Below are 57,671 nucleotides of genomic sequence, written 5' to 3' on the forward strand. Positions count from 1 at the left end.
CATACTGAAGGAGGCCTCGTCGGGTCGGTTGTGTGTGGTAACTCAATCCAACCCGACGGGGCTCTTCACGTTCGAGGGAAGGTCAACTCCCGCGAGTTACGGACACAACTTCTGGCAACCCGCTTAGCCCCAGGGGCCGCCTCCGCGCACCGTCGCGGGGGCGGCCCTTGCCCAGCCGAACCTCCTCCTCGACCTCCGCCGCGCTCGGGTGGTTGTGACGCTCCCGGGCGGGTGCCACGGGCGGGGACACCGCCACGGGAACGTCACACAGGGCCTCCGGTGACTCCCGGAGGAGTTCGCCACACCGGACACCCGGTCATCGCCGCGGGCACCCGCGGGGTCAGGCCGGCAGGGCCTGGTCGATGTCGGTCCACAGGTCTTCCGCGTGTTCGATCCCCACCGACAACCGCACCATCCCCGCGCCGATCCCGGCCGCCGCCAATTCCTGCTCGTTCAACTGCCGGTGCGAGGTGCTCGCCGGGTGCAGCACCGTGGTCTCCACCCCGCCCAGCGACGCGGCCAGCTGCACCACCCGCACCCCCTTGCTGAACGCGTGCCCGGCCTCCCGGCCGCCTGCCAGCTCGAAGGCGATCATGCCGCCGAAGTCCGAGAGCAGCTCCTTGGCGATCTGGTGGTCTGGGTGGGAGGCCAATCCGGGCCAGTGCACCGCGGTCACCGCCGGGTGTTCGGTCAGGCGGTGCGCGAGCAGGGTGGCGTTGGCGCAGTGCTGGCGCATGCGGACGGGGAGGGTCTGGATGCCGCGGATGGTCAGCCAGGCGGCGAAGGGGTCCGGCATGGCGCCCAGTTCCATCGAGTAGTGCCAGACCTTGTGGTGCAGTTCTTCGGTGGCGAAGGCCAGGACTCCGCCGGTGATGTCGCTGTGGCCGCCCAGGTATTTGGTGGCGGAGTGCAGGACGATGTCGGCGCCGTGGGTGAGGGGCTGGCACAACAGGGGAGTGGCGAAGGTGTTGTCGACCAGGGTGGTCAGGTTGGCGGCTGTGCCCGCGGCGAGGAAGGCGGGGAGGTTGATCACCCGGGTCACCGGGTTGGCGATGGTTTCCAGGTAGAGCAGGCGGGTGTTGGGGCGCAGGGCTTTCTCGACCTCCGCGGGGTCTTCGCCGGGGATGTAGGTGACCTCGATGCCGAAGCGGGCGGCCAGGTCGTTGAGGCTGGCGAAGGCGCCGCCGTAGATACATCGCTGGGCGATCACGTGGTCGCCGGAGCTGAGCAGGGCGAGCAGCGCCGAGTTGATCGCGCCCATGCCGGAGGCGGTGGCGACCGCGCCCACGCCGTTCTCCAGGGCCGCCACCGTGTCTTCCAGGGCCCGGGTGGTGGGGTTGGCGTAGCGGCTGTAGACGAAGCCGCTGTCGGGGGAGTTCAGGGCGGCGGCCAGGGCGTCGGGGTCGTCGAAGGCGAAGTTGGATGCCTGGTACAGCGGGACGCTGATGGGGCGGGAGTTCGGCAGGGCGGGGGCGGTGATGTGCACGGCGCGGGTTTCCGGGCGGGTGGAGGTCATGGGTTCAGCCTGGTGCGGGCCGTGGGGTGGGGACAGCGCCAATCCCGGGTAGATTGGTTTGGCAATGGAGCCAATACCGTGGGCGGTGGACCGACTCGTCGCGCAGCTGGGCCGCTGGTCGGCTGGGCGGGGACCGCTGTACCTGTTGCTGGCCGAGCGGTTACGGCTGCTCATCGACTCGGGACAGCTGCCGCCGAGGGCCGCGCTGCCGCCGGACCGGACCCTGGCCGAGCGGCTGGCGGTGGGGCGGACGACCGTGGTCGCCGCCTATGACCGGCTCCGGCAGGAGCGGAAGCTGGAGCGGCACCAGGGACGGGGGACCTGGGTGGCGCCCGCGGTGCTCACCGGGTGGCGGGGCGCCCAGGTCGCGCCGGCCAATCCGTTGTTCCTGAACTACCTGGAACCCCTCGATGACATCCTGCCGCTGGCCTGTGCGGCGCCGTACGGGCCGCCGCCGGAACTCGCCGCCGCCTACCAGCGGGCCCTGCCGCGGCTGCCGGAGCTGGACAGCGGCGACATCGGCTATCACCCGATGGGCCATCCCGAGTTGCGGGCCGCGCTCGCCGAGCGGCACACCAGCCGCGGGCTGCCCACCGAACCCGGGCAGATCCTGGTCACCACCGGCGGCCAGCAGGCCCTCGCGCTGCTGACCCGGCTCTTCCTCGAACCCGGCGACCAGGTGCTGGTGCAGGCGCCGACCTACCCTGGCGCCCTGGAACTGTTCCGGGAGGCCGCCGCGCTGGTGCGGAGCGCGCCGACCGGGCCGGACGGCCTGGACGTGGCGGCCTGGAGTCGCGCGGTCGCCGCGGACCGGCCCGACCTGGCCTACCTCAACCTCACCCACCACAACCCGACCGGCAGCACCGTGCCCGCGCTGGCCCGCCGCCGCATCGCCGAGGTCGCCGCCGAGCACGCGGTGCCGGTGATCGAGGACGACGTGCTGGCCGGGCTTTCCCTTGACGGCACTGAGGATCCGCCGAATCTGGCCGCGTTCGCCCCGCCCGGGGTGGTGATCACCGTCGGCTCGCTGAGCAAGGTGGTGTGGGGCGGCATGCGGCTGGGCTGGATCCGGGCCTCGGCAGGCCAGATCGCGCAGCTCGCGCGGATCAAGTCCATTCACGACCTGGGCAGCGCGGTGCTCGAACAACTCGCCGCGGCCGAACTGCTGCCCGCGCTGCCGGAGATCGCCCGCCGCCGCGGCGACCAGTTGCGGCAGCGGCACGACCACCTGTGCGGGCAACTCGCCGAACGGCTGCCGGGCTGGCGGTTCCGGCGCGCCGGCGGCGGGCAGTGCCTGTGGGTGCGGCTGCCCGGTGGGGACGCCTCCGCCTACGCCCAGGTCGCGCTGCGGCACGGCGTCGCGGTGCTGCCGGGAGACTCGCTGTCCATGGACGGCAGCGGCGCCGACCACCTGCGCATCCCGTTCACCGCCCCGCCCGAGCAGCTCACCGAGAGCGTGGTCCGGCTCGCCGCCGCCTGGCGGGCCTACCGGCGCACCGGGCACGCCCCGGCCGCGGTGCACGCCATGGTGGTGTGATCCGCCCCTGTTCACCTGGCGTTCCGGCCGTGTTCGGACTTCGGGTTGCCGCCGTTGAGGTTGGTGTTCCTAACATCCGGCCATGAGTGACGGACCCTCGGCGAACCGGCGCGCCTTCCTGCGCACCAGCGGCCTGTTCGGTGTGAGCGCGACCATGCTGGGCGGCGCGAGCCTGCCCGCGCACGCCACGCCGGAGCAGGCCGGTGCGGCGACCCACCGGGGCGCGGACCCCGACAGCCCGCGTTTCACCCTCGCCGTGGTGCCGGACACCCAGTACCTCTTCGACCTCGACCGCGGCGACCGGGAACCCCTGGAAGCCACCTTCGAGTACGTGCTCGACCAGGCCAGGGAACAGAACATCGTGTTCCTGGCCCACCTCGGCGACGTCACCGAGAACGGGCGGCCCGAGGAGATCGCCGAGGCCGACCGCGCGTTCCGGGTGCTCGACCGGCGGCGCTTCCCCTACAGCGTGCTGGCAGGCAACCACGACATCGACTCACGCACCGACGACCAGCGCGGCCGCAGCCCCTACCTGGATGCCTTTGGGCCGCACCGGTTCCGGCACTCCCCGACCTTCCGCGGCGCCGCGCCGGGCGGTTACAACAGCTACCACGTCTTCCGCGCCGCCGGCCGGGACTGGCTGCTGCTGGCCCTGGACTGGCGGGTCTCGGCCAGTGGCCACGCCTGGGTGCGGCAGGTGCTGGCCAAGCACCCGAAGCTGCCGGTCATCCTCACCACGCACGAACTCGTGCACGCCGACGGCGGTACCGGCGTGGCCGAGCTTTCCGTTGCGGGACAACAGCTGTGGGACCAGCTCATCGCCGATGAGGACCGGATCTTCCTGACCCTCAACGGGCATTTCTGGCCGCCCGGCCGCACCACGTTGCGCAACAAGGCGGGCACCGAGACGCACCTGCACATCGCCAACTACCAGGACCGCTACTACGGCGGCAGCGCCATGCTCCGGCTCTACCACTTCGACCTGGCCCGCAACGTGATCGACGTGGAAACCGTCTCGCCGTGGCTGCTCGGGCGCAAGCCGGAACGGCTGAACGTGCTGGAGCGGCAGGAGATCCAGCGCACCGGGCCCGCCGACCGGTTCACCGTGGAGATCGACTTCACCGAGCGGTTCCGCCGGTTCGCGCCGCCACCCGTCCGCCCGGCCCGGCCCGCCCGCGAGGTGCTGATCCCCGGCACGGTGGCCTACTGGCGCTTCGACCAGGCCGGGAAATACACCGACCTGTCCGGCCACGGCAACCACCTCACCAGGGACGCGCTGCCCGGCGCGCCCGCCGACACGCTCACCCACACCGCCGGGCACCACCCGGACCAGCCCGGCCACGGCAGCCTGCACCTGCGCGGCGGCGGCTACCTGCGCACCGCGGCCGACGCGCCGCTGACCCGGCTCACCTTCCCGCGCGGCTACACCATCGAGGCCTTCGTCAAGCTGCCCAAGGACTTCGACGGCCGCAACGCCTGGTGCGGCCTGTTCACCACGGTCGCCACCGGCGCGGACGCGGGCAAGACCGGCGACGACCCCCAGGAACCCCTGGCCACGCTGAACCTCTCCGACGGGGCCGCGTTCCAGTGGGCGGTGTTCCCGCGCAACCAGGAGGGCCTGTCCACCAACTGGGGCCACGAACTGCCGCGCGAGCGCTGGTGGCACGTGGCCGTGGTCAACGACGGCCGCCGCAGCGTGCTGCACGTGGACGGCGCGCCACTGCTGCGCAACCCCGGCACCCCTGCCATCGGCATCCCGGCCGCGGCCGGCGGCTGGCTGATCGGGGCCTACGCCTACGGGCGGAAGGTGGAGAAGAGCTTCTACGGCTGGCTCGGCGACCTGCGGATCGTGGACCGCGCGCTCCAGCCAGGGGAGTTCCTGATCGGGCGCTGACCAGCGCGGGTTCAGCGCATTCAGTGAATGGACCAGCCTTGTCCGGGCCGCCGCGGGCTGTGAGGGTTCCACCCAGACTTGTGTTCGACCCAGCTAAGGAGACAGCGGTGGCCCGACAGGGTTTCAGGTGGCTGCGCAGAACAGGGGCGGTGACCGCGGTGGCGGTGGTCGCGGCCACCGCGCTGGCAGGCACCGGCGCGGCGGCGTCCGATGAGGAGAACCTCCAGCAGTTCGGCCTGGAGTCGGTGCAGTGGGCGCCGTGCCCCGACGCGGTGTTCGTCAACGACCCCCAAGCTGACCGCACCCGGTTCGGCTGCGCCACCTACAAGGTGCCGATCGACTACCGCAAGCCGGGCACCGGCTCGGTGGAGATCGCGCTGCTGCGGCGGCTGGCCGACGACCCGGCCCGCCGGATCGGCTCGATGTTCATCAACCCCGGCGGGCCCGGCGGCTCCGGCTACCTCGGCCCGATTCGGGCCGACCGGCGCTACGGCGCCGAGGTGCTCAAGCGGTTCGACATCGTCGGCTTCGACCCGCGCGGGGTGGCCCGCAGCAGCCCGCTGCGCTGCTTCAGCACCGCCGAGGACGCGGAGAAGGTCTTCTCCCGGCAGCCCTCGGTGCCCTTCACCACGCAGGAGGTCCGGGACGCCGTCCAGGCCGGCAAGGACTACAGCGCGGCGTGCGCGAAGAACGCCGGACCGCTGCTCCGGCACATGTCCACCAAGGACGTGGTCCGGGACCTGGACGTGCTGCGGCAGGCCGTCGGCGATGAGAAGTTGACCTTCGTCGGGTTCTCCTACGGCACCCTGATCGGGTCGACCTACGCCAACATGTTCCCCAAGCGGACCCGGGCGATCGTCATCGACGGCAACGTCGACCCCGAGCTGCGCACCGGCGACGGCCTGGAGTCCGACCGGCAGCGCGCCGAGGGCTTCGAGCTGGCCCTGGACGGCTTCCTCAAGCGGTGCACCGCGGCCGGTCCCAAGTGCGCCTTCAGCGAGGGCGACACCCGGAAGAAGTTCGACGCGCTGCGCACCCGGCTGCAGCGCGAGCCGATCACCCTGCCCACCGGGGCGAAACTGACGCTGAGCGCCTTCACCAGCAACGTCAGCAGCGCCATGTACGGCGCGGCCAACTTCGCGCCGCTGGCCGTGGCGTTGCAGCAGGCCTACACCGCGATGACCCCGGCCGACGCGGGCATCATGATCGAATCGGCCCCCGCAGGCCCCTCGGACTTCCTGACCAGGAACAACCCGCAGGGCAAGCGGGACGCCCTCGCCGACACGCCCTACACCGCCGACGACTCCTTCTACGGCGTCAACTGCATCGACAAGCCCTACCTGCGGCTGTCCGCGGCCTACCCGGTGATCGCCAAGATCTGGGAGAAGCAGTTCCCCACCTTCGGCCGCTTCCAGGCCTTCGACGCGGTGCCCTGCGCCAGCTGGCCCGGCGGCTCGGACCGGTACGCCGGACCGTGGCACAAGAAAACGGCGAACCCGATCGTGGTGATCGGGAACTATTACGACCCGGCCACCCCGTACGCGTTCTCGCAGCGGATGGCCAAGCAGCTCGGTTCGGCCCGCCTGGTCAGCGTGGACTCCTTCGGCCACGCCATCCTGGGCCGCTCCAAGTGCGCCGACGACATCACCACCGCCTACCTCTCGGAGCTGAAGGCCCCGGCCGACGGGATCATCTGCCAGCCCAACGCCCAGCCCTTCGCGTGAGCCGCTGAACCCGGCCCACCGCACGTCCACACGACCCCGTCCCGGCCTCCGGGGCGGGGTCGCGCGCGTGCCGGGGCCGCTGTCGATCTGTGTTATCGATTAACCAACAAGAGCACCTGATCTGCCAGGGACTTTCGGCCGTTCTCGGAGAACGGACAGTCGAGTGGAGGCAGCGCAACGTGCCCGCATCGGATCGGTCACGAGGGGTGAAATCCTTTGCCCGCGCATGACCAGACTGCACGCCTTGAGTGAATGGGCGGGAGGGCACAAGGAGATGCGCAAGTCAGGCACGCTCGGCTTCCGTGCCGCGGCGGCCGTGCTGGTGGCGATGGTCCTCATCGCCGGCTGCGGCGCCGCGCCGGAGGAGGAGGCCAGGGACGTTTCGGTGGTCAACCGGGCCGCCAAGACCAAGAAGCTCACCATCGGCATCGCCTATGACCAGCCTGGCCTGTCCGAACGGGTGGCGGAAGGCAAGCTCGAAGGTTTCGATGTGGACGTGGCCGAGTACGTGGCCAGGGAACTCGGCGTGGAGGCCGGCAACATCACCTGGCGGGAGACCAGGGCGGGGGACCGGGAGAAGTCGCTCCAGGACGGCTCGGTGGACCTGGTGGTGACCTCGTTCTCCATCACCGAGGACCGCAAGACCCGGATCGCCTTCGCCGGGCCGTACTTCATCGCCGGGCAGGGTCTGCTGGTGCGGTTGAACACCAACGACATCACCGGGCCGGAGTCGTTGAACGGCAAGAAGCTGTGCACGGTGCCGAACACCACCTCCGCGCAGACCATCAAGGACCGCTTCGCCAAGACCACGCAGCTGGTGGAGTACTTCCGGTACTCCGAGTGCATCAGCGCCCTGCTGCTGGGCAATGTGGACGCGGTGACCACCGATGACGTGATCCTGGCCGGGTACGCGGCGCAGAACCCGGAACTGCTCAAGGTGGTGGGCAAGCCGTTCAACCCGGAGCGGTACGGGATCGGCATCGCCAGGGAGGACCTGCCCGGCAAGGGCAAGGTGAACGCCGCGATCGAGAAGATGATCAGCAGCGGGGAGTGGAAGAAGTCCCTGGACAAGAACATCGGCCCGTCCGGCTATCCGGTTCCGGTGCCGCCCGCGGTGACCGAGCGCTGAGGTCTGTCCACAAAGGACGGGGCGGGAAGACCATCGGCCTTCCCGCCCCGTCCTGGCTCTGCTCAGGTGGTCAGCTGCGGACCATCTTGCGCAGCACGTACTGCATGATGCCGCCGTTGCGGTAGTAGTCCGCCTCGCCGGGGGTGTCGATGCGCACGACCGCGTCGAACTCGACCTGCTCGCCGTCGGTCTTGGTCGCGGTGACCTTGACCGTGCGCGGAGTGCTGCCGTTGTTCAGCTCGGTCACGCCGGCGAAGTCGTAGGTCTCGGTGCCGTTGAGGCCCAGGGTGGCCGCGGTCTGGCCGTCCGGGAACTGCAGCGGCAGCACACCCATGCCGATCAGGTTCGAGCGGTGGATGCGCTCGAAGGACTCGGCGATGACCACCCGGACGCCCAGCAGGCTGGTGCCCTTGGCCGCCCAGTCCCGGGAAGAACCCGAGCCGTATTCCTTACCGGCCAGGACCACCAGCGGGATACCGGCTTCCGCGTAGGCCGCGCTGGCCTCGTAGATGGTGGTCTGCTCGCCCTCGGCCAGGAAGTTGCGGGTGAAGCCGCCCTGGACATCGTTGAGCAGCAGGTTGCGCAGCCGGATGTTGGCGAAGGTGCCGCGGATCATGACCTCGTGGTTGCCGCGGCGGGAGCCGTAGCTGTTGAAGTCCTTGCGGGCCACGCCGTGCTCGCTGAGGTACTTGCCGGCGGGGGAGTCCGGCTTGATGGAACCGGCCGGGCTGATGTGGTCGGTGGTGACCGAATCGCCGAGCAGGGCCAGCACCCGGGCGCCGCTGACGTCGGTGACCGGCTTGGTGGCCATCTCCATGCCCTCGAAGTACGGGGGCTTGCGCACGTAGGTGGAGTCATCGGCCCACTCGAAGGTCTTGCCCGTGGGGGTGGGCAGGGACTTCCAGCGCTCGTCACCGGCGAAGACGTCGGCGTAGTCCTTGACGAACATCTCCGAGTTGATCGAGGTCGCGATGACGTCCTGGATCTCCTGCGGGGTCGGCCAGATGTCGGCCAGGAACACCGGCTTGCCGTCCGGGTCGGTGCCCAGCGGTTCGGTGTTGAGGTCCAGGTCCATGGTGCCCGCGAGGGCGTAGGCCACCACCAGGGGCGGGGAGGCCAGGTAGTTCATCTTGATGTCGGGGCTGATCCGGCCCTCGAAGTTCCGGTTGCCGGAGAGCACCGAGACCACCGACAGGTCGTTGTCGTTGATGGCCTTGGAGATCTCCTCCGGCAGCGGGCCGGAGTTGCCGATGCAGGTGACGCAGCCGTAACCGACCAGGTGGAAGCCGAGCTTCTCCAGGTACGGCAGCAGTTCGGCCTTCTCGTAGTAGTCCATGACGACCTTGGAACCCGGCGCCAGGGAGGTCTTCACCCACGGCTTGCGGCTCAGGCCGCGCTCCACCGCGTTCTTGGCCAGCAGGGCCGCGCCCAGCATCACCGAGGGGTTGGAGGTGTTGGTGCAGGAGGTGATCGAGGCGATCGCCACGTGCCCGTGGTCCAGGGTGGTCTCGGTGCCGTCGGCCAGGGTCACCGGGACGGTGCGGTGCGGGCGGGCGCCGTTGGCGCGCGCGTTGTGCGCGGGCGCGTCGGAGGCCGGGAAGGACTCCTCGCTCGCCTCGTCCACGCCGTCCTCATCGGCGACGTAGTTGCGGATGTCGGCGTGGAACTTCTCCTTGGCCTCCGACAGTGAGATCCGGTCCTGCGGCCGCTTCGGGCCCGCGATGGAGGGGACCACCGTGGACAGGTCCAGTTCCAGGTGCTCGGAGAAGTCCGGCTCGGCGGCCGGGTCGTGCCAGAGGCCCTGCTCCTTGGCGTAGGCCTCGACCAGCGCGAGCTGCTCGGCGCTGCGGCCGGTCAGGCGCAGGTAGTCCACGGTCTCCTGGTCGATCGGGAAGATCGCGGCGGTGGAGCCGAACTCGGGGCTCATGTTGCCGATGGTGGCGCGGTTGGCCAGCGGCACCGCGGTCACGCCCGAGCCGTAGAACTCGACGAACTTGCCGACCACACCGTGCTTGCGCAGCATCTCGGTGATGGTCAGCACCAGGTCGGTGGCGGTGGCGCCGGGGGGCAGCTCGCCGTGCAGCTTGAAGCCGACCACGCGCGGGATCAGCATGGACACCGGCTGGCCGAGCATGGCGGCCTCGGCCTCGATGCCGCCAACGCCCCAGCCGAGCACGCCGATGCCGTTGACCATGGTGGTGTGGCTGTCGGTGCCCACCACGGTGTCCGGGTAGGCCTGGCCGTTGCGGATCATCACCACGCGCGCCAGGTGTTCGATGTTGACCTGGTGCACGATGCCGGTGCCCGGCGGGACCACCTTGAACTCGTCGAAGGCGGTCTGGCCCCAGCGCAGGAACTGGTAGCGCTCGCGGTTGCGCTCGTACTCCAGGTCCACGTTGCGCTCGAAGGCGTCCGGGCGGCCGAAGATGTCGGCGATCACCGAGTGGTCGATCACCAGTTCGGCGGGCGCCAGCGGGTTGACCTTCGAGGGGTCGCCACCGAGCTGGGTGACGGCCTCGCGCATGGTGGCCAGGTCAACGACACAGGGCACGCCGGTGAAGTCCTGCATGATCACCCGGGCCGGGGTGAACTGGATTTCGGTGGCGGGGTCGGCCTTCGGGTCCCAGCTGCCCAGGGCGCGGACGTGGTCGGCGGTGATGTTCGCGCCGTCCTCGGTGCGCAGCAGGTTTTCCAGCAGGATCTTCAGGCTGTACGGCAGGCGCTGGGCGCCCTCCACGGCGCTGAGCCGGAACACCTCATAGGAGGCGTCGCCGACGGTCAGCGTGCCGCGTGCGCCGAAGCTGTCCTTGCTCACGGGTGCGGTCACGTGCAACTCCATCTCGCGGCGGTGCGTGCAAGTTCGGGGAACGAGGGCGAGTCTTGCGCACCCGGGCCGAGTGCGCCGCCGTGCCCTCCTAGCCCTAACAGTACGCTTGTCCTATATTCACGTTCAACCGGGGTCGGCGCGTGTCGAGTTGGATGGGACGTGGCACCGGACACACCGGGGGAGCGAGAGGACTGGGGATGCTGCGGCTGGAGGGGGTCGGCAAGCGCTACGGGCGTGGCCGGCTGGTGCTGAGCGAGGTCGAGCTGACCTTGCCCGGCGGGCAGACCACGGTGGTGCGCGGCCGCAACGGCTCGGGCAAGTCCACCCTGCTCCGGGTGGTCGCGGGCGTGTGCCAACCCAGCCTGGGGCGGGTGCGCGGCAGGCCGGCGCAGGTGGGCTACGTGCCCGAACGGTTCCCGGCACACCTGCGGCTTTCCCCGCGTGACTACCTCCGACACCTCGGCGCCCTGCGTGGTCAGGCCCGCGCGGTCACCGAGTCCCGGATCGAGGAGCTGCTCACCCGGCTGGCCTTCGCCGGGGAGCCGGAGGAGCCGATGAACCGGCTCTCCAAGGGCAACACGCAGAAGATCGCCCTGGTCCAGGCGCTGCTCGCGCCGACCGGTCTGCTGGTGCTGGACGAGCCGTGGACCGGCCTGGACAGCACCGCCGCCGGGGTGCTGGGGGAACTGCTCGCCGAGGCCGCGGCGGCGGGGACGACCGTGCTGCTCATCGACCACGAGGAGCACCACGAGCTGATCCGCCGGGACCGCCTGGTGGAGATCGCCGACGGCCGGATCCGGGTGCACGAGACCAGCCGCGACGACCTGGTCGAACTGACCCTGCGGGTGCCCGCGCACCGGGCCGACGCGCTGCGCGCCACCGCCCGCGAACTCGGCGGCGGCGAGGTGACCCGGTGACCGTGCTGACCCGCCACCTGGCCCTGCTCCGCTACCTGGCCGCCGACCTGTTGCGCGCCCAGGTCTTCTTCCTGCCCGCGCTGGTGTTCCTGGCCGTGCTGGGCATGCTCAACAGCGGCGACCCCGGCCCGCCACTGTCGGCCTACCAGGGCACCGCACTGGTCCTCTACCCGGTGGCCGCCGCGCTGACCATGGTCATCTGCAACGCCGAGGACCCCATCCAGCGGCAGGTCACCCTGGTCACCGCACGCGGCTGGGGCCGGGTGCTGGCCGCGCTGGTCACCCTGGCGGTGCTGGCCCTGCTGACCCTCATCGCCCTCGCGCTGCTCGTGCCCCTGGTGGTCAACCCGCGTCCGCAGCCACCCAGCCTGCTGCTCGCCGGGGCCCTGGCGCACCTGGGCAGCGGGTTGCTCGGCGTGGCCCTCGGACTGCTCTGCGCCCGCCCGCTGCTGCACCGCCCGGTGCACGCGGTCAGCACCATCCTGCTCGGCGTGGTCCTGGTCATCTTCCTCGGCCGGATCCCACCCATCGGCAACCTGATGACCCTCCTGGAGGGCGCCGACGGGACGCACGCCCTCGGCCGGCTCACCCTCAACGTCACCCTGTCCGCTGGGTTGCTCGCCGCCACGGTCGCCCTGGTGCACGCACTCGGCCGCACACGACTGTGAGACAAGGAGAACCACCATGATCCACCACGTCCAACTGGCAGGCCCGCCCGGCTGCGAGGACACCATGCGCGCCTACTACACCGGCGTGCTCGGCTGGACCGAGATCCCCAAACCCCCGCTGCTGGCCGCCCGCGGCGGCTGCTGGTTCGCCGTGCCCGGCGGCGGCGAACTGCACATCGGCGCCGAAGACGGCTTCCGGCCCTCGGCCAAGGCCCACCCCGCCTTCATCACCGACGTGCACACCCTGGCCGGAGTCCTCACCGCCGCCGGCCACCAGGTGAACTGGGCCGACCCAGCCGAGATCCCCGGCCGCGACCGCTTCCACACCACCGACCCAGTCGGCAACCGCCTCGAATTCCTCGCCGCCTGACCCGCCCCACCCCCGCAGTGTTGGCCGTTCTCGTACGCCGAGTTGGCCGTTCCGGACGCCGAGTTGGCCCAAGTGGTACGCCGGTTTGGCCCAAGTGGTACGCCGAGTTGGCCCAACTGGGCGGCGGCAGCGGGCCCTCGGTCCGCAGTGGGCACAACCGCGTCCCACAACGGCCAACGTGGTGTACGACAACGGCCAACGTGGTGTACCAGAACGGCCAACACTCGGTGTGGGGGTTCTTGGGGGACCGTTTGGCGACTGGTGGGGCTCGTCTGCCGCTGGGTCACCCGGCGGGGGGAAGGGGTGAGCTGACAGCGGGTACCCGGGCTCACTACCGTCTGTGGCCATTCGGACGAACCGGAGGAGCCTGAACGATGCGGGTACCGTTGACCGTCGCCGACTTCCTTGATCGGGCGGAGACCGTCTTTCCCAGCAGCACCGCGGTGATCGACGAACCCAGCCAGCCGGCCGCGGTGGTGCCGGCCACGACCTATGGCGAGATGGCCCGGCGGGCGCGGGCCTGGCAGGCCGGGCTGGACCGGCTCGGCGTCGGCGAGGGCGAGCGGGTCGCCGTGGTCAGCCACAACTCGGCCCGGCTGCTCGAACTGTTGCACGCGGTCCCGGCCAGCGGGCGGATCTGCGTGCCGGTGAACTTCCGGCTGCGGCCGGAGGAGATCGACTACATCATCGGCCACAGCGGCGCCTCGGTGCTGCTGGTCGACCCCGAACTCGCGCCCGCGCTGACCGGGACCACCGCCCGGCACAAGTTCGTCCTCGGCGAGCAGACCGAGTCCGAGGTGATGCGCTTCGACACCGAGCCGCGAGCCTGGGCCGCGCCCGATGAGGACGCGACCGCCACCATCAACTACACCTCGGGCACCACCGCCCGCCCCAAGGGCGTGCAGATGACCCATCGCAACATCTGGATCAACGCGATGACCTTCGGCCTGCACGCCAGGGTCTGGGAACGCGACGTCTACCTGCACACCCTGCCGATGTTCCACTGCAACGGCTGGGGCATGCCCTTCGCCGCCACCGGGCTGGGCGTGCCGCAGGTGGTGCTGCGCAAGGTCGACGGCGCCGAGATCCTGCGCCGGGTCCAGCAGCACGGCGTCACGCTGGCCTGTGGCGCGCCCGCGGTGTGGAACATGGTCCTGGACGCCGCGCAGGACTGGGACGGCGAGATCCCCGGCCGGGACAAGGTGCGCATCGTGTGCGCGGGCGCGCCGCCGCCCACCCGCACCATCGCCCGCATCGAGGAGGAACTCGGCTGGCAGTTCCAGCAGCTCTACGGCCTCACCGAGACCTCGCCCTTCCTCACCTTCAACCGCACCCGCCCCGCCGACCTCGACCTCTCCACCGAGGAGCGGGCCCGCAAGCTCTCCCGCGCGGGCGCGCCCGGCATCGGCGTGCGGCTCAAGATCTCCGGCACCGGCGAGGTGCTGGCCCGCGCCAACACCGTGCTCGGCGGCTACTGGGAGAACCCGGCGGCCACCGAAGCGGCCCTGGAGGGCGGCTGGTTCCACACCGGCGACGGCGGCACCCTCGACGAGGAGGGCCACCTGACGATCTCCGACCGCAAGAAGGACGTGATCATCACCGGTGGGGAGAACGTCTCCTCCATCGAGGTCGAGGACTGCGTGTTCAGTCACCCGTCCGTGGCTGAAGTAGCCGTCATCGGAGTACCGGATGACAAATGGGGCGAAACGATCAAGGCGCTGGTCGTGGTGAGCGAGGGCGCGCAGGTCAGCGAGGCCGACATCATCGCGCACTGCAAGCGAAAGCTGGCCGGCTACAAGGCGCCGACGACAGTCGAGTTCCGCGAGTCCATTCCCCGCACGGCCACCGGGAAAATCCAGAAGTTCAAGCTTCGCGAGCCCTACTGGGCCGGTTTGGACCGCAAGGTGAACTAGACCCTTTACCGGATCGTTTCCGCAGCTCGGGGCACCTCGTGTGCCCCGAGCTTTTTTGTGCACAGCGTGTGTTCTGAATGCCTCAATCGGGCGACATTGTCCCCAGTAAATGTGACACGTGTGAGGGATGAGGCGCGTGTTCATGTTGAGATCACTGGCGACTGGTGGGGCTGAATGTCACAGTTGCTCAGCGTGTGCGACCGCAGCCGTTCGGTACCCGGCGAGTAGGCCGAGCGGGGGTTGGCGGCTGGGCACGACCGGCGGAGGGAAGGTTCGGAGGTGGGCGACATGCCGACACGACGGAACCTCGTCTTGGGCTTGGCGATGACCGCGCTGGCGGCCGCGCTGCTGGCGGGCACGCCCGGCGTGGCGGTCGCCGTGCCGCCGCCACCGCCCAACCCCAGCGACGCCGACATCCGCGACGGGCGCGCCCAGGTCGACTCCAAGGCGGGCGAGGTCGGCAGGCTGGCCAACGAACTCAGCCGGGCCGAGGCCCGCCTGGACGAGCTGATGGCCGACGTCGAACTCCGCCGCGAGGAGGCGATGAAGGCCCTGGTCGACCTGGAGGCCGCCCAGGAGGTCGCGGACCGGGCCAAGGCCGAGGCCCGCGGCGCCCGCGCCGAGGCCGACGCCGCCGCCAAGGCCATCGACGACCTGCGCGCCAAGGCCGACGTCTTCGTCGCCGCGACCTACCAGAACGGCAACCTGCTCGACACCACCGGCGCGCTGTTCACCGCCAAGAACCCCCAGGAGATCCTGGACCGCACCGAGATGCTGGAGCTGATCAGCGGCTCCCAGGCCAACGTCCTGGAGGTCATGCGCCGGGCGCGCACGGACAAGACGAACAAGGACTCCCTGGCGCGCAAGGCCCTGGAACTGGCCGAGGCCAAGCAGAACGAGGCCGAGGCGGCCAAGCGGGTCGCGGACAAGGCCCAGGCCGTGGCCGTGCAGGCGGGCAGCACCCAGGAAGCGCGGGCCAACGAGATCGAGGCCACCAGGACCGCGGTGGAGAAGCAGCTCTTCGAGGCGCGCAACCACGTCAGCGGCCTGCAGGGCCAGCGGCAGCGCTACGAGGACTGGCTGGCCGCGAAACGGCGCGAGGAGGAGGAACGGCAGCGCCGCGAGGCCGAGGAGGCCCGCAGGGCCGCCGCGGCCGCCGCCGCGCAGAGTCGCCCGGCCTCCCGCCCGCAGACCGCCGCCCGCCCCACCGTCGCCCCGGCCCCCGGCCGCGGCGTGCAGATCGCGATCAACCGCGCGCTCTCCCAGCTCGGCGTGGTCTACGCCTGGGGCGGCGGCAACGGCTCCGGCCCCACCCGCGGCATCCGGGACGGCGGCGTGGCCGACTCCTACGGCGACTACCGCAAGGTCGGCTTCGACTGCTCCGGCCTGATGATCTACGCCTACGCCGGGATCGGCATCAACCTGCCGCACTACAGCGGCTACCAGTACAACTACGGCCGCCGGGTGCCGCTGTCCCAGATGGCAGCGGGCGACATGCTGTTCTGGGCCACCGGCGGGCGCATCCACCACGTGGCGATGTACCTGGGCGGCGGCCGGATGGTCGAGGCCCCGCACTCCGGCTCCCGGGTGCGGATCTCACCGGTGCGCTACGGCGGGCTGATGCCCTACGCGGTGCGCCTGGTCTGACCCGGGTGCTCGCTGACCGGTCAGCGACCCAGCCGGGCCGCGAGACCGTCGAGCAGGCAGTCCAGGCCGAACGCGAAGCCGGCGTCGGGGTCGAGTTCCTCGGCTTCGTGCACGCGGCGGGCCAGCATCGGGTGCTCGCCCGCCGCGAGGACCTCGCTGATGTAGGGGCCGACGCTGCGCTGCCACTGCTCCTCGGTCAGGCCGGTGCGCTGCTCGGCGCGCCGAGTGGCCTGCTGGGTGGCCACCGAGCCCAGCACGTAGGCGTGCAGGGCGCCGAGTGCCTGCGCGGCCAGGGTGATGTCGGGGGTGAGCGCGACGGCGGCGCGCAGCGCGGATTCGGACCGCCGCAACGAGTTGGGGCCGAGCGCGGGCCTGCCCGCCAGTTCGCCAGCCAGCCACGGGTGCCGCAGCAGGGTCGCGCGCAGCGAGTGCGCGACCGCGGCCAGGCCGGCGCGCCAGTCCCGCGCGGACTCGGGCAGCGGGTCCTCATCCTGCGCCGCGTCGACCATCAGATCCACCAGTTCGTCGCGGTTGGTGATGTAGCGGTAGAGGGTGGCCGTACCGGAACCGAGGTCGCCCGCGACCCGGCGCATCGACACCGCGGCCAGGCCCTCCGCGTCGGCCACGGCCAGCGCGGCGGCCACGTACTGCTCCACCCCCGGCGCGCGCCTGCGCGGTTCGGGGCGGGGCCTGGTCCACACCGACCAAGGAGTGGGTTCGGTCACGGGTGCTTCCTTTCTCCGTTGACCGGCATCCTATCTTCCGGCTACAGTGTAGCCATGACAGATACAACGTATCCAGAAGTGCCGGTGCTGGTGGTCGGCGGCGGCAGCGTCGGGCTGCTCACCGCGGCGCTGCTCACCCACCACGGTGTCCCCACGGTGCTCGTCGAACGCCGGTCCGGACCCTCGGTCCATCCGCGCGCCACCGGCATCGGGCCGCGCACCGTCGAGATCCTCCGCGAACTCGGCCTGGACGCCGCCGTCGACGCCGTCGCGGTCGACCTCCGCGGCGCCACGGCCAAGGCGGTGGCCCGGACCGTCGTCGAGATGGGCGCGGGCGACGTGGTGACCGTGCCCATGCCCGCCCCGTCCGCCGCCGAACTGGCCACCACGCCGTTCCGGCTGCGCGGGGTCTGCGCGCAGGACCGCCTCGACGCCGTGGTGGCGGCCGACCTCGCGCGCCGCGGCGCGGATCTACGCTGGTCGACCCGCCTGGTCGGCATCACCCAGGACGCCGCCGGGGTGGACGTCGAACTGGACGGACCCGACGGCCGCTACTCGGTGCGCTGCGCGTACGTGGTGGCCGCCGACGGCACGCACAGCGCCGTGCGGACCGCGCTGGGCGTGGGCACCTCCGGCGCGGGCGACCTGGGCAAGTCCATGATCAACATCCTGTTCCGCGCCGACCTCCGGCCCTACCTGCGCGGGATGTCCTTCGGCACCTGCACGATCACCACACCGGCGGCGCCCGGGCTGCTGGCGACCGTGGACGGCGAGACGAACTGGGTCTTCCACGTCACCTGCGACATCGACGGGGGCGAGCGCCCCGAGGACTTCACACCTGAGCGCTGCACCGCGGTCGTCCGGGCGGCGGTCGGCGATCCCGGCCTCGCCGTGGAGGTGCGCAGCGTGCTCCCGTGGCGGCCCCGCAGTGTCCTGGCCGACCGCTTCACGCTCGGCCGGGTGTTCCTCGTCGGCGACGCCGCGCACACCGTGTCGCCGCTGGGCGCCTTCGGCCTCAACACCGGGGTCGCCGACGCGCACAACCTGGCGTGGAAGCTGGCCGCCGTGCACCAGGGCGCGGCGGGCGCCGGGCTGCTCGACACCTACGCCCGGGAGCGCGAGCCGGTCGCCGTGGCGACGATGGACCAGGCGACGCGCAGGCTCGCCGACCCGGCGCTGCACTGGGGGCTTGGACCGGAGGCCGACGCCGCCAGGGCGGCCGCGGGGGTGTGGGCGGCGCCGATCGTGCACCTGGGCCAGCGGTACGACTCGGCCGCCGTCGTCGACCCGCGGCCGGAACTACCATCCACAGTGGACCTGGCGGTGGCGCTGGACGGGTCGCCGGGTTCCCGGGTGCCGCACGCGTGGGTCGACGGGGTCTCCACGCTCGACCTGGTCGCGTCCCGGTGGACCCTGCTGGTGGGCGCCGCGGGGGACCGGTGGCTTGATGCCGCGGCGGCGGCCGGACTGCCGGCGCACCGGGTCCACGCACCGTGGCTGTCCGAGGACGGGGCCCTGCTCGTGCGACCCGACGCGATCGTCGCGATGCGGGTCACGGCACCGGTCCCGGACCCGGCGCGATTCCTCGCCGACGTCCTGGACCAGGTGCTGGCCCGGCCGGTCCCGGTGCCGCGCGGGAAGTAGCCGGCAAAGTGATCATTTCGCGGCGGAAAGGGCATTCGCCCGGCGCAGGCGCTCGGCCGCCTGCGCCCGGACGGCCTCGCCGCACACCGGCCGATCGCCGTGCAGTGCCTCCCAGCGCGCGTTGTGCACGGCTGGCCACAGGCTGGCCGCCCACGCGATCTCCTGCTCCGCCAAGGTGAACCGGCGTCCCCGCAGTTCCTGATAGGCCGCCAGGAACGCGGCGGAACTCTCGATCGGGGCCAGCGTTGGCGGCGAGGCACTGGCGAACGTCCCGCACGCCGCACCCACCAGGGCCGCCTCCGGCTGCCAGGCCAGGCTGTCCCAGTCGTGCACGGCCCACACGTTTCCGTTGCGCCAGCGCAGGTTCTGCGCCTCGAAGTCGGCGTGGCCCAGCACGCACGGCAGGTCGGCGGCCAGCAACCGCGCGCGGGCCCGCTCGGCCGTGTCGACGACGTGACCGGGCACGGCGCGCTGGTCCCGTTCGTCGAGGAAGCCGATCGCGGGCCACAGTCCGGAATCCCGGTGATCCCACCGTGCCCAGCGCGGATTCGGCAGTGGCGGCGGCACGGTCACCTCGGCCAGTGCGGCCATCAGCCGGGCGAACACCGCCGCGTAGCGCACCGCGACCGCCGGTGCGTCGCCGCGCAGCAGGTCGCCGCCGGGCCGGGACTGCTCGGCGTGCACGGCCAGCGCGCCGACGCCGACCACTGGCGTGACCGGCCGGGGACACGGGAATCCCCGCTCCGCCAACAGTTTCTGCGCGGCCACACAGGACGCGGCCCGCCCGTCGTCCGTCCGTGCCTTGACCACCACATCCCGCCCGCCGGCCAGCCGCAGCCCGTACACCGCCGAGATCGACCGCAGCGCGAACCGCACGCCGACCGGCTCGGCCCCCAGCACGTCCGCACACCAGCCCGGCAACCACTCCGGCAGCTCGTCCACCCGCATGGTCAGGACTGCGCCGCGCAGGGCTTTCCCGCGGCCAGTGAGGTGGCCGAGGTGGTGATGATGGCGTCGAGCCGGTCCCTGGTCGAGGTCAGCCCGGCGAGCTGGCCGTTGATCCGGTCCCGCTCGGTGGTCAGCCGGTCGAGCAGCTCCGGGGTCACCTCGCCGGTCAGCACACACGGCAGGATGCCCAGGATGGTCCGGCTGGACAGGCCGGCCGCGTAGAGCTGCTGGATCAGCTGGACCCGGCCGACCGCGCCGTCCGGGTAGTGCCGTTGCCCGCTCGCGCTGCGCTCCGACCCCAGCAGCAGTTGTTCCTCGTAGTACCGCAGCGCCCGGACACTCACACCCGTCCTGGCGGCCAGCTCGCCGATGCGCATGCCCAGACCCAATCCTTGCCTGTTCGGACCCACCTGTTGCCTCTTCGCACTCAACCCTTGCCTCTGACGTCAACGTCAGGTTTTAGCTTAACGGCATGACCGAGATCCGGGGCAGACACGATGCCCGATTCGAGACCGTCCGCGCCGCGTTCGCGGAGAACGTGGCCACCGGCGAGGAACTGGGCGCGTCCCTGGTGCTCGACATCGACGGCGAGACCGTGCTCGACCTGTGGGGCGGCTACCGCGACCAGGCCCGCACCGCCGGGTGGGAGGAGCACACCATCACCAACGTCTGGTCCACCACCAAGACCGTCACCAGCCTGGCGGCGCTGATGCTGGTGGACCGCGGCGACCTCGACCTGTACGCGCCGGTGGCCAAGTACTGGCCCGAGTTCGCCGCCAACGGCAAGGACAGGATCGAGGTCCGCCACCTGCTCGCGCACACCTCCGGGGTCTCGGCCTGGGAGCAGCCGGTCGTGGCCGAGGACGTCTTCGACTGGGAACGCTCCACCGCGATGCTGGCCGCGCAGGCCCCGTGGTGGGAACCGGGCACCGCCTCCGGCTACCACCTGCTCAACTTCGGCCACCTGGTCGGCGAGGTCGTCCGCCGGGTGAGCGGCAAGCCGCTGAAGCGGTTCGTCGCCGAGGAGATCGCCGGCCCACTGGGCGCGGACTTCCAGATCGGCGCGGCCGAGCGGGACTGGGGCCGGATCGCGGACCTGGTGCCGCCGCCGCCCTTGGACTTCGACCTGGAAGCACTGGGGCCGGACAGCCTGATCGTCCGGGGCATGACCGGACCGGCGATGACCGCGGAGGTGGCAGGCACCGCGGCCTGGCGGCAGGCGGACATCGGCGGGGCGAACGGGCACGGCAACGCCCGATCGGTGGCCAGGATGCTCTCCGCGCTCGCCCTCGGCGGCACGGTCGACGGCGTCCGGCTGCTGGGCCAGGACACCATCGAGGCCATCTTCACCGAGCAGGCCAACGGCATCGACCTCTCGCTGGGCATCCCGCTGCGCTGGGGGATCGGCTACGCGCTGCCCCGGCCGGACCTGCTGCCCTGGATCCCCGAGGGCAAGATCTGCTTCTGGGGCGGCTGGGGCGGCTCGATGATCATCATGGATCTGGAGCGGCGGATGACGATCTCCTACGTGATGAACCGGATGGCGCCCGGCATCATCGGCTCCGACCGCAGCGGGACCTACGTCAAGGCGATCTACGACGCGCTGCGCTGAGCCGCGGACTCAGATCCCCGGCCAGCCGCGTTCCAGGTGCGCGAAGGCGGTGTCCAGGGCGGCCCTCGGGTCCTCGGCCCGCGCGGCCAGGTCGGGGATCTCCAGCACATAGCGGGCCAGCAGCCGCAGCGACAGCTCGTCCTCGGCCCGGCCGGTCTCCGCGGCGAGCACCCTGGTCAGCGCGGCCTCGGCGCTGGTCCACAACGCGCGGGCGTGCGCGCGCAGCGCCGGGGTGGCCACCACCAGGTCGGTGCGGCGGCGGTAGTCCGGGCTCGGATCCGGGTGGAACGGGCCGCGGGTGGCCAGGAAGTCCTTGAGCGCCACCAGGATCGAACCGCCCGCCGGGCGCTCGCGGACCGCGGCGGTCAGCGCGGCCGCCCGTTCGGCGCCATCGCCCAGGATCAGCGCCTCCTTGCCGCCGGGGAAGTGCGCGAACAGGGTGGACACCGCGGTGTCCGCGGCCTCGGCGATCTGGGCCACGGTGACCTGGTCGAAGCCGCGCTCCAGGAACAGCCGCAGTGCCGCGTCGGCCAGGGCCTGGCGGGTGGCGGCCTTCTTGCGTTCCCGTCGCCCGGTGGTGGGAGTCCGCGCCATGCCCGGACCGTACCTGAACGGCTAGTGACTACAAAATCGGAGTCATTGCGACTTTGTAATCATTCCGACTATATTGCGTCCATGTCGTTCAACCAGCGGGCCGAGGGCCGGAACTTCCTGGTCACCGGGGGCAACGCGGGCATCGGGTACTTCGTCGCCGAGCAGCTCGCGGCCACCGGCGCCACGGTGCTGCTCGGCAGCCGGAACCCGGCCAGGGCCGAGGCCGCGCTGACCTCGATCCGCGGCCGGGTGCCCGGCGCGCGGGTCCGCCACCTGCCCATGGACCTGGCGGACCTGTCCTCGCTCAAGTCCACTGTGGACGATCTGGCGGTGGACCGCCTGGACGCGGTGGTGCTCAACGCGGGCGTGTACCTGGACGAGCCGGACCGCCGGGTGAGCGCCGAGGGCCACGAGTTGATGTTCGCCACCAACCACCTCGGCCACTTCGCGCTGATCGCGCACCTGGCCCCGCTGCTGGCCGCCACCGCGGGCAGCCGGGTGGTGACCACCGGCAGCCTCACCGCGAAATCGGTCGCCCTGGACTTCGACGACCTGCACAGCACCCGGGACTACCAGCCCACCCGCGGCTACGCCCGGTCGAAACTGGCCCAGATGCTGTTCGGGTTCGAGCTGGCCCGCCGGAGCGGCACGACGCTGAGCGTCATCACCCATCCCGGCGGCGCCCTGGACTCACTCACCCCGTCCCGGCCGCCGGTGCACGTGCGCACCACCGGCCGGCGATGGGGTGCCCTGGCAGTCGGGATGGTGTTGCAGGGCAAGGACAAGGCCGCCCGGATCGCGGTGCACGCGGTGCTGGACCCGGCGGTGCGCCCTGGTCAGCTGTGGCAGCCGCGGGTGTTCGGCCTGCGGGGCGCGCCGAGGCAGGCGGCGGTGCGCGGGGTGTTCGCGGACCGGGTGGCGGCGGCCCGGCTGTGGCAGGTCAGCGCCGAGCTGACCGGGATCGAACCGGAGCTGGGCTGAGCCCGCGGGTGCGGGCCGCCAGCAGCACCGCGACCAGGGTGAGTGCCGCGCCCGCCCAGGTGGCCAGGGTCGGGCTCGGGCCTGGGGTGACCGCGTCGATGACCACCGCGCCGAGCAGCTGTCCGGCCACACTGGCCAGGCCGTAGACCAGGACGCCGATCTCGCGCACGGCCAGGGTGGCCACCGCGACCACGGCGATGCCGATCATGCCCGCCAGGTAGAACCACGGCTGGCTGGGGAAGTCCCGGCCGGGCCAGCCCTGCACGGCCACCTGCCCGCCGAGCAGCACGGCCAGGGTCAGCGTGGCGACCAGGAAGTTGAGGGTGGTCGCGGGCCAAGGCGACCCCGCCGCGGCGGCCACCCGGCCGTTGAACGCCGACTGCACCGCCCCGGCCGCCCCCGCGACCAGCGGTAATGCCACCAGGATGAGGGTGCTGGTGTTGCCGAAGCGGTCCAGTCCGGCCACCGCGACCGCCAGCACGCACAGCAGCGCGCCGCCGAGCCGGGCCGTGGTCACCGGCCGCACCCCGCCCGGCCCGAGCCCCCACCGGTCCGCGGCCAGACTGCCGCTGACCGTGCCTGCCACGATCGCCACGGTGAACACCGCGACCCCGAGGGAGGTGACCGTGACGCCCTGACCACCCACGATCAGTGCCCCGGCGATCCCGCCCGCGCACTGCCACCAGCGCAACTCGCCGCCACGCACCGCGTCCCGTAGCTTGCGCAGTCCGCGCCGGCCTGCCGGTAGCGCGGGCACCACGGCCAGCAGCACCAGCAACCCGCCGGCGGTGGTCAGCAGCGAGGCGGCGAACCCACTGCCGAGCCGGGCCCCGAACTCGCCGTTGATCCGCGCCTGTCCGGCCAGGCCCACCCCGGCGATCACCGTCGCCGACACCGCGAGCGCCCGCCGCGGCCTGATCTCCACAACTGTCACGTTGGTCGATTCTTACCGCCCGGACCAGGGCGTGCGCGCGGATTTCGGCCGTTCACCAGTCCCGCACCTCCTCCACCCCCTCGGCCAGCAGGGCCAGCACGTCCCGCTGACCGCCCGCGAGGTGTGCCAGGGCCGCGTACAGCTCCTCGCGTTCCACCGTCTCGATGAAGCCCGAGCGCGCGTCCAGCTCGTTGAACCTGGTGCCGTACTCGCGGCCGATCTCGGCCAGCTGGGCAGGCCGGTCGGCGGCGGGGTCGGCGAGCACGGCCAGCACCGCGCGCCGGGTCTGTTTGTACTGGGCGATCGCCTTCTTGTACCGGGCCGGGCTGATGCCCTGCCGCCCGTCCCAGTCGCGCAGCGGGTTGTCCCGGTTCTCCGCCACCCACTCGGGTTTCCGGGCGGCCCGGATGTCCAGATGCACGCCCTGGGGGATTTCCGGCTTCCACTTCCGGCGGGTGGCGGTGGCGTACTCGGCGGGGATGCCGTCCAGGCTGATCGCCTCGATCTCCGGGACCCGGTGCGGCAGCAGGCACTCGGCGGCGGTCATGCCGAATAGCTCCCACACGGCGAGCCTGCGCAGCCCGGTCAGCTCGTTGAGTGCGACGGCGTTACGCAGCAGGCCCAGCTTGCCGCGCAGGGTGAGGTGCTGAAGGTGGGGGAACTTGGTGACCAGCGGCGCGCAGTCCAACTCCTCGATGTCGCGCACGGTCAGCCAGCGCACGCCCGGGTCCGGCTCGGCCTGGCCGACCTCGGCGCTGGTGTGCTCGGCCGCCCACGGCGTGACCGGCTCCTCGGTGAGCTGCGCGTCCCAGCGGCGCTGACGGTCGAGCTGGTGCCCGAGGTACCAGCCGGTGGAGTAGGAGTTCGTCGCCTCCGGGCCCAGCAGCGGCAGCGAGCCGATCACCCGGTAGCTGCGCGGCAGCACCCACTCCCAGTTGGTGTGCGCCAGGGTGCCGTTCCAGCTGTGATGGGTCAGCCGCAACGGGCCGACCTCACCCAGATCGGCCAGGGTGGCGGGCTCCGGGCCGGACCAGGCCAGTTCGAGCACGGCGGCCAGTTGCGACTCCGGGGACAGCCCGGTGACCTGGGCCGCGGTCCACTCGCCGAGGTGCTCGCTGAAGGCGGTCACGATGTCACCCGGCGCCAGCGGGCGCGGCGGAGTAGCGCTCATGACCGGCAGGGTAGGCCGAACGACTGACATTCCCGCCGGTTCGCTAACCGGGCCGGGCCGGCGTTCGACAGACTGCGCACGGCACCGGAGGCGGGGGAGGCTGTCATCAGCGGGCTGGAGCTGCTCGACCTGGGCAAGATCATCGCGGAGAAGGCGGTGACCGCGTGGCTGCGCAGGCACCGGGCCCGCCAGCAGCGCACGGCCAGCCTGGCCGAACTGGCCGCGGCGGAACTGGCCGGTCCGGTGCAGCGGGACAAGCTGAACCGGCTGCTGGGCAACGTCGGCGGGCAGGTCGCCGAACGCCTGGAACTGGTCCTGGCCACCCGGTTCACCTCCCTGCCAGGCAACGTCGGCGGGCAGGTCGCCGAACGCCTGGAACTGGTCCTGGCCACCCGGTTCACCTCCCTGCCAGGCAACGAGATCGCCGCCGCACTGGCCGGGGCCGGGGACGCACTGGCCGAGGTCGAGCTGACCGATGACCTGCTGTTCGCGGTCGACGCCGACGGGGACAAGCTCGCCGCGCACGTCCGCTCGGTCTGCCCACCGCCCCGCGGCCTGGCCGAACCCGCCGCCCAGCTCTACGACATCGCCCTGGACCAGTCCTGCCGCTACCTGGCCCAGGTGATCCAGCACCTGCCCGCGCTGCCGCCCCGCGCGCTCGCCGAAACCTTGTCCCGGCTGACCGCGCAGACCGCCCAGCTCGACGAACTCCTGGCCCGGGTACCGCGCTCCACCCTGCACGCACCCCGCGGCACCGGGCACGACGCCGAGTTCACCGCGGCCTACCTGCGGCACATCGATTCCACATTGGACAGTGTGCTGCTGCTCGGGCTGGCAACGCACGAACAGCCGAAACTGGCGTTGAGCATGGCGTACCTGAGCCTGAGCGTGTCCAGCACGCTGGACCGCCGCAGCCGGTCCACCCGGCGCCGCCCGGACCGGCACTGGTTCGCTGAGACCGGCGAGGAAACCACCAGCACCGGCCGGGTGGAGGCCGCGATCGGCGCCGCGGACCGCAGTTTTGTCCGTGGTGAGGCGGGTTCCGGCAAGACCACGCTGCTGCACTGGCTGGCCGTCACCGCCGCCCGCGCCGCCTTCACCGAACAGCTCGCGGACTGGAACTCCTGCGTGCCCTTCGTGATCCGGCTGCGCGCGCACGCCACCGGCGAACTGCCCCGCCCCGAACAGTTCCTCCAGGACGCCTGGCCCAGCCGCGCCGCCGAAATGCCCGAACTGTGGGTGCACCGCCGACTCGACGAGGGCAGTGCGCTGCTGCTGGTCGACGGGGTGGACGAGGTGCCGTCCGCGCGGCGGCCGCAGGTGCACGCCTGGCTGGCCGAACTGGCCCGCGAGTTCCCCCAAGCTCGGATCGTGGTCACCGCCCGCCCTGCCGCGGCCGAGGCGAAATGGCTGGCCGCCGAGGGTTTCGCCGCGGTCACCCTGGAACCGATGAACCGCGAGGACCTCGACCAGTTCGTGGCCCGCTGGCACGAGGCCGCACACCGCGCGCACAGCCTGCCCTGCGACCCGGCCGAACTGCCCGCCGCCCAGCGCCGCCTGCGCAACCAGTTCGCCAGCCGCCCGCACCTGCGCACCCTGGCCGCGAACCCGTTGCTGGCCGCCATGCTGTGCGCCCTCAACCTGGACCAGGTCACCGAACTGCCACGCAACCGGATGGAGCTGTACCGCAGGGCCCTGGAAATGTTGCTGGAGACCAGGGATGTCAAGCGCGGCATAGCGGGGATGCTGGACGTGGCGCAGAAACGGGTCCTGTTGCGCGACCTGGCCTGGCGACTCACCGAGGCCAACCGGATCGAACTGGCCAGGTCTCGCGCCGAGGAACACGTGGCCCGCAAACTGCCCGCGATGCCCAACGTGACCGAGTCCGCGGATCACATCCTGGACCACCTCCTGGAACGCAGCGGGGTGTTGCGGGAACCGGTGCCGGGCACGGTGGACTTCGTGCACCGGACCTTCCAGGAGTACCTGGCGGCGAGTGAGGCGACCGAGCAGGGGCGGATCGAGAAGCTGGTCTCGCAGGCGCACCTGGACGTGTGGTGGGAGACCATCGTGATGGCCTGTGGGCACGCGAAACGCACCCAGGCCGATCTGCTGCTGACCGAGATCCTGGACCGGGCGGCGGCGGAACCTCGGCGGGCCAGGCATTTGCGGCTGCTGGCGGCGGCCTGCCTGGAGACGGTGGACGAACTGGATCCGGCGGTGCGGGCGCGGGTGGACGCGTTGATCGAGCAGCACCTGGTGCCGCCGCGGAGTGTGCGGGAGGCGGGATCGCTTGCCGCCATCGGGCATCGGGTGCTGCGATACTTTCCGTCCACATTGGACGATCTCTCGGAGGCTGCGGCAGCGGCGACCGTGCGGGCGGCGGCGTTCACCGAGAACCAGGAAGCACTGGGGCTGTTACGCGGGTATGCGGCGGATCCGCGGGATCGGGTGCAGGACGAACTGGCCAGGGCCTGGCGGTACTTCGAGCCGCAGCGCTACGCCGAGGAAGTGCTCGCCGAGGCGCCGTTGCGGGACGGGATCATCCGGGTCCGGGACGAACACCTGCTGCCGTTCGTGGACCGGCTCACCCGGCTGCGCGGCCTGGCGGTCAACCTGGAATCGGGCCGTCGGCTGGTGCCCCTGGAGATCATCGCCGGACTGCCCAACCTCGTGGTGGTGAGCCTCGACCTCCCACACGAGACCATTGATCTGGCACCCCTGGCCGAGCATCCGACGCTGCACACCGTGGAACTCTTCGCCGCCGCGAACTACCGGCGGCGCGAGGTGCTGACCCAGCTGCCCGCCCTGGCCAACCTGGCGCTCTTCCAGCTCGAACCCATGGACGACATCCAGTTCGTGCGCACGCTGCCCGACCTGCAAACCCTGTCCCTGGACCAGCTCTACCGGATCGAGGACTATTCCCCACTGGACGACCTGGCTTCGGTGTGGCGGCTCAACCTCTGGTCCACCCCGACCCTGCTGAGCAGTTCCGGGCGGTGCTGGCCGAGCGTCCGGAAACTGCTGCTGGGCGTGGCGGGTCCCGAGGTGCTGGACCGACTTCCGGGCCTGTTCCCCAACCTGGAAACACTGACCGTCGACCGGTACACCGCCCGCACCCTGGCTCCAGTGGAGCGGTTGTCGTTGCGGAAATTGGAGATCCGGCGAAGCGACCACAACCTGGGGAGGCCGTGATCAGCGGCGTGGAAGTGCTCAAGCTCGGCCAGACCGTGGCCACCCGGGCCGCAGCCGCCTGGCTGCGCAAGCACCGGGAACGGAAGGAACGCGTCGCCACCCTCGCCGAGCTGGCCGCCGAACAACTCGCCGGTCCACTGCACCTGCGCAAGTGGGACAACTTCCTCAACAACCTCGGCCTCCAGATCGCCGAACGCCTCGAACCCCTCCTGGACAACCGCTTCCCCGGCCTGCCCGGCAACGAAATCCAGGCAGCCCTGGACGCCGCCGGGGATGCCCTGGCCGAGGTTGAACTCTCCGACGACCTGCTTCTGGGCGCCGACCTCGACGCTGACAAGCTGGCCGCGCACGTGCGCTCGGTGTGTCCCGGCCAGGTCCGGGTGGCCGGACTGTCCGAAGACGGGGCCCGGCTCTACGAAGTCGCCCTGGACCAGTCCTGCCGGTACCTGGTCGAGGTGGTGCGCTGGCTGCCCGCCTTCCAGCCCCGGGCCCTCGCCGAGGCGCTCGGGCGGCTGGGCGCGCTGAGCGGGCAACTGGACGAGGTGCTGGCCCGGATCCCGCGCAGCACCCTGCACGCCCCGCGCGGCACCGGGCACGACGCCGAGTTCACCGCCGGATACCTGCGCCACCTCCAGTCCACATTGGACAGACTGGAACTGCTGGGACTCACCATGCAGGAACAGCCGCGGCTGGCGTTGAGCGTGGCTTACCTGAGCCTGTCGGTGTCCGAGACGACGCAGCCGCGGGCCCGGCGGGAACTCGCCGACGGACGCTGGTTCGGCGAGATCGAACGCGGACCGGTCAGCGGACGGGTGGAAGCCGCCATCGGGGCCACCGAACGCACCCTGGTACGCGGCGAAGCTGGCTCCGGCAAGACCACCCTGCTCGACTGGCTCGCGGTCACCGCGGCCCGCGGCCACTTCACCGGCGGGCTCGCCGAGTGGAACGGGTGCGTGCCATTCCCGGTGCGACTGCGCAGTTTCGCCGCGGGGGAGCTGCCCCGGCCGGAACAACTGGTCGCGCACGCCTGGCCGATGCGCGGAGCCCAGATGCCCGAGGGCTGGGCGCACCGGCGGCTCAGCGACGGCACCGGACTGGTGCTCCTGGACGGCGTCGACGAAGTACCCGCCGGACAACGCGCCGAGGTGCGCAACTGGCTGCGGCAACTCGTTGCCGAATTCCCCCTCGCTCGGATCGTGGTCACCGCGCGGCCCGCCGCGGTGGAGGAGAAATGGCTGGCCGACGAAGGATTCCGGGCCGTGCTCCTGGAACCCATGACCGGCGACGACATCCGCCAGTTCATCGAACGCTGGCACACCGCCGCCGAAGCGGCCACCTTCCTGCCCTGCGCACCCGGTGACCTGCCCGCCGCCCGGCAACGCCTGCTCAACCAGTTCGCCAACCGCCCGCAACTCCGCGCACTGGCCGCCAACCCGTTGCTGTGCGCCCTGTTGTGCGCACTCAACCTGGACCACGTCGCTGATCTGCCCCGCAGCCGGATGGAACTCTACGAACGCGCCCTGGCCATGCTCCTCGACATCCGGGACGCCAAACGCCGCATCGCCGGACTCCTCGACGTCGCCCAGAAACGGGTGCTGCTGCGCGACCTCGCCTGGCGGCTCACCCTGGCCAACCGGATCGAACTGCCCAGGGACAAGGCCCTCGGCCACCTCGCCCGCAAACTCCCGGCCATGCCCAACGTCACCGAACCCGCCCCGGAAATCCTGGACCACCTCCTGGAACGCAGCGGCGTGCTACGCGAACCGGTGCCCGGCCGGGTCGACTTCCTGCACCGCACCTTCCAGGAGTACCTGGCCGCCAGCGAAGCCACCGAACAGGACCACATCGACACCCTGGTCGCGCACGCCCACCTGGACGGCTGGTGGGAAACCGTGGTGATGGCCGCCGGACACGCAAAGCGCACCCAGGCCGACGAACTCCTGGCCGAGATCCTGGACCGAGCCGACCACGAACCCCGGCGCGCCCGGCGCCTGCGCCTGCTCGCCGCGGCCTGCCTGGAAACCGTGCAGGAGATCGACGCCGGCCTGCACGACCGGATCGACACCCTCATCCGCACCCACCTGGTGCCACCCCGCAGCATCCGGGAAACCGAGTCGCTGGCCGCCATTGGCCACCGCCTGCTGCGCTACCTACCGTCCACTGTGGACGAACTCTCCGAGGCGGCGGCGGTGGCCACCGTGCAGGCCGCCGCGCTCACCGGCAGCGCCGAGGCACTCACCACCCTGGCCGGGTACGCGCGGGATCCGCGGCACCGCGTGCAACAGGAACTGATCCGGGCCTGGCGGATGTTCGACCCGGCCCGCTACGCCGAGGAAGTCCTGGCCGACGCGCCACTGCACAACGGCCTCATCCAGATCGGCCGGGGCCGGTTCCTGCCGCACCTGGCCAAGCTGCGCCGGCTGACCAAAGTGAGTGTGGCGGTGGCCGAAGACCAGGTCAGCGGCCTGGAAGTGCTCGACGGGCTCCCGCTGACCGACGCGCTGTGGCTCAGATTCGACGGGCAGCCGGTGGATCTCGGCCCGCTGCTGGGCCACCGCGGCATCCGGCACCTGCACCTGATGGGCGCCGCGCACTACCGGCGGCTCGACGTGCTCGCCCAGCTCCCGGGGCTGACCGATCTGACGCTGTACCAACGAGAACCCTGGGCGGACCTGGACTTCCTGCGACCGCTGTCCGGGCTGCGCACCCTGAAACTCGACCAGCTGACCCGGATCACCGACTACGCCGCCCTGGACGACTTGCCCAGTCTGGACCGGCTGTCCCTGAACGACCTGACCAGGCTCGACTCGTCCACCGGCCGGGCCTGGGCGACCGTGCGCACCCTGTACTTCAGCTGGTGGGCCGATCCGCGCTGCCTCGACCAGCTCGCCGAGCGGTTCCCGGCACTGAGCAGCCTCCGGCTCTTCAGCGGCGAACTGCCCTCGGCCGAGCCGATCGCCGCCCTGCCGCTGCGCACGCTCTACCTGTCGCGCTGCGGATCCCCCGACCTGAGCCCGCTGGGCGGCCGGGACATCGAGATCCACGTGGACGGTGTTGCCCGCTCCCAACCGTGAGAGCGGGCAAACCCCCAGTTCACCCACTCACACCGAAGCGAAGAACACCTTCACGTTCGCCATCGCCTCGGTGTCGGCCAGCACGTCGTCCGGCTTGCTGCCGTTGCCGGTCAGCGCGCCCCCGAACTCCATCTTCAAGTACTCCGCCGACCGCCGGAGCGTGTCGATCAAGGCGTCCGCCTGGTGCGGCTCCTCGCTCAGCGCGGTGATCACCCACAGTCGCTTCCCGGCCATCCGGCCCTTGAAGCCCAGCTCCTCGATGTCGAACCAATCGCTCCAATAGTCGAGGTAGCGCTTGGTCGAGGAGGACACCGTGTACCAGTAGGTCGGTGAGGCGATCACGATGTCGGTGGCCGCCACCGTGGCGTCCAGCAGGAGTTTCTCGGTGCCCTGTGGCGCCGCGTGCAGACGTTTGCCCGGCACATGGCGGCGGTCCGCATAGTCCGTCAGGGGCATCGTGGCGAGGTTGAACCACTGTTGCTCGACGTTCGTAGGGAGATTTTCCGCAGCGTTACGTGCCAATGTCTCTGTGTTACCACCCAGGCGTGAGCTGCCGAGGAGGAACAGGAACGAGCGCATAGAACGGGGACCTTCCTAGGGGATAGAGTAGATGCATGCACCTACATGTACTTCGACTGAGTTGGATACTGGCACCGGAGGTAGGCTCCGGTCAAGGGGCGTGGTTGTGGGGAAGACAGTGACGGCGAAGAACACGACGACGGCCGCGCCGGACGCGGTCGACGAACCGGCCTGGCGCCGGGTGATCACCCTGCATGGACGGATCGAGCAGGAGCTGGCCAAGGCGCTGCAGCGGCGGTTCGGGCTCGGGCTGACCGAGTACCGGGCGCTGAGCAGACTGGCCGAGGTGGACGGGTGCAGCCTGCGCATGCAGGTGCTCGCCGACGCCATCGGGCTCAACCAGAGTTCGGTGTCCAGGCTGGTCGCGCGGCTGGAGGAGGCCGGGCTGACCGTGCGGGACCCCTGCGAGAACGATCGGCGCGGGGTGTACTCGATGCTCACCCCGGAAGGCAGGGAACGCCAGGCGCTGGCCGAACCGGTCTACCGGGAAACGCTCAGTTCCGCGCTGGACAAGGCCGCCAACGACCCCGACCTCGCCGAGGCCGTGGCCGCGTTGCGGGCGGCGGGCTGATCATCGATGACACGCTGGGACGCCGTGGTGCTCGCCGGGGGACGGGCGAGCCGATTGCACGGCGTGGACAAACCGGCCCTGCGACTCGGCGGACGCAGCCTGCTGGACCACGCGCTGGACGCTGTCGCGGCGGCGGAGCGTGTGGTGGTGGTCGGTCCACAACGGACGGTGACCCGCCCGGTGTCCTGGACACGTGAGGAACCAGTCGGATCGGGACCGCTTGCGGCACTGGGGGCCGGGCTGTCCCGACTGTCCACATCGGAGGGTCTGGTGGCGGTGCTCGCCGCCGACCAGCCGGGTGTCACCGCCGCCACGGTGGCCAGGCTGCGCGCCGCACTGTCCGAAGTGGACGAAGCGGACGGCGCGCTGCTGGTGGATGCGGGCAGGCGGCAGTGGCTCACCGGGGTGTGGCGGATCGGCGCGTTGCGCGCGGCCATGCCGGAGCATCTCGCCGGCGCGGCGTTGCGCGCGCTCTTCGGCGGGTTGACCGTGGTGGAGGTGCCCGCGGACGTGCGCGAAGGGCGGGACGTGGACACGCCCGAGGACCTCGCGGCCTGGCGGGCCGGTTATCCGGATTCGGGCAGCTCGGTCTGACCCGGCGCGCTGGTCAGCATGGCCCCGTAGGCCCGCTCGATCAGCTTCGAGGGATCGTAGGTCTGGCCCAGGTTCCACGGCATCAGCATGCTCAGCTGCAGGCCGCGCAGGAAGATCCCGATCATGTCCAGGGTCTCCCGGTCGGCCGGGAGGCCCTGTAGTCGGTGGTTGAGCCCCATCTGCCGGGTGACCAGCTCGTTCAGCTCGTGCAGGGTCGGCCGCAGGCCCGGTCGCCGGATCGCCTCCAGGTTCAGCTCCAGCATGGCCAGGTTGAAGATCCGGCCCTCGTCCTCGACCCCGGTCAGCATCAGGCCGATCGCCTCGGAGGCCTCGTCCGGGGAGGCCATCTTCTCCGGGAAGCCCTCGATGGTGCTGATGATCTCCCAGTGCCGCTCGGCCACCCGGTTGGCCACCGCCACCCAGAGCGCGTCCCTGGTGCGGAAGTAGTTCGAGGTCGTCCCGGTGGGCACCGCGGCGTGTTTGTCCACCGTCCGGTGGGTCAGGCCGTGGCCGCCGTCCCTGGCCAGGACGTCGATCGCGGCGTCGGCCAGGTGCTTCTTGCGCGCTTCGTTCTGGGGTGGCACGTGATCAGTCTGCCGCACTCTCGTCCGCTCGCCAGGGAAGTTACTGCTATGGTAGTACTACGAACGTAGTAAACGGGCGTTGAGGAGGGGAAATGTCGACCACGCGGTACCAGGAAGACCAGATCGTCGCGAGCATCCAGGCGTTGGGCCCGGCGCTGGCGGAGATCACCGAGCCGGAGCCGCCGAAGCTGCTGTGGGAGCTGGGCGGGCGGCAGCAGTGGGTGCTCACCCGGCACGCCGATGTCACCGCGCTGCTGGCCGCGCCGCAGGCCACCGTGCGGGTGCAGGTGCCGGCCAACCCGCAGGGCCCGATCGGCGAGGCGCTGATGGCCATCGGCGAGCTGCTCGGCGGGTCGATGCTGCAACTGGACCCGCCGGAGCACACCCGGCAGCGCAAGCTCGTGGTGCGTGCCTTCAGTGCCCGCCGGGTGGACGCGCTGCGGCCGCGGATCGAACAGATCACCGCGGAGCTGCTCGACGAGCTGGCCGAGCGGAGCGGGCCGGTGGATCTGGTGGCGGAGTACGCCTTCCAGGTGCCGATCAGGGTGATCTGCGAACTGCTGGGCGCGCCGGTGGACAAGCGCGAGCTGTTCCGGGCGTGGTCGCACGCGATGACCTCGCTGTTCGCCGACCTGGCCAACGCGCCCAGGCACATCGGGCTGCTCAACGACATGGCCGCCTACCTGCGTGAGCTGGTCGTGGTCAAACGCGGCGCGGGCGCGGGCGATCTGCTCGGCGACCTGGCCGCGGTGGAGGTCGACGGCCAGCGCCTCACCGACGCGGAGATGGTCGCGATGTCCGCGTTGCTGATCTTCGCCGGGCACGAGACCACCACCAACCTGATCGCACTGGGCATGCGCGCGCTACTCAGCCACCCCGATCAGTTCGAGTTGCTGCGCACCCGGCCGGAGCTGCGCAACAGCGCGATGGAGGAGTTCCTGCGCTTCGACGGGCCGATCAACCCCGGTCTCAACCGCGCCATCACCGCGGACCTGCCGGTGGGTGGCGTGGTGATCCCGGCGGGCAGCGCGGTCTACGCCGGGGTGAGCTTGGCCAACCGGGACCCGGCGGTCTTCGCCGACCCGGACCGCCTGGACGTCACCAGGGACGTGGGCAAGCACCTCGGCTTCGGTCACGGCATCCACTTCTGCCTGGGTGCGCGACTGGCCAAACTGGAGGGTGAGGTGGCCGTGGGGGCGCTGATCGAGCGCTTCCCCGGGATGCGGCTGGCGGTGCCGGTGCAGGAGCTGAAGCTGCGGATCAGCGGCATGCGGGCGCTGGACACGCTGCCGGTTGAGCTGAGCTGATCTTCACAGGGGTCATACCCGACGCGAGGTTTGCTGTGTACCGGCACGAGTGGGGTGCGTGCCGGTACACAGTCTTTCGTTCTAGGAGGTTCGCCAGTGACCGAGCCCGGGTACGCCGAGGGCGCGGCCGCGATCACGCCCGCGCGCGACGCACAACTGCTTGAGCGCACCGTGTTCGAGGTCAAGCGCGTCATCGTCGGCCAGGACCGGCTGGTGGAACGCATGCTGGTGGGGCTGCTGGCCAAGGGGCACCTGCTGCTGGAGGGCGTGCCCGGGGTGGCCAAGACCCTCGCGGTGGAGACCTTCGCGCGGGTGGTCGGCGGCTCCTTCTCCCGCCTCCAGTTCACCCCCGACCTGGTGCCGGCCGACATCCTCGGCACCCGGATCTACCGGCAGGGCACCGAGAGCTTCGACGTCGAGCTGGGCCCGGTGGTGGCCAACTTCGTGCTCGCCGACGAGATCAACCGCGCGCCCGCCAAGGTGCAGTCGGCCATGCTGGAGGTGATGGCCGAGCGGCACGTGTCCATCGGCGGCAAGACCTTCCCGATGCCCGACCCGTTCCTGGTGCTGGCCACCCAGAACCCGATCGAGAACGAGGGCGTCTACCCGCTGCCCGAGGCGCAGCGCGACCGCTTCCTGTTCAAGATCATCGTCGAGTACCCGACCGCCGAGGAAGAGCGCGAGATCGTCTACCGGATGGGGGTCACCCCGCCGGAGCCGTCCCAGGTGCTCAGCCCGGAGGAGCTGGTCCGGCTGCAGGGCGTGGCCAGCAAGGTCTTCGTGCACCACGCGCTGGTCGACTACGTGGTCCGGGTGGTGCTGGCCACCCGCTCGCCCAACGAGCACGGCCTCGGCGACGTGGCGGGCTGGATCGCCTACGGCGCCTCCCCGCGCGCCACCCTGGGCATCGTGGCGGGCGCCCGCGCGCTGGCCCTGGTCCGCGGCCGGGACTACGTGCTGCCGCAGGACGTGGTGGACGTGGTGCCGGACGTGCTGCGGCACCGCCTGGTGCTCTCCTACGACGCCCTGGCCGACGGTGTGCCCATGGACCACCTGGTCTCCCGGGTGCTGCAGACCGTGCCGCTGCCGCAGGTCTCCGCGCGCCCGCAGGCGCCGCAGCCGCAGCTCGGCGCGCCGATGCAGCAGCCGCCCGTCCCGCAGGCCGCGCCGGTCCAGCGCCCGTGACCGGCGCGCCGACCCCCGACACCCCGGCCGCGCCGGAGACCCCGGCGGTCAAGCGGCCGTCCTGGGCGCCGCCCGCGCTGGACGAGGGTCGCCTCGACGTGGCGTTGCGCACCCTGGAACTGACCGTCCGGCGCAGGCTGGACGGGTTGCTGCAGGGCAACCACCTCGGCCTGGTGCCGGGGCCGGGCACCGAACCGGGTGAGGCGCGGCCGTACCAGCCGGGTGACGACGTGCGCCGGATGGACTGGGCGGTCACCGCCCGCACCACCGTGCCGCACATCCGGGAGACGGTGGCCGACCGCGAGCTGGAGACCTGGGTCGTGGTCGACCTGTCGCCGAGCCTGGACTTCGGCACCGCCGCCTGCGAGAAGCGGGAGCTGGCGGTGGCCGCGGTGTCCGCGGTGACCCACCTGACCGGGGGCGGCGGCAACCGGATCGGCGCGATCGTGTCCACCGGCGAGCACACCGAACGCGTCCCCGCGCGCGGCGGCCTCGCCCACGGCAGCGGCCTGCTACGCCGGATCGCGCAGACCAAACGCGCCCCCGACGGCACCCGCGGCGACCTCGCGCTGGCCCTGGAACAGTTGCGCCGCCCGCCGCGCAGGCGTGGCCTGGCCGTGGTGATCTCGGACTTCCTCGGTCCGCTGAGCTGGGAACGCCCGCTGCGCGCGCTCTCGGCCCGGCACGACCTGCTGGCCATCGAGGTGCTCGACCCGCGAGACGTGGAGCTGCCCGACGTGGGAACCGTCGTCCTGTCCGATCCGGAGAGCGGCAAACAGCGCGAGGTGCACACCACCCCGTTGCTGCGCAAGGAATTCGCCGCCGCGGCCAGTGCGCACCGGGACCAGGTGGCCGCGGTGCTGCGTGGTGCCGGCGCCGGTCACCTGGTGCTGCGCACCGACTCGGACTGGGTCGCCGACACCGTCCGGTTCGTGGTGGCCCGCAAGCGCCGCTGGTCGGGAGGGGTGGCCTGATGTTCGGCCTCAGCCTGCGCGGATTCACCGCGCCCTGGTGGTTCCTGCTGGCGCTCGCGGTGGCGGTGCTGGTGGTGGTGTACCTGCTGGTGCAGCGGCGCCGGCGCCGCTACGTCATGCGCTTCACCAACCTGGAGCTGCTCGAGAAGGTCATCCCCAAGCGGCAGAACTGGGTCCGGCACGTGCCGCCCGCGCTGCTCGCGGTGGCGCTGATCCTGCTCACCGTCGCGCTCACCGGCCCCACCTCGGAACAGCGGGTGCCGCGCAACCGGGCCACGGTGATGCTGGTGATCGACGTGTCGCTGTCCATGCAGGCCACCGACATCAAGCCGACCCGGCTGGAAGCGGCGAAGAAGTCGGCCAAGTCCTTCACCGAGGGCCTGACCAAGGGCGTCAACCTGGGCCTGATCTCCTTCGCGGGTTCCGCGGTGGTGCTGGTCTCGCCCACGGTCGACCGCAAACCGGTGGCTGATTCCATTGACACCCTCAAACTGGGCCCCGCCACCGCCACCGGTGACGCGCTGAACGCGGCCATGGCCACCATCGAGTCCTTCGGCAAACTGCTCACCGGCGCGGACGGCCCGCCGCCCGCCCGGATCGTGCTGATGACGGATGGCAAGAAGACGGTCGGCGCGGAGCCGGTCGAGGTCGCGACCCGGGCAGGCAAGGCGAAGATCCCGATCTCGGCGATCGCCTTCGGCACGGACTACGGCACGATCGAGACCGAGGGCCGGGTCACCAACGTGCCCGCGGACGTGGAGACCATGAAGGAGATCGCCGAGGCATCCGGCGGCGACTTCCACAAGGCCGACACCGCGGAGCAGCTGCAGAAGGTCTACGACACCCTCGGCGAACAGATCGGCTACGAGACCAAGGAAGACGACGCCAGCCGCCCCTGGCTGATGCTCGGCACCCTGGCCCTCATCATCGCGGCCGGCACCTCCCTGGTCTTCGGCCAACGCCTCCCATAACAGGCTCTCCCCCTCCCAGCGTGTTGGCCGTTGTTGTACGCCGAGTTGGCCGTTATAGACGCCGAGTTGGCCGTTGTGGACGGCGAGTTGGCCCAACTCGTACGCCACGTTGGCCGTTGTGGGACGGGCGGGGCAAGGGGTGGGGGGTGAAACCCCACGACGAGGGCTCTCGCGTGTTCTCCGTACGGCCTGGAGCATGCAGACCGCGCCTCGCCGAGTGGCCCCTGCAACCTGCCGCCGCATGCCCTCCCAACGTGACGGGGGCCGCTCGGTGAGGTGTGGTTGGCTGGCGGAAGGCCGTGCGGAGAACACGCGAGCCCTCGGCGCCACGCTGGGTCAGGCCCCGGCAGCCCAAACCCCGCCCCGCAACCCGCTGGACCCGGCTCTTGATCTGCCCCACCCCTCCGGTGGTCTGCCCGGCCGGCGAGGCCATCCTTTTTTGATCTTCGGCTCTGTTGGAGAGGTTCACGAGCGAAGATCAAGGGCGTCCTCGCCGGACGGGCAGAAATCAAAGGATGGGGGGAAGAACAAAGTCAAAAGCAAAGAGCAGTGCTCGTGTGCGGTTCCCCATCCCCGTCAGCCCTCCGATACCAAACCACATCTCACCGAGCGGCCCCCGTTGCGTTGGGTGGTGTCGGCGGCGGTTTGTGTTGCAGGGGCCACTCGGTGAGATGTGGTGTGTCCTCTCCAGGCTGACGGGGATGGGGAACCGCTCGGGGAGAGTTTGAAAAGCCAGCCCCGCCACCGGTATTCGGGCTTCGCCCGCACGCGGTGACCTACGGCGTACAACAACGGCCAACGTGGTGTACGACAACGGCCAACACGCGCGGAGGTTGAAGACCCTGCTGGCGTGTTGGCCGTTGTGGGTGGGGTTACCAGGCGATGGGCATGGTGCGGGGGCCTCGGACGATCATCTGGGTTTTCCAGGTGATGTCGCCTGCCAGGTGGAGGCCGGGGAGGCGGGCCAGTAGCACCCGGAGGGCTTCCTGGAGTTCCATTCGGGCGAGTTGGGCGCCCAGGCAGTGGTGGACTCCGTGGCCGAAGCCGAGGTGCTGGATGTTCTCCCTGGTCACGTCCAGGACGCCGGGGTCGGTGAACTTCAGGGCGTCTCGGTTGGCTGAACCTACCGAGACGAGTACCGGTTCGCCTGCCTTGACCAGGACCTCGCCGACGTGCACGTCCTCGGTGGCGTAGCGGGGGAAGCTGGCGCCGACGCCCAGGGGGGTGAAGCGGAGGAGTTCCTCTACGGCGTTGGGGATCAGCTCTGGTTCGGCCTGGAGTTTCTTGAGCTGGTCGGGGTTGTCCAGCAGCATCCAGAGGAAGTTGGGGATCTGGGTGGCGGTGGTCTCGTGGCCCGCGATCAGGATGCCGACGCACAGGTCGACCATTTCCAGTTCGGTGAGGCGGTCGCCCACGTCGCGGGCCTCGATCAGGGCGGTCATCAGGTCGTCCTGCGGGGCGGCGCGGTGTTCGTTGATCAGCTTGCCCATGTAGGCGCGCAGGTCTTCCTGGTTCTGCGCCATCTCCTCCGGGGTCAGGGCGGTGGTGGACAGCGCGTTGTCGCTCCACACCCGGAACTGCGGGCGGTCCTCGGCCGGGACGCCCAGGAGTTCGCAGATCACCGCCACCGGGATGGGGAGGGCGTACTCCTCCACCAGGTCGGCCGGCGGGCCTTTTTCGATCAGGCCGTCGATCAGGGACTCGGCCAGGTCGATCACCCTCGGGCGGAGTTGCTCGACGCGGCGCACGGTGAAGGCCTTGGTGACCAGGGTGCGCAGGCGGGTGTGGTCGGGTGGGTCCATGGCCAGGATGCCGCCGGGGCGGATCACCGGCCACTGCCGCGGCGCGTCCTTGACCTCGGCCATCGCCCGGCTGAACCGCTTGTCTCCCAGCACAAAACGGGCGTCGGCGTAGCGGGTGGCCAGCCAGGCCGGTTCGCCGTAGGGGAGGGTGACCCGCAGCATGCCGGGGGTGTTGCGGATCTGCTCGTAGAGATCGGACAGACCCAGGCCCGCGGCCTCGTTGAACGGGTACGGGATGGGGTCGAGATCCGTGGCGGCAGCTCTCGTGGTGGTCATTGCGACGCTCCCGACTTCGCTTGTAAGCAACTGCTTACAAAGCTAGGCCGATGGGTGGAGGCCGTCAACGCGCGATCGGGTGGATCGGTTCCCGCCACCTGGCTCTGGCGAGGAAGTGGTTACGGGGAGCAGAATTTCTGCCCGATTTACCCGGGTTTACGCCGAACGGGTGGGTGATCGAGTGGTCTATACCGCTACTCTCGGTACTAGCCCGATGTGAGCCACGCCATGGGTAGGGGGCCCTATGAGCGGCGTAGAGGATCGCGATCCACCGATCCCCTCCTCGACGTGGGAAGAACCCGAGATGCGCACCGCGTTGGTGCGCCGGGACATCTCCCGCGTCTACCAGCTGTTGCGCCGACTTGGCATCACCCAGAAGCGCATTGCCGCCCGGACCGGACAGTCGCAGTCCGAGGTCTCCGAGATCACCAAGGGCCGTCAGGTGATGGCCTATGACGTGCTCGCCCGTATAGGTGACGGATTAGGCATTCCGCGTGGTTACATGGGGATGGGTTACTCACCTGGAGTAGCCGCGGTTGGGCCATCCGGCGGGAGGGAGGACGAGGACGTGCAACGGCGCAGGTTCCTCGCCGCCGCCGCGAGCGCCGTCGTCGGTGCGACGCTGGACTTCGGCTGGGGGCAACTGGGACCACTGCGCGAGGTGGCCAGTCCGACTCCCGTGCCGGGTCGGCTGGGACTGGAGGACGTGCGGCGGATCGAGGCAGCGACGGGGGCGTTGAAGGCCCTGGACTACCAGCAGGGCGGGGGGTCGGTCCGGGACGCGGCCATCGCGCATGTCTCCTGGTGCAGACGATTGCTCAGCGCGGACTGCACGGACGCGGTCCGCGAACGACTGCTCAGCGCGGTCGCCGGGGCACACCGGTTCGCCGGCTGGACCTCCTTCGACGTCGGCCTGGCCGACGCCGCCCGCTACCACTACGTGCAGGCGGTGGAACTGGCCAAGCAGGCCGAGGACCACGGCCTGATGTGCAGCGTGCTCTACGCCGCGGCCCGGATCGAGCTGCACAACGGCGCGGTCAACGACGCGCTGAAACTGTTCCAGCTGGGCGAGATCCCGGCCGCGGACGCCGCCGACGCGCATGCGGGCGCGGTGCTCGCGGCCAACCAGGCCTGGGCCTACGGCAGGCTCAACCGGCCGGATCTGGCCGGCACCGCGATGGCTCGCGCGCGCCGGGACTTCGCCCGCGCCCAGGAGTACGGCGCACCGGAACGACCCAGCTGGGCCTCGTTCTTCACCGCGGCCGACCTGGCCGCGAGCGAGGGCATGATGCACCTGGAGATGCGCGACGGCGACCCGTTCCGGGCCATCCCGCTCTTCGAGCACTCCATCGGGCTGCGCACCGAACTCACCGCGCGCAGCCAGACCTTCGAGCGGATCGCCCTGGCCACCGGGTATCTGCGCGCGGGGGACCACCGGCTCGGCGTCCCGGCGGCGGTGGCCGCGGTCGCCTCGGCCGAACAGCTCCAGTCCCGCCGGGTGCTGGACCGGCTGACGCCGCTGCGCCTGGAAGCGGCCCGTCGCCGGGACCCGGACTGCCAGCAGCTCGTGCACGAGATCACCGCCGTGCAGTCGCAGTACGCCGCCTGACCTCTGCCACCGGGGTCAGTCCGTGATGATCAGGCGCCTGGCCCGGCCTCCCGCCGGGCCAGGACCTGTTCCAGGCCACTGATCAGCAGGTCCAGCCCGAACTCGTACTGGGCCGGGCCGCCACTGCGGTTGAGTTCGGGCACCAGGTCCACCAGGGTCGGATACCTGGTGCGGGACAAGCCATCCAGGGTCTCCCGCAGCGCCCGCCTACCGGCCGGATCGGCCAGCTGCCTGCTGAGCTGGACCTCCCAGGCGGCCACGCCGAGCACGTGGTTGAACAGGGTGAGGTAGGCCCGGACCGCGGCCTCCCGGTCGAACCCGGCCGCGCGCAGCACGCTGAGCAGCGCCTCCACCGCGTGCGGCACCTCATGCCCGGCCAGCGGGCGCGCGGTGAACAACTGCACCAGGCAGGGGTGGGCCAGCATCATGTCCCGGATGGCCAGGCAGGCCACCCGGACCCGCTGCTGCCAGGTTTCGCCTTCGGCCCGCACCGGGTGCTCGGCCATGGCATGGTCACGGACGGCGTCGAAGAGTTCGTCCCGGCCGCGGAAGTAGGTGTAGAGGGCCATCGGGCCGACGCCGAGCTGCTTGGCCAGGGCGCGCATGCCGAAGGACTCCACACCCTCGGCGTCGAGCAGGTCCAGGGCGGTGCGCACGATCAGCTCGGGGTTGAGCGTGTTACGAGGCGCACGTTTGCGCTGCAGCTGTTCGGTCATGGTTGCCTCCTCCTTACTGTACAGCGTACTGTACGCCGTACAGCAGTTGTAGGCACTGGGGCAGGGCAAAGGAGCGGCACGTGCGCGCGGTACAGATCACCGAGTTCGGCGGACCCGAGGTCATGCAGCTGGTGGACCTGCCGGATCCGGTCGCGGGGGACGGGCAGGTGCTGGTCGAGGTCGACCGCGTCGGCGTCAACTACGGCGACACCCACAACGTGGAGAACTCCTACCTGGCCCCGGCCAAGCTGCCGCTGATCCCCGGCGGTGAGGTCATCGGCCGCACCGCGGAGGGCCGCCGGGTGATCGCGCTGATCGACTCCGGTGGTTACGCGAGCAAGGTGGTGGCCGCGCCGGAGCGTCTCTTCGACGTGCCGGAGGACATCTCCAGCGGCGACGCGCTCGCGCTGATCTGCCAGGGCACCACCGCCTGGCACATCCTCAAGACCTCCGCGCGGATCCAGCCGGGCGAGTCGGTGGTGGTGCACGCCGCCGCCGGTGGCGTCGGTTCGCTCGCGGTGCAGCTGGCCAAGGTTTTCGGCGCGGGCACCGTGATCGCCACCGCCTCCACCGAGGACAAGCGCAAGCTCGCCCTGGACCTGGGCGCGGACGTCGCGGTCGACGGCGCGCCGGAGGGTCTGGCCGAGCGGCTGCGCGAGGCCAACGGCGGCAAGCGGATCGACGTGGTCCTGGAAATGGTCGGCGGGCCGGTGTTCGACGACTCGCTGAGCGTGCTGGCCCCCTTCGGCCGGATCGTGGCCTACGGCAGCGCGGGCCGGGTGCAGCCCACCCCGGTGCTGCCTGCCAAGCTGATGCGCGGCTCCCAGTCCATCGTCGGCTTCTGGCTGATCGACTGCCTGCGTAACCCGGCCGACCTCGTTCAGGCGCCCTTCGACGAGATGGTGGCGCTGGTGCGCGAGGGCAAGCTGCGCCCGCAGATCGGTGGCGAGTACCCGATGTCGGAATCCCGCACCGCGCACGAGGACCTGCGGGCCCGCCGCACCGTCGGCAAGCTCGTCCTGGACCCGGCCCTCTGAGTCAAGGAGTTCGCTGTGCGAGACCTGACCGGCAAAGTCGCCGTCATCACCGGTGCCGCTGGCGGCATCGGCACCGCCCTGGCCACCGCCTTCGCCGCCCAGGGCATGCGTTTGGCACTGTCCGATGTGGACTCCTCGGCCCTGGATGCGCTGGTGAAGTCCTTCCTGGACAAGGGTGTCCTGGCCATCGGCGTGCAGGCGGATGTGGCCAAGGCCGCGGACCTGGCGACCCTGGCCGAGCGCACCTATGACGAGTTCGGCGCCGCGCACGTGCTGTGCAACAACGCCGGCGTCGGCAGCTCCGGGCTGACCTGGCGGCTCACCCTGGAGGAGTGGAAGCGCGCCATCGACATCAACCTGTGGGGCGTGATCCACGGCCAGCACGCCTTCCTGCCCAGGATGATGGCCCAGGACGAGGGCCACATCGTCAACACGGCCTCGATGAGCGGTCTGCTCGCCGGCATGGGCACCGGTCCTTACGCGGCAACAAAACACGCGGTGGTCGGGCTGACCGAGACCATGCACCACGAGTTCGTCCTCACCGGATCCCCGCTGCGGGCCTCGGTGCTGTGCCCGGCCTGGACCAAATCCAACATCGCCGCCAGCACCCCGCCAGCCAACGGGGAGGGCCTGGAGGCCAAGTTGATGGCCAAGGCCAGCGAGGCGATCGGCGCGGCGGTCCGGGCGGGCAAGCCCGCCGAGGAGGTCGCGGACGCGGTCGTCGACGCGGTGCGGGAACAGCGGTTCTGGGTGCTCACCCACCCGGAGTTCCTGCCGGTGGTGACCGATCGGTTCAGCCGCGCGGTCAACGGCGAGGAGCCGGTGATCCCGCCGGTCATCCCGAAGCAGCGCTGAAATTCAGCCGTGTAGCTCGCGGTAGACCCCGGCCGCGCCGGGGTGCAGCGGAATGGCCGCGGTGCTGATCAGCGCCCGCGGATCGAGGAACTGGATGCCGAGGGCATCTTGTGGGATCAGGCGGTCGGCCCGGGTGAGCAGCACCCGGGTCACCGCCGCCGCCACTTCCGCGGGCAGTTCTTCCCGGCAGACCACCAGGTTCGCCACCCCGATGGTCGGGATCGGCCGCGGCGCGCGGTACACGCCGCTGGGCACCGACACCTGTTCATACACCGGGCCGTGCGCGCCGCGCAGCGCGGGCAGCACATCGTCCAGGGGCAGCAACCGGATCGGCGTGCGGATGTCGAGTTCCTCCAGGGCCGGTGTGGGCACTCCACCGGACCACACCAGCGCGTCCACCCTGCCCTCGGCGAGTGCGGCGGCGGCCTCGGCCAGTCGCAGTTGCGGGCCGGGGGTGAGGTGGAGCCGGGTGGTGATGCGGTCGGCGACCATGGCCGCGCCGGAACCCGGTGCCCCCATGGCGATCCGGCGACCGGCGAGTTCGGCCACCCGGCGCACCGGACTGGCCGCCGGGACGGCGATCTGCAGGTAGTTCTCATAGATCCGGCCGAGCGCGCGCAGCGGCAGGCGGTCGGTGAACGGGGGGGCGCCGGTGGCGGCGGCCTCACAGGCGTCGGCGTGCGCCAGGGCCAGGTCGACCTCGCGGGTGCCGAGCAGGCGCAGGTTGGCCACACTGGCCTGGGTTTGCGCCGGGGTGGCGCGCAGGCCGGGTTCGGCGGCGGCGATCTCGGCGGCCAGCCGGGTGGCGAAGGCCAGGTAGGGGCCGCCGGGTTCGCCCGCGCCGATGGACAGTGGGCGCGGCGGGCCGGGGTAGTCCCTGGTAGTGCAGGCCAGCGCGGCCAGTGGGGTGAGCAGGAACAGCCTGCGGGACAGCGTCATCCGGCGGCTCGCGGGAGTCCGATGTGGACGGACAGGCCGTGGGGCTGTGCCGTCGCGAGGGAGAGTCGGCCGCCGTGGGCGGTGACGAGTTGTTCGGCGATGGCCAGGCCCAGGCCGGTGCCGCGGCTGCCGCGGTGTTCCTGGGAGCGCCAGAACCGTTCGGTGGCCAGGGCGAGTTCGTCCGCGGACAGGCCGGGCCCGGTGTCGGTGACGCTCAACCGCAGGGTGTCCGGTTCGGCCTGCAGGGCCAGGGTGATCACGGCGTCGGGGCCGGCGTATTTGATCGCGTTGTCCAGGACCACGTCGAGGACCTGGGCGAGTTCGTCGGCGGGGAAGGCGGCCAGCACCGGCGTGCCGGGGGTGCGGCCGATCTGGAGGGTGATCCCGGCGGCGGTGGCCGCGGCGGACCAGGCGTCCCGGCGATCGGCCAGCACCAGCAACGGTTCGCAGTCCGCCGGTGGTTCGTCCACTGTGGACGGTGAGCGGAGTTCGGCGGCCCGGTTCTCCGCGCTGGCCAGGGTGAGCAGCCCGTCCAGGAGCGATTCCAGGCGGTCGACCTCGCCGAGCACGGACTGGTAGGAGCGCTGGGCGGGCTGGGCGACCGAGGGGCCGAGCGCGTCCACTCGTAGCCGCAGTGCGGTCATCGGGTTGCGCAGCTGGTGCGAGGCTTCGGCGACCAGGCGGCGTTGCCGTTCGGCGGCGTCGGAGACCGCGTCGGACATCTGGTTGAACGCGGCGGCCACCACCCGGAGTTCGGCCGGTCCGTGCACCGCGACCTGGGCGTGCGGCTCCCCGGAGGCCACCGCGCGCACCCCGCGTTCCAGTTCGCGCAGTGGCCGCAGCACCCAGCGGGAGACGCCAAGGGCCAGGCTCACGCAGGCCAGCGCGGCGGCCAGCGCGCCGAGCAGCACCACGCCCCAGCGGCGGGCGATGTCCCCGGCGGCGGCGGTGACCGCGGCGCGCAGCACCACCGCCCCGGTGACCCGGATGCCGGTGCCCACCGGGCGGGCCAGCAGCACCGGCTCGCTGGACCAGGGCGTGAGTGGGTCCACTGTGGACTGACGTTCGTTGCGCAACGCGCCGTCGACCAGGCGGACCACGGCCGGGTCGGCTGGACGCAGGTCGCCGGTGGCGGCGAGAGGGCCGCGCCGGGTGTCCACCACCAGCACCGCCTCGCCGTACAGTTCGCCGTAGCGCTGGATCTCCGCGGCCAGCGCGCCCAGGTCCCCGGTGGTGCCCGCGGTGTCGGCCAGCGCGGCGAAGCGGTCCAGGTCGGCGGTGCGGGAGAGCAGGAGTTGCTGGGTGCGTTCGGCAGCGGTGCTCATCAGCAGCGGCCAGGCGAAGGCGGCCACCGCCAGCACCGAGAAGGCCAGCAGCACCACCAGGAGTCGCCGCCGCACCTACGGCTCCAGCCGGTAGCCGAAGCCGCGGATGGTGCTGATCAGGTTGGGGCGGCCCAGTTTGGCCCGCAGCTGGGCGATGTGCACGTCCAGGGACCGGGAGATGGCCAGGTAGGCGTCGCCCCAGAGTTCGTCCATGAGTTGCTGGCGGCTGACCGCGGCGCCCAGCCGGCGGGCCAGTGCGGCGAGGAGGTCGAATTCCTTGGCGGTCAACGTGATCGGCGCCCCGGCGACCTCGACCCGGCGGCTGGCCAGGTCGATCCGGACATCGCCGGTGACCACCTCCTCGGCGGGTTCCCCGGCGGCGGCCCGGTGCGCGGCCCGCCGGGTGACCACGTCCATCCTGGCCAGCAACTCGGCCAGCCGGACCGGTTTGACCAGGTAGTCATCGGCGCCGAGGCGCAGACCGCGCACGACGGAGCGTTCGTCGCCGCGCGCGGTCAGCACCATCACCGGCACGGTGGCCACCCGGCGCAGCTTGCGCAGCACCTCAAGGCCGTCGCCGTCGGGCAGCCCCAGGTCGAGGAGCACGAGATCCACCTCCCGGTGTCCGGTCAGCGCGTCCGCGCCGTGCCGGACCCGGCGGGGCTGGTGCCCGTGCGCGGTGAGGACTTCGACGAGGGCGTCCGCGACCCCGTCGTCGTCCTCCACCAGCAGCACCTTCATGTGTCGCAGCCTATTTGGGCTGGCCGACCTCGTACTCACCGGAGTCGTTGGTGACCTTCACCGGCACCTGCCGCTGCTTGCCGTCCACGGTGGCGGTGCAGGTGAAGGTGTTGCCTGCCTTGATCGCGGGCTGGTTCGGGCAGGTCACCGCGGTGACCTTGGCGATGCCGAAGTTCTCGGTCAGCACCTTCTGCACGCCGGTCTGCACCGCCTTGGTGTCCAGGACCTTGCTGGTGAACACGCCAAGGAAGGCCAGCACGCCGAAGACGAGCCCGATCAGCACCACGCCGACCAGGCCGTAGAGCAGCGGTTTCTTCGCACTGCCGTCGGACTTTTTCGGTCCCTGCTGCGGCGGCCCACCATAGGGCGCGCCGCCGTAGGGACCGCCAGGACCGCCGGGGCCCTGCGGCTGGGGGTAGCCGGGTGGCGGGGTGGGCGCGCCCTGCTGTGGGTAGCCGGGCGGCGGCGTCGGCTGCCCGCCCCACTGCGGTTGCGCGGGCAGCGGCTGCTGCGGCTGCTGGTACGGATTCGGCTGCTGCGGCTGACCGCCCCACTGCGGCTGCTGCGGCTGGTACGGGTTGCTCATCTCTTACCTCGGTATCTACAGCGCGGCGAGCCGGTTGAAGAAGTCCTTGCGGGCGTTCAGATCGGGCAGATCGGTCCGGTCCAGCGGCGAGGGCTCCGGCGGGAAGTCCTTCGCGGTGGCCTTGCCCAGGATCTCGTACCCCACCTGGATCTCGATCTTCGGACCGCCCTTGTCCACGATCCCGTTGATCTCGATCTTCTTGAGCTGTCCCTGCGGATCCAGCACCACCGTGGTGCGCAGGAAGGACTCCAGCATCGGCGGGGTCATCTGCTTCTTGAAGTCCTCCGGGAAGCTCAGCACCCGGTTGTCCACAAAGGACTTGAGGGTGACCCCGGTGAGCAGTTCGGCGCTGCCGTCGGCCTGCTGCCGGTACTCCTTGACCAGCCCGGCGGGCGAGGACTTCTGGGTGGCCTTCATCGCGTCCTGCATGGCGCACACCGTCTGCACCCCGGTCAGCAGGCACACGTTGAACCCGTCCTTGGGGGTGAAGGTCGGGAACCGCACCCACGGGGTGGTGGCCAGCGAGCGGAACCGCTCACCCAGCAGCAGGTAGTCCCACTCCGAGCCGCTCGGGTGGTACTGGTCCAGGTTGTCCTTCATGTCCTTGCTGGTGCGGGACTTGGTGAAGATCGCCGGCGGTTCCGGCTTGCCCTTGTCCGCCGCCTGGTAGCGGAAGACGTCGATCTCCTTGTCCGTCTTGCGTTCGTTGAACCGCCCGTGCCAGAACACGGTCGACTTCTCGTCCCGTGGCTTGATCAGCTCCTGGTCGAGTTTCTTGAACGCGCCGTCGAACTGGGCCGCCATGTAGGCGGTGACCGCCTGCTGGTCGGCCAGCGCGAGTCCGGGGGAGGCGCTGCTGCACCCCGCCGCGGTGATCGTCACGGCCAGTGCGCCGGCCAGCGCGGCCAGCCGCCCGCGCCGCTGGGTCATCGTCATCATCCCGCGTCCGCCTGCTTGTAGAGGTTGTGCGCCACCTGGCCGAGCACCGCGCCGGAGAGTGTCCTGGCGTTGCCCACCGAGGACACCGAGACCACGATTCCGGCGCCTCGCCCCGGATCGAACCGGGTGAACCAGGGTCCGCCCGAACAGCCGGGCGTCATCACGCAGTTGATGGTGTAGTCGCCGAAAGGGCCCTTGACCCAGTTCGGCGAGGAGCAGTACCGCATCACCTTGCCGTCAAAGGGCGGCGCGGTCGGGTAGCCGATCGCGGTCAGCCCCTCGGCCAGCACGCCGAAGGCCATGCCCTGGGCGCCGAGCGCGTCCTGGATCTTCTTGCCGCCCAGTGGCCGCATCCGCAGGAAGGCGATGTCGTAGGCCCAGCCCTCGCCGGAGGTGCCGCGGTCGCTGCTCTCCGCCTTGGTCAGGAACTCGCGGGTGGTGTAGATCGACTCCGCCGCCCACTTGCCGTGCGGGGACTGCCCGGCCCGGTCACCGGGCACGAACATCACGTTGTCCGCCCACATCTTCTCGCCCTGGGTCTCCCACACGCAGTGTCCCGCGGTGGCCACCAGGACCTTGGACGGCGAGCTGATCACCGAGGCCGAGCACACGTACGGCTTGCCGCCGAAGGTGTAGTAGAGCCGTCCGACCGTGGTCTCGCTCAGCCCGGCCCGCGACCAGGCGTCGCCGCGCGGGTTGGTGCCGTTGGAGTCCGGCTTGACCTGCCCGATCACCCCGTCGGATGGCTGGATCACCACCTGCGCGCCCGGGTTCTCCTTCGGCACGTCGCTGCCGCCGTCGTTGGGACCGGGCTGCTTGGGCCGGGCGTCGCGCAGCCGGTCGCTGTTCCAGTAGTCGTTGACCTGCTGCGGCGTGGTGGAGAAGGTCTTGCGCAGCTCGGAGGTCGGACCACCCTTGATCTCATCAGCGATGTTGCGGGTGGAAGGCCCGGCCTTCGGTGTGCCAGGAGAGACCTGGGTGCAGGCCGTGAGCGCGGTGGCGGTGAGCAACACCGCCATCACGGCACTCAGTTGTCGCATCGTCAATACCCCAGATGGCCGTGAAACGCGGATACCGCGGGCAGATTAGCCCGATCGGAGCCATCGCACCCGGGGAAGTGGCCAAAAGCCCGCCGGGTGGGCGACAAGCACCACCCGGCGGGCACGGTGATCAGCGGAAATCGCGTCCATCAGAAACAGTGATGATCAAGAACGGCGATCAGCGGAACGAGCCCTCTTCCAGGGGGGAGGACTTCGAGGTCTCCCGCATGGTGCCGTAGACCAGCAGCGAGACCAGCACGCAGCCCGCCACGTAGTAGAAGAACACCGACTCCATGCCCGCCTGCTTGAGCCAGAGCGCCACGTACTCCGCGGACCCGCCGAAGATGGCCACGGTCAGCGCGTAGGGCAGACCGACACCCAGCGCGCGGATGTTGGTGGGGAACAGCTCGGCCTTCACGATCGCGTTGATCGAGGTGTAGCCGGTGACGATGATCAGCCCGGCCAGCATCAGGAAGAACGCGGCCACCGGCGAGTTGGTGCCGGCCAGCGCGGTCAGCAGCGGGACGGTGCCCAGGGTGCCGCAGACGCCGAAGAACAGCAGCAGCGGCCGTCGCCCGATCCGGTCGGACAGCTTGCCAGCCAAGGGCTGGATGACCACGAAGACGACCAGGGCGAGGAAGTTGATCCAGGCCGCGTTCTGCTTGCTGATGCCGCTGGTGTTGACCATGAACTTTTGGAGGTAGGTGGTGTAGGTGTAGAAGGCCACCGTGCCGCCCAGGGTCAGGCCGACCACCAGCAGGCACTCCCTGGGGTGCTGCAGCAGGGCGCGCAGGGTGCCGCGCTGCGGGGTCTTGCCCTCTTCGGACTGGGCGACCTTCTTGAAGCTCTCCGACTCGTCCATGCTGCGCCGCAGCCACATCACCACGATCGCGCCCGCCGCGCCGATGACGAAGGCGATCCGCCAGCCCCAGGAGTGCATCTGCTCCTCGGTGAGCACCTGCTGCAGCACGATCTGCACGCCGAGGGCGAGCAGCTGGCCCGCGGTCAGCGTGACGTACTGGAAACTGGAGTAGAACCCGCGTTTGCCCGGTGAGGCGACCTCGGAGAGGTAGGTCGCCGAGGTGGCGTACTCACCGCCCACCGACAGGCCCTGCAACAGTCGCGCGGCCACCAGCAGCGCGGGCGCGGCCAGGCCGATCGAGGTGTAGGACGGGGTGACCGCGATGACCAGGGATCCGGCCGCCATCAGCGTCACGGACAGGGTCAGCGCGGCCCGGCGGCCGAACCGGTCGGCGTAGCGGCCCAGCATCCAGCCGCCGATGGGACGCATCAGGAAGCCGACCGCGAACACCGCGGCGGTGTTCAGCAGCTCCGCGGTGGAGTCGTTCTTGGGGAAGAACGAGCTGGCGAAGTAGATGCTGAACGCCGTGTAGGCGTACCAGTCGTACCATTCGACCAGGTTGCCGATCGAGCCGCGCAGCACGTTCGCCACGACCCGCTTCTCACCCTGTTTGCCCCCGCCGCTGGGGACGTCCGCGCTGACGCCTACCGACATGTGCCCTCCTTGAGACGCCTGTCACGGTGTGGGCAAACGCGCTGATCAGCAAGCGGCAGCGGGCAGAACTTACCTCCGCTTGAGGTAACCCGTCGGCGGGCGCCACCCGGCCGCACGGGATACTGGAGTCTCCGGCCCGACGAGCAACCCGAGGTGAATCCCCACGTGTGCGGAGTGCTGGGACTGATCTGCGCCACCCCCGCCCAGGCGGCCAGCGCCCGCGGCGCGGTCGGAGCGGCCATGCGCTGCCAGCGGCACCGTGGACCCGACGAGCACGACACCTGGGCCGACGCCGAGGTCGTCTACGGCTTCAACCGGCTCGGCTTCATCGACCTCGAACACTCGCACCAGCCCCTGGTGTGGGGCCCGCCCGAGGCGCCCAACCGGTACACGCTCAACTTCAACGGCGAGATCTACAACTACCGCGAGCTGCGCGCCGAGCTGACCGCCCGCTTCGGCGCCCGGTTCCGCACCCAGGGCGACGGCGAGTCCATCGTGGCCGCCTACCACTACCTCGGCCCGGCCGCTCTGCCCAAGCTGCGCGGCATGTTCGCCTTCATGATCTGGGACGCCCAGGAGCGGATCGTCTTCGGCGCGCGCGACCAGTTCGGCATCAAACCGCTCTACTACTCCGCCGGTCCCGGCGGGATCGCCTTCTCCAGTGAGAAGAAGAGCCTCCTGGAACTGTCCGGGGTGCTCGGGGTGGCCGAGGAACTCGACCTCACCGCGTTGCAGCACTACCTGGTGCTGCAGTACGTGCCCGAACCCGAATCGCTGCACGCCGGCATCCGCCGGGTCGAGTCCGGCACCGCGTTCCGGCTGCGGCCTGGCGGGCAGCTGGAGTTCGCCCGCTACTTCAACCCCACCTTCACCGCGCGGCCGGTGCACGGGGAGGCCGAGGCGGAGGCGCTGTACCAGCGGATCGCCGATGTCATGCGGGATTCGGTCGGCAAGCACATGATCTCCGACCCGGAGGTCACCGTCGGCGCGTTCCTCTCCGGCGGCATCGACTCCACCGCCACCGCCACCCTGGCCAAACAGTTCAACCCCAACCTGATCGCCTTCACCGCCGGGTTCGAGCGGGAGGGCTACTCCGAGGTCGACGTGGCCGCCGAGACCGCGGCCGCGATCGGCGTGCGGCACGTGGTCCGCACCGTCTCCGCCCAGGAGATGATGCAGGCGATGCCGCTGATCATCTGGTACCTGGACGATCCGGTGGCCGACCCGGCGCTGGTGCCGCTGTGGTTCATCGCCCGCGAGGCCCGCAAACACGTCAAGGCGGTGCTGTCGGGGGAGGGCGCGGACGAGTTGTTCGGCGGCTACACCGTTTACGGCGAACCGCTGTCCCTGGCGCCGTTCGAGAAGATGCCCGGCAGCCTGCGCAAGGTGCTCGGCAAGGTCTCCACCAAGATCCCCGAGGGCGTGCGCGGCAAGGACCTCCTCCGCCGCGGCGCGCTGACCCTGGAGGAGCGCTACTACGGCAACGCGCGCAACTTCCGGGACGAGCAGCTGCGCGCCGTGCTGCGGCACTACGACGAACGGATCGGCTTCAAGGAGATCACCGAGCCCTGGTACCGGATCTCGAAGGACTGGGACCCGGTGGCCCGGATGCAGCATGTGGACCTGTTCACCTGGCTGCGCGGGGACATCCTGACCAAGGCCGACAAGGTCACCATGGCCAACTCCCTGGAACTGCGGGTGCCGTTCCTGGACATGGAGGTCTTCAAGGTCGCCTCCACCGTGCCCCTCGACCAGAAACTGGCCGGCGGCACCACCAAGTACGCGCTGCGCCAGGCCCTGGCCAAGATCATCCCGCCGCACGTGCTCAACCGGCGCAAACTCGGCTTCCCAGTGCCCATCCGGCACTGGCTGCGGGAGGAGATGCACGACTGGGCCTGGGGCATCATCGCCGACTCCAAGACCGACGAGATCCTGGACAAGAAGGCCGTCTTCGCCATGCTCGCCGAGCACAAGACGGGCGAGCGCGACCGCAGCCGCCAGCTCTGGGCGGTGCTCAGCTTCATGATCTGGCACGGCATCTTCATCGAACACCGGATCAAGGTCGACGTGCCCGAACCGGTCTACCCGGTCCGCCTCTGACCATGAGCGCCGAATTGCGTACCGGCAGGCTGATCCTGAGCCGGCCGGACGCGGGCGACATCGAGGCCATCCTGGCCATCCACGCCGACCCGCTGGCCTGCGCGCACAACCCCGGCGACGCCCTGAGTAGCCGCGCTGAGGCGGAGGAACTGTTCGGGCGCTGGGACGAACACTGGCGGCGGCACGGCTTCGGCTACTGGGTGCTGCGCCGCCCCGGGACACCTGACCCGATCGGGTTCTGTGGCCTCAAACGCATGGAACTACCCGGACGGCCGGTGCTGAACCTGCTCTACCGGCTCGCCCCGGCCGCCTGGGGCGCCGGACTCGGCGCCGAGGCGGCCACCGCCGTGGTGACCTGGGCCCGGACCGAGCTGCCCGGACAGCTCGTCATCGCCAGGGTGCGCCCGGACAACCACGCCTCACACCGGGTCGCGCGGCGCGCCGGACTGCGCCGGGTACCCCATGTGGACGCTCCCGGATTCGATGGTCCAGACCAAATTTACGAACTCCCTACTTAAGTTACTTCCGCCCGCCGCGCACCTGTGGCGAAATGGGTCCCGCAGTTGTTCGGAACCTGTCGCCACCGCCGCCCGGAAGTGGTTTGGGGCCACCCCTGCGCTTCGCACTTCCGTGGTGTCCGGTGCTGTCCTGCTGCGAATTCGCGAGGTCCGCCTCGCGCATTTCCCCTGTGCAGCTAGGAGCGTGTGATGCGACGTCGTCTTCTCGGCTTGCTGGTCGCGGTGCTGTCCGCGGCCGGGTTCGTGGTCGCGGTCCCCGCCGCGGCCGCTCCGACCGCCTTCATGATCAGCGAAGCCCAGTTCAACCAGATGTTCCCCAGCCGCAACGGCTTCTACACCTACGCCGGCCTGCGCAACGCAGCCCAAACGATTGGCGCCTTCGCCAACCAGGGCAGCGCCACCGTGCAGCGGCAGGAACTGGCCGCCTTCCTGGCCAACGTCAGCCACGAGACCGGCGGGCTGCGGCACGTGGTGGAACAGAACACCGCCAACTACCCGCACTACTGCGACCGCAGCCAGCCGTATGGCTGTCCGGCCGGTCAGGCCGCCTACTACGGGCGCGGGCCGATCCAGCTGAGCTGGAACTTCAACTACAAGGCCGCCGGTGACTACCTGCGGGTCAACCTGCTGGGCAACCCCTGGCTGGTGCAGAACGACGCCACCATCTCCTGGCGCACCGCGATCTGGTACTGGATGACCCAGAACGGACCGGGTTCGATGACCCCGCACAACGCCATGGTGAACAGCCGCGGCTTCGGCGAGACCATCCGCAGCATCAATGGCTCACTGGAATGCAATGGCAAGAACCCCGGACAGGTGCAGAGCCGGGTCGGCAACTATCAGCGCTTCACCGGCATCATCGGTGTCGCGCCCGGCGGCAACCTGTACTGCTGAATTCCCCGGAATTGATCGGGGGCGTGACCCGGAATGGGTCACGTCCCCTTTTCCGCATGCTCCGTGAGCACCATCGGCGACCGCGCCGGGGTGAGACCGCGCGCCGACGCGCGGATGCGCTGGTTACGCATCTTCGATGCCTTTTCCTGCGGGTTCGAGGCGACCGACTAGCCTGACGCCGTCCGCAGCAGCAACCGCGCGAGTCATGGAGGACCCACGGTGTCTAGGTCGGTACTGGTCACTGGCGGCAACCGAGGCATCGGCCTGGCGATCGCCCGTGCCTTCGCCGAGCAGGGCGACAAGGTCGCCATCACCCACCGCGGCTCCGGCGCGCCAGAGGGCCTGTTCGGGGTGCAGTGCGACGTCACCGACGCCGCGCAGGTCGACCGCGCCTTCAGCGAGGTCGAGGCCCAGCACGGCCCGGTCGAGGTGCTGGTGTCCAACGCCGGGATCGTCGACGACGTGCTGCTGCTGCGCATGTCCGAGGAGTCCTTCACCAAGGTCGTGGACGCCAACCTCACCGGCGCCTACCGGGTCGCCAAGCGCGCCGCCTCCGGCATGCTGAAGAAGCGCTGGGGCCGCATGATCTTCATCTCCTCGGTGGTCGGCCTCTCCGGCCAGGCCGGTCAGGTCAACTACGCCGCGAGCAAGGCGGGCCTGGTCGGCGTCGCCCGCTCCATCGCCAGGGAACTCGGCTCGCGCAACATCACCGCGAACGTCATCTCGCCCGGCTTCATCGAGACCGACATGACCGCGCACCTGGCCGAAAGCCTCAAGGAGCAGCTGGTCACCGTCCCGGCCCGGCGCGCCGGCAAGACCGAGGAGGTCGCGGCCGCGGTCACCTGGCTCGCCTCCGACGGCGCCTCCTACGTCAACGGCGCGGTGCTGCCGGTCGACGGGGGCATGGGCATGGGTCACTGACCCGTTCTGCCAGGCTAGAGCCTTAGCAACCACCACTTCTTGACTAGGTCGACTCGGAGGAAGAGCACGTGACCGGACTGCTCGAAGGCAAGCGGGTGCTGATCACCGGAGTGATCACCGAGGCCTCCATCGCCTTCCACGCCGCAAGGATCGCCCAGGAGCAGGGGGCCGAGGTCGTGCTCACCGGCTTCGGGCGGCTGCGGCTGGTCGAGCGCATCGCGCAGCGCCTGCCCAAGCCCGCGCCGGTGATCGAACTCGACGTCACCAACCAGGAGCACCTGGACACCCTCGCCGGGAAGATCAGCGAGCACGTCCCGGCGCTGGACGGGGTGCTGCACTCCATCGGCTACGCCCCGCCGTCCTGCCTCGGCGAGAAGTACCTGGACGTGCCGTGGGAGGACGTCTCCGTCGCCGTGCACACCTCGGCGTTCTCGCTCAAGGCCCTGGCCAAGGCGGTGCTGCCGCTGATGGAGGGCGGCGGCTCGATCGTGGGCATGGACTTCGACGCCCGCGTCGCCTGGAGCAGCTACAACTGGATGGGCTTCGCCAAGGCCGCCCTGGAGAACTGCACCAAGTACCTGGCCCGCGAGCTGGGCCCGCAGGGCATCCGGGTCAACCTGGTCGCGGCGGGTCCCCTGGAGACCATGGCCGCCAAGTCCATCCCGGGCTTCAGCGACTTCAACGACCTGTGGTCCAAGCGCGCCCCGATGGGCTGGGACACCTCCGACCGCACCCCGGCAGCCAAGGCCATCTGCGCGCTGCTGTCCGACTGGTTCCCGGCCACCACCGGCTCCATGGTGATGGTCGACGGCGGCATGCACGCCGTCGGTGACTGACTGACAACTGCCTGACAATCCTGCCCCCGCCCGGTGCGAGATCCGGCGCGGGGGCAGGATTGTCCGGTGAGCTTCGACGCGTTGCTGTTCCTGTCCTTCGGCGGGCCGGAGGGGCCCGAGGACGTCCGGCCGTTCCTGGAGAACGTCACCAGGGGCCGAGGGGTCCCGCCGGCCCGCCTGGACGAGGTCGCCCAGCACTACCTGCACTTCGGCGGCGTCTCGCCGATCAACCGGCTCAACCTGGCCATCATCGACGCGGTGCGCGCCGAACTGACCCGGCAGGGCATGACGTTGCCGGTCTACTTCGGCAACCGCAACTGGCACCCCATGGTGGAGGACACCGCCGCCAAGATGGTCGCCGACGGCATCCGCACGGCGCTGGTGTTCCCGACCAGCGCCTACGGCGGCTACTCCGCCTGCCGCCAGTACGACGAGGACATCACCCGCGCCCGCACCGCCGTGGACGAGGCCCTGGACCTGGTCAAACTCCGCCAGTTCTTCGACCACCCGCTGTTCGTCGACGCGGTCGCCGACGCGGTCCGCGCCGCCTACACCGAGTTGCCCGCCGACCAGCGCGACCAGGCCCGGCTGGTCTTCACCGCCCACTCGGTGCCCACCTCCGCCGACGAGGCCGCCGGCCCGCCCGAGGAAGGCGGCCGGCGCTACTCCCGCCAGATCGCCGAAGCCGCCCGCCTGGTCGCCGAAGCCGTCGGCGTGCCCGGGTACGACGTGGTCTGGCAATCCCGCTCCGGCCCACCCCACATCCCCTGGCTGGCCCCCGACATCGTCGACCACGTCGACACCCTGCACGCCCAGGGCGTCCAGGCCCTGGTCGTCAGCCCCATCGGCTTCGTCAGCGACCACCTGGAAGTCATCTGGGACCTAGACGCCGAAGCCAAGGACCGAGCCGCCGAACACGGCATGTCCTTCACCCGGGCCGCCACCCCCGGCCCAGACCCCCGCTTCGCCCAACTCATCGTGGACCTGATCCGCGAACACACCCACCCCACCACCCCCCGCAAACTCTCCCCCCTCCCCGCCGCAGGCTGCACCCGCAACGGCCTCCCCTGCGCCACCCACTGCTGCGAACCCCCCACCCGCCGCCCCACCCCCTAACCCCGCCCCACAACCGCCAACCCAACGCCCCACAACGGCGAACACTCCGCCAGAGCCACCGCCCCACCGGAGTGTTCGCCGGTCTGGACGGTGAGTTGGCCGTTGTGGGCGGTGAGTTGG

General features: G+C 70.8%; 48 protein-coding genes. 29 read left to right on the forward strand and 19 right to left on the reverse strand.

Annotated elements, in window-relative coordinates; genetic code table 11:
• Window positions 1-340 precede the first annotated feature (340 nt).
• Window positions 341-1,516 carry a trans-sulfuration enzyme family protein gene (locus ACTOWY_RS19160; RefSeq protein WP_441311013.1) on the reverse strand — a complete coding sequence of 392 codons (1,176 nt, stop codon included), beginning with the start codon at window positions 1,514-1,516 and terminating at the stop codon, window positions 341-343.
• A gap of 85 nt (window positions 1,517-1,601) precedes the next feature.
• Between ACTOWY_RS19160 and yczR the strand changes: the two genes are divergently transcribed.
• The 4 genes from yczR (at window position 1,602) to ACTOWY_RS19180 (ending at window position 7,800) form a co-directional block, all read left to right on the forward strand.
• Complete coding sequence (gene yczR / locus ACTOWY_RS19165) at window positions 1,602-3,053, forward strand: MocR-like transcription factor YczR (RefSeq protein WP_441311014.1); 1,452 nt, start codon at window positions 1,602-1,604, stop codon at window positions 3,051-3,053.
• 82 nt (window positions 3,054-3,135) lie between these two features.
• Entirely contained in the window at window positions 3,136-4,947 is a 1,812-nt protein-coding gene (locus tag ACTOWY_RS19170; RefSeq protein WP_441311015.1) for a LamG-like jellyroll fold domain-containing protein, read from the forward strand.
• Window positions 4,948-5,054: 107 nt separating this feature from the next.
• Window positions 5,055-6,671, forward strand: a complete 1,617-nt coding sequence (locus ACTOWY_RS19175) for an alpha/beta hydrolase (RefSeq protein WP_441311016.1) — start codon at window positions 5,055-5,057, stop codon at window positions 6,669-6,671.
• A 244-nt stretch (window positions 6,672-6,915) separates the two neighbouring features.
• Entirely contained in the window at window positions 6,916-7,800 is an 885-nt protein-coding gene (locus tag ACTOWY_RS19180; protein WP_441311017.1) for a glutamate ABC transporter substrate-binding protein, read from the forward strand.
• A gap of 70 nt (window positions 7,801-7,870) precedes the next feature.
• Here ACTOWY_RS19180 and acnA read toward each other — a convergent pair whose 3' ends face one another.
• A complete protein-coding gene (gene acnA / locus ACTOWY_RS19185; RefSeq protein WP_441311018.1) occupies window positions 7,871-10,627 on the reverse strand; it encodes an aconitate hydratase AcnA in 2,757 nt (918 codons plus the stop codon).
• A 197-nt stretch (window positions 10,628-10,824) separates the two neighbouring features.
• Here acnA and ACTOWY_RS19190 point away from each other — a divergent pair, with 197 nt between their 5' ends.
• The 5 genes from ACTOWY_RS19190 to ACTOWY_RS19210 all read left to right on the forward strand — a co-directional run bounded on the left by ACTOWY_RS19190 (window position 10,825) and on the right by ACTOWY_RS19210 (window position 16,142).
• A complete protein-coding gene (locus ACTOWY_RS19190) occupies window positions 10,825-11,544 on the forward strand; it encodes an ATP-binding cassette domain-containing protein (protein WP_441311019.1) in 720 nt (239 codons plus the stop codon).
• Window positions 11,541-12,212 (forward strand): hypothetical protein, encoded by a 672-nt coding sequence (locus tag ACTOWY_RS19195; RefSeq protein ID WP_441311020.1) that lies wholly within the window; start codon window positions 11,541-11,543, stop codon window positions 12,210-12,212. The genes ACTOWY_RS19190 and ACTOWY_RS19195 overlap by 4 nt, the downstream gene beginning before the upstream one ends.
• A 16-nt stretch (window positions 12,213-12,228) precedes the next feature.
• On the forward strand, window positions 12,229-12,582 hold the full coding sequence (locus tag ACTOWY_RS19200; protein WP_441311021.1) for a glyoxalase: 354 nt from the start codon (window positions 12,229-12,231) through the stop codon (window positions 12,580-12,582).
• A 374-nt stretch (window positions 12,583-12,956) separates the two neighbouring features.
• Entirely contained in the window at window positions 12,957-14,495 is a 1,539-nt protein-coding gene (locus ACTOWY_RS19205) for an AMP-binding protein (protein WP_441311022.1), read from the forward strand.
• Between the two features lie 288 nt (window positions 14,496-14,783).
• Window positions 14,784-16,142, forward strand: a complete 1,359-nt coding sequence (locus ACTOWY_RS19210) for an NlpC/P60 family protein (protein WP_441311023.1) — start codon at window positions 14,784-14,786, stop codon at window positions 16,140-16,142.
• Between the two features lie 20 nt (window positions 16,143-16,162).
• Here the strand turns inward: ACTOWY_RS19210 and ACTOWY_RS19215 are convergent, their stop codons facing one another.
• A complete protein-coding gene (locus ACTOWY_RS19215) occupies window positions 16,163-16,867 on the reverse strand; it encodes a TetR/AcrR family transcriptional regulator C-terminal domain-containing protein (RefSeq protein ID WP_441311024.1) in 705 nt (234 codons plus the stop codon).
• A 54-nt stretch (window positions 16,868-16,921) separates the two neighbouring features.
• Here ACTOWY_RS19215 and ACTOWY_RS19220 point away from each other — a divergent pair, with 54 nt between their 5' ends.
• Window positions 16,922-18,511: an FAD-dependent monooxygenase gene (locus ACTOWY_RS19220; RefSeq protein WP_441311025.1), complete on the forward strand. Its 1,590-nt coding sequence runs from the start codon at window positions 16,922-16,924 to the stop codon at window positions 18,509-18,511.
• A 12-nt stretch (window positions 18,512-18,523) separates the two neighbouring features.
• Here ACTOWY_RS19220 and ACTOWY_RS19225 read toward each other — a convergent pair whose 3' ends face one another.
• Both ACTOWY_RS19225 and ACTOWY_RS19230 read right to left on the reverse strand, forming a co-directional pair.
• Window positions 18,524-19,459: a hypothetical protein gene (locus tag ACTOWY_RS19225; RefSeq protein ID WP_441311026.1), complete on the reverse strand. Its 936-nt coding sequence runs from the start codon at window positions 19,457-19,459 to the stop codon at window positions 18,524-18,526.
• A 2-nt stretch (window positions 19,460-19,461) separates the two neighbouring features.
• On the reverse strand, window positions 19,462-19,836 hold the full coding sequence (locus tag ACTOWY_RS19230) for a MerR family transcriptional regulator (RefSeq protein WP_441311027.1): 375 nt from the start codon (window positions 19,834-19,836) through the stop codon (window positions 19,462-19,464).
• 95 nt (window positions 19,837-19,931) lie between these two features.
• Between ACTOWY_RS19230 and ACTOWY_RS19235 the strand changes: the two genes are divergently transcribed.
• Window positions 19,932-21,071: a serine hydrolase domain-containing protein gene (locus ACTOWY_RS19235; protein ID WP_441311028.1), complete on the forward strand. Its 1,140-nt coding sequence runs from the start codon at window positions 19,932-19,934 to the stop codon at window positions 21,069-21,071.
• 9 nt (window positions 21,072-21,080) lie between these two features.
• Here ACTOWY_RS19235 and ACTOWY_RS19240 read toward each other — a convergent pair whose 3' ends face one another.
• Window positions 21,081-21,665 (reverse strand): TetR/AcrR family transcriptional regulator, encoded by a 585-nt coding sequence (locus tag ACTOWY_RS19240; protein WP_441311029.1) that lies wholly within the window; start codon window positions 21,663-21,665, stop codon window positions 21,081-21,083.
• An 81-nt stretch (window positions 21,666-21,746) separates the two neighbouring features.
• Between ACTOWY_RS19240 and ACTOWY_RS19245 the strand changes: the two genes are divergently transcribed.
• Complete coding sequence (locus tag ACTOWY_RS19245) at window positions 21,747-22,646, forward strand: SDR family NAD(P)-dependent oxidoreductase (RefSeq protein ID WP_441311030.1); 900 nt, start codon at window positions 21,747-21,749, stop codon at window positions 22,644-22,646.
• Here ACTOWY_RS19245 and ACTOWY_RS19250 read toward each other — a convergent pair.
• Together ACTOWY_RS19250 and ACTOWY_RS19255 are read right to left on the reverse strand one after the other, a co-directional pair.
• On the reverse strand, window positions 22,606-23,571 hold the full coding sequence (locus ACTOWY_RS19250) for a DMT family transporter (protein WP_441311031.1): 966 nt from the start codon (window positions 23,569-23,571) through the stop codon (window positions 22,606-22,608). The genes ACTOWY_RS19245 and ACTOWY_RS19250 overlap by 41 nt on opposite strands.
• 61 nt (window positions 23,572-23,632) lie before the next feature.
• On the reverse strand, window positions 23,633-24,751 hold the full coding sequence (locus ACTOWY_RS19255; protein WP_441311032.1) for a hypothetical protein: 1,119 nt from the start codon (window positions 24,749-24,751) through the stop codon (window positions 23,633-23,635).
• A 129-nt stretch (window positions 24,752-24,880) separates the two neighbouring features.
• Between ACTOWY_RS19255 and ACTOWY_RS19260 the strand changes: the two genes are divergently transcribed.
• Complete coding sequence (locus tag ACTOWY_RS19260) at window positions 24,881-27,946, forward strand: NACHT domain-containing protein (RefSeq protein ID WP_441311272.1); 3,066 nt, start codon at window positions 24,881-24,883, stop codon at window positions 27,944-27,946.
• Window positions 27,943-31,020 carry an NACHT domain-containing protein gene (locus ACTOWY_RS19265; RefSeq protein WP_441311033.1) on the forward strand — a complete coding sequence of 1,026 codons (3,078 nt, stop codon included), beginning with the start codon at window positions 27,943-27,945 and terminating at the stop codon, window positions 31,018-31,020. Before ACTOWY_RS19260 ends, ACTOWY_RS19265 begins: the two co-directional genes overlap by 4 nt.
• A gap of 27 nt (window positions 31,021-31,047) precedes the next feature.
• Here the strand turns inward: ACTOWY_RS19265 and ACTOWY_RS19270 are convergent, their stop codons facing one another.
• The gene (locus ACTOWY_RS19270) at window positions 31,048-31,599 is read right to left on the reverse strand and encodes a flavodoxin family protein (RefSeq protein WP_441311034.1); all 552 of its coding nucleotides are present in this window, start codon (window positions 31,597-31,599) and stop codon (window positions 31,048-31,050) included.
• 106 nt (window positions 31,600-31,705) lie between these two features.
• Here ACTOWY_RS19270 and ACTOWY_RS19275 point away from each other — a divergent pair, with 106 nt between their 5' ends.
• Together ACTOWY_RS19275 and mobA are read left to right on the forward strand one after the other, a co-directional pair.
• Window positions 31,706-32,170 carry a MarR family winged helix-turn-helix transcriptional regulator gene (locus tag ACTOWY_RS19275; protein ID WP_247762637.1) on the forward strand — a complete coding sequence of 155 codons (465 nt, stop codon included), beginning with the start codon at window positions 31,706-31,708 and terminating at the stop codon, window positions 32,168-32,170.
• A gap of 6 nt (window positions 32,171-32,176) precedes the next feature.
• Complete coding sequence (gene mobA, locus ACTOWY_RS19280; RefSeq protein WP_441311035.1) at window positions 32,177-32,764, forward strand: molybdenum cofactor guanylyltransferase; 588 nt, start codon at window positions 32,177-32,179, stop codon at window positions 32,762-32,764.
• On the opposite strand, the gene ACTOWY_RS19285 is transcribed toward mobA, so the two are convergent.
• Window positions 32,737-33,348 carry a TetR/AcrR family transcriptional regulator gene (locus tag ACTOWY_RS19285; protein ID WP_441311036.1) on the reverse strand — a complete coding sequence of 204 codons (612 nt, stop codon included), beginning with the start codon at window positions 33,346-33,348 and terminating at the stop codon, window positions 32,737-32,739. The two genes, mobA and ACTOWY_RS19285, sit on opposite strands and share 28 nt — an antisense overlap.
• Window positions 33,349-33,440: 92 nt before the next feature.
• Between ACTOWY_RS19285 and ACTOWY_RS19290 the strand changes: the two genes are divergently transcribed.
• The 4 genes from ACTOWY_RS19290 to ACTOWY_RS19305 all read left to right on the forward strand — a co-directional run bounded on the left by ACTOWY_RS19290 (window position 33,441) and on the right by ACTOWY_RS19305 (window position 37,785).
• The gene (locus ACTOWY_RS19290; protein WP_441311037.1) at window positions 33,441-34,655 is read left to right on the forward strand and encodes a cytochrome P450 family protein; all 1,215 of its coding nucleotides are present in this window, start codon (window positions 33,441-33,443) and stop codon (window positions 34,653-34,655) included.
• Window positions 34,656-34,751: 96 nt separating this feature from the next.
• Window positions 34,752-35,840 (forward strand): AAA family ATPase, encoded by a 1,089-nt coding sequence (locus ACTOWY_RS19295; RefSeq protein WP_441311038.1) that lies wholly within the window; start codon window positions 34,752-34,754, stop codon window positions 35,838-35,840.
• Complete coding sequence (locus ACTOWY_RS19300) at window positions 35,837-36,814, forward strand: DUF58 domain-containing protein (protein ID WP_441311039.1); 978 nt, start codon at window positions 35,837-35,839, stop codon at window positions 36,812-36,814. The genes ACTOWY_RS19295 and ACTOWY_RS19300 overlap by 4 nt, the downstream gene beginning before the upstream one ends.
• Window positions 36,814-37,785, forward strand: a complete 972-nt coding sequence (locus ACTOWY_RS19305; RefSeq protein WP_441311040.1) for a VWA domain-containing protein — start codon at window positions 36,814-36,816, stop codon at window positions 37,783-37,785. Before ACTOWY_RS19300 ends, ACTOWY_RS19305 begins: the two co-directional genes overlap by 1 nt.
• Window positions 37,786-38,657: 872 nt before the next feature.
• Here the strand turns inward: ACTOWY_RS19305 and ACTOWY_RS19310 are convergent.
• A complete protein-coding gene (locus tag ACTOWY_RS19310) occupies window positions 38,658-39,863 on the reverse strand; it encodes a cytochrome P450 (protein WP_441311041.1) in 1,206 nt (401 codons plus the stop codon).
• A 304-nt stretch (window positions 39,864-40,167) separates the two neighbouring features.
• On the opposite strand from ACTOWY_RS19310, the gene ACTOWY_RS19315 reads away from it, so the two are divergent.
• A complete protein-coding gene (locus ACTOWY_RS19315) occupies window positions 40,168-41,472 on the forward strand; it encodes a helix-turn-helix domain-containing protein (RefSeq protein ID WP_441311042.1) in 1,305 nt (434 codons plus the stop codon).
• Window positions 41,473-41,501: 29 nt separating this feature from the next.
• Here the strand turns inward: ACTOWY_RS19315 and ACTOWY_RS19320 are convergent, their stop codons facing one another.
• Window positions 41,502-42,188 carry a TetR/AcrR family transcriptional regulator gene (locus ACTOWY_RS19320; RefSeq protein ID WP_441311043.1) on the reverse strand — a complete coding sequence of 229 codons (687 nt, stop codon included), beginning with the start codon at window positions 42,186-42,188 and terminating at the stop codon, window positions 41,502-41,504.
• 80 nt (window positions 42,189-42,268) lie between these two features.
• On the opposite strand from ACTOWY_RS19320, the gene ACTOWY_RS19325 reads away from it, so the two are divergent.
• Entirely contained in the window at window positions 42,269-43,225 is a 957-nt protein-coding gene (locus ACTOWY_RS19325) for a quinone oxidoreductase family protein (protein ID WP_441311044.1), read from the forward strand.
• 15 nt (window positions 43,226-43,240) lie between these two features.
• A complete protein-coding gene (locus ACTOWY_RS19330; protein WP_441311045.1) occupies window positions 43,241-44,080 on the forward strand; it encodes an SDR family NAD(P)-dependent oxidoreductase in 840 nt (279 codons plus the stop codon).
• Between the two features lie 3 nt (window positions 44,081-44,083).
• On the opposite strand, the gene ACTOWY_RS19335 is transcribed toward ACTOWY_RS19330, so the two are convergent.
• The 7 genes from ACTOWY_RS19335 to ACTOWY_RS19365 all read right to left on the reverse strand — a co-directional run bounded on the left by ACTOWY_RS19335 (window position 44,084) and on the right by ACTOWY_RS19365 (window position 51,166).
• Complete coding sequence (locus tag ACTOWY_RS19335) at window positions 44,084-45,019, reverse strand: TAXI family TRAP transporter solute-binding subunit (protein WP_441311046.1); 936 nt, start codon at window positions 45,017-45,019, stop codon at window positions 44,084-44,086.
• On the reverse strand, window positions 45,016-46,419 hold the full coding sequence (locus ACTOWY_RS19340) for an ATP-binding protein (RefSeq protein ID WP_441311047.1): 1,404 nt from the start codon (window positions 46,417-46,419) through the stop codon (window positions 45,016-45,018). The genes ACTOWY_RS19335 and ACTOWY_RS19340 overlap by 4 nt, the downstream gene beginning before the upstream one ends.
• Complete coding sequence (locus ACTOWY_RS19345) at window positions 46,420-47,085, reverse strand: response regulator transcription factor (protein ID WP_441311048.1); 666 nt, start codon at window positions 47,083-47,085, stop codon at window positions 46,420-46,422.
• A gap of 10 nt (window positions 47,086-47,095) precedes the next feature.
• Complete coding sequence (locus tag ACTOWY_RS19350; protein WP_441311049.1) at window positions 47,096-47,671, reverse strand: DUF4333 domain-containing protein; 576 nt, start codon at window positions 47,669-47,671, stop codon at window positions 47,096-47,098.
• A 15-nt stretch (window positions 47,672-47,686) separates the two neighbouring features.
• Entirely contained in the window at window positions 47,687-48,601 is a 915-nt protein-coding gene (locus ACTOWY_RS19355; RefSeq protein WP_441311050.1) for a hypothetical protein, read from the reverse strand.
• A 5-nt stretch (window positions 48,602-48,606) separates the two neighbouring features.
• Window positions 48,607-49,650, reverse strand: a complete 1,044-nt coding sequence (locus ACTOWY_RS19360; protein ID WP_441311051.1) for a trypsin-like serine peptidase — start codon at window positions 49,648-49,650, stop codon at window positions 48,607-48,609.
• 178 nt (window positions 49,651-49,828) lie between these two features.
• Window positions 49,829-51,166, reverse strand: a complete 1,338-nt coding sequence (locus ACTOWY_RS19365; protein ID WP_441311052.1) for an MFS transporter — start codon at window positions 51,164-51,166, stop codon at window positions 49,829-49,831.
• A gap of 165 nt (window positions 51,167-51,331) precedes the next feature.
• Here ACTOWY_RS19365 and asnB point away from each other — a divergent pair, with 165 nt between their 5' ends.
• The 6 genes from asnB to ACTOWY_RS19395 all read left to right on the forward strand — a co-directional run bounded on the left by asnB (window position 51,332) and on the right by ACTOWY_RS19395 (window position 57,551).
• Window positions 51,332-53,266 (forward strand): asparagine synthase (glutamine-hydrolyzing), encoded by a 1,935-nt coding sequence (gene asnB / locus ACTOWY_RS19370; protein WP_441311273.1) that lies wholly within the window; start codon window positions 51,332-51,334, stop codon window positions 53,264-53,266.
• A 2-nt stretch (window positions 53,267-53,268) separates the two neighbouring features.
• A complete protein-coding gene (locus tag ACTOWY_RS19375) occupies window positions 53,269-53,784 on the forward strand; it encodes a GNAT family N-acetyltransferase (RefSeq protein ID WP_441311053.1) in 516 nt (171 codons plus the stop codon).
• Between the two features lie 189 nt (window positions 53,785-53,973).
• Complete coding sequence (locus ACTOWY_RS19380) at window positions 53,974-54,678, forward strand: chitinase (protein WP_441311054.1); 705 nt, start codon at window positions 53,974-53,976, stop codon at window positions 54,676-54,678.
• Between the two features lie 219 nt (window positions 54,679-54,897).
• The gene (gene fabG / locus ACTOWY_RS19385; RefSeq protein WP_185003583.1) at window positions 54,898-55,599 is read left to right on the forward strand and encodes a 3-oxoacyl-ACP reductase FabG; all 702 of its coding nucleotides are present in this window, start codon (window positions 54,898-54,900) and stop codon (window positions 55,597-55,599) included.
• 68 nt (window positions 55,600-55,667) lie between these two features.
• The gene (fabI, locus tag ACTOWY_RS19390; RefSeq protein ID WP_247762793.1) at window positions 55,668-56,435 is read left to right on the forward strand and encodes an enoyl-ACP reductase FabI; all 768 of its coding nucleotides are present in this window, start codon (window positions 55,668-55,670) and stop codon (window positions 56,433-56,435) included.
• 66 nt (window positions 56,436-56,501) lie between these two features.
• The gene (locus ACTOWY_RS19395) at window positions 56,502-57,551 is read left to right on the forward strand and encodes a ferrochelatase (protein ID WP_441311055.1); all 1,050 of its coding nucleotides are present in this window, start codon (window positions 56,502-56,504) and stop codon (window positions 57,549-57,551) included.
• Window positions 57,552-57,671: the final 120 nt, after the last annotated feature.

This window comes from Crossiella sp. CA198, from assembly GCF_052078295.1.
Taxonomy (GTDB): Bacteria; Actinomycetota; Actinomycetes; order Mycobacteriales; family Pseudonocardiaceae; genus Crossiella.

Coding starts and splice junctions, on each gene's coding strand:
- ACTOWY_RS19160 (WP_441311013.1), bottom strand. CDS start 1,516: ATGACCTCCACCCGCCCGGAAACCCGCGCCGTGCACATCACCGCCCCC.
- ACTOWY_RS19170 (WP_441311015.1), top strand. CDS start 3,136: ATGAGTGACGGACCCTCGGCGAACCGGCGCGCCTTCCTGCGCACCAGC.
- ACTOWY_RS19190 (WP_441311019.1), top strand. CDS start 10,825: ATGCTGCGGCTGGAGGGGGTCGGCAAGCGCTACGGGCGTGGCCGGCTG.
- ACTOWY_RS19200 (WP_441311021.1), top strand. CDS start 12,229: ATGATCCACCACGTCCAACTGGCAGGCCCGCCCGGCTGCGAGGACACC.
- ACTOWY_RS19205 (WP_441311022.1), top strand. CDS start 12,957: ATGCGGGTACCGTTGACCGTCGCCGACTTCCTTGATCGGGCGGAGACC.
- ACTOWY_RS19210 (WP_441311023.1), top strand. CDS start 14,784: ATGCCGACACGACGGAACCTCGTCTTGGGCTTGGCGATGACCGCGCTG.
- ACTOWY_RS19220 (WP_441311025.1), top strand. CDS start 16,922: ATGACAGATACAACGTATCCAGAAGTGCCGGTGCTGGTGGTCGGCGGC.
- ACTOWY_RS19225 (WP_441311026.1), bottom strand. CDS start 19,459: ATGCGGGTGGACGAGCTGCCGGAGTGGTTGCCGGGCTGGTGTGCGGAC.
- ACTOWY_RS19230 (WP_441311027.1), bottom strand. CDS start 19,836: ATGCGCATCGGCGAGCTGGCCGCCAGGACGGGTGTGAGTGTCCGGGCG.
- ACTOWY_RS19235 (WP_441311028.1), top strand. CDS start 19,932: ATGACCGAGATCCGGGGCAGACACGATGCCCGATTCGAGACCGTCCGC.
- ACTOWY_RS19240 (WP_441311029.1), bottom strand. CDS start 21,665: ATGGCGCGGACTCCCACCACCGGGCGACGGGAACGCAAGAAGGCCGCC.
- ACTOWY_RS19245 (WP_441311030.1), top strand. CDS start 21,747: ATGTCGTTCAACCAGCGGGCCGAGGGCCGGAACTTCCTGGTCACCGGG.
- ACTOWY_RS19255 (WP_441311032.1), bottom strand. CDS start 24,751: ATGAGCGCTACTCCGCCGCGCCCGCTGGCGCCGGGTGACATCGTGACC.
- ACTOWY_RS19270 (WP_441311034.1), bottom strand. CDS start 31,599: ATGCGCTCGTTCCTGTTCCTCCTCGGCAGCTCACGCCTGGGTGGTAAC.
- mobA (WP_441311035.1), top strand. CDS start 32,177: ATGACACGCTGGGACGCCGTGGTGCTCGCCGGGGGACGGGCGAGCCGA.
- ACTOWY_RS19290 (WP_441311037.1), top strand. CDS start 33,441: ATGTCGACCACGCGGTACCAGGAAGACCAGATCGTCGCGAGCATCCAG.
- ACTOWY_RS19305 (WP_441311040.1), top strand. CDS start 36,814: ATGTTCGGCCTCAGCCTGCGCGGATTCACCGCGCCCTGGTGGTTCCTG.
- ACTOWY_RS19310 (WP_441311041.1), bottom strand. CDS start 39,863: ATGACCACCACGAGAGCTGCCGCCACGGATCTCGACCCCATCCCGTAC.
- ACTOWY_RS19315 (WP_441311042.1), top strand. CDS start 40,168: ATGCGCACCGCGTTGGTGCGCCGGGACATCTCCCGCGTCTACCAGCTG.
- ACTOWY_RS19320 (WP_441311043.1), bottom strand. CDS start 42,188: ATGACCGAACAGCTGCAGCGCAAACGTGCGCCTCGTAACACGCTCAAC.
- ACTOWY_RS19335 (WP_441311046.1), bottom strand. CDS start 45,019: ATGACGCTGTCCCGCAGGCTGTTCCTGCTCACCCCACTGGCCGCGCTG.
- ACTOWY_RS19345 (WP_441311048.1), bottom strand. CDS start 47,085: ATGAAGGTGCTGCTGGTGGAGGACGACGACGGGGTCGCGGACGCCCTC.
- ACTOWY_RS19350 (WP_441311049.1), bottom strand. CDS start 47,671: ATGAGCAACCCGTACCAGCCGCAGCAGCCGCAGTGGGGCGGTCAGCCG.
- ACTOWY_RS19355 (WP_441311050.1), bottom strand. CDS start 48,601: ATGACCCAGCGGCGCGGGCGGCTGGCCGCGCTGGCCGGCGCACTGGCC.
- ACTOWY_RS19360 (WP_441311051.1), bottom strand. CDS start 49,650: ATGCGACAACTGAGTGCCGTGATGGCGGTGTTGCTCACCGCCACCGCG.
- ACTOWY_RS19365 (WP_441311052.1), bottom strand. CDS start 51,166: ATGTCGGTAGGCGTCAGCGCGGACGTCCCCAGCGGCGGGGGCAAACAG.
- ACTOWY_RS19375 (WP_441311053.1), top strand. CDS start 53,269: ATGAGCGCCGAATTGCGTACCGGCAGGCTGATCCTGAGCCGGCCGGAC.
- ACTOWY_RS19380 (WP_441311054.1), top strand. CDS start 53,974: ATGCGACGTCGTCTTCTCGGCTTGCTGGTCGCGGTGCTGTCCGCGGCC.